At 64.1% G+C, this 56856-nt stretch carries 54 protein-coding genes (1 of these 54 only partly in view); 28 read left to right on the forward strand and 26 right to left on the reverse strand.

Going from position 1 to position 56856, the window contains the following annotated elements; all coding sequences use genetic code 11:
* Positions 1-319 precede the first annotated feature (319 nt).
* From OC446_RS13220 to OC446_RS13230, 3 genes are all read left to right on the forward strand, one after another.
* Complete coding sequence (locus OC446_RS13220) at positions 320-1165, forward strand: HD domain-containing protein (protein WP_262029496.1); 846 nt, start codon at positions 320-322, stop codon at positions 1163-1165.
* Between the two features lie 452 nt (positions 1166-1617).
* On the forward strand, positions 1618-1950 hold the full coding sequence (locus tag OC446_RS13225) for a hypothetical protein (protein WP_262029497.1): 333 nt from the start codon (positions 1618-1620) through the stop codon (positions 1948-1950).
* Between the two features lie 228 nt (positions 1951-2178).
* On the forward strand, positions 2179-2328 hold the full coding sequence (locus OC446_RS13230; protein WP_262029498.1) for a DUF1127 domain-containing protein: 150 nt from the start codon (positions 2179-2181) through the stop codon (positions 2326-2328).
* Between the two features lie 857 nt (positions 2329-3185).
* Here the strand turns inward: OC446_RS13230 and OC446_RS13235 are convergent.
* Positions 3186-3440, reverse strand: coding sequence for a hypothetical protein (locus tag OC446_RS13235; RefSeq protein WP_262029499.1), 255 nt, complete (start codon positions 3438-3440; stop codon positions 3186-3188).
* A 265-nt stretch (positions 3441-3705) separates the two neighbouring features.
* Here OC446_RS13235 and OC446_RS13240 point away from each other — a divergent pair, with 265 nt between their 5' ends.
* Positions 3706-3885: a NepR family anti-sigma factor gene (locus OC446_RS13240; RefSeq protein WP_262029500.1), complete on the forward strand. Its 180-nt coding sequence runs from the start codon at positions 3706-3708 to the stop codon at positions 3883-3885.
* A 900-nt stretch (positions 3886-4785) separates the two neighbouring features.
* Here OC446_RS13240 and OC446_RS13245 read toward each other — a convergent pair.
* From OC446_RS13245 to OC446_RS13275, 7 genes are all read right to left on the reverse strand, one after another.
* Entirely contained in the window at positions 4786-6888 is a 2103-nt protein-coding gene (locus OC446_RS13245; RefSeq protein WP_262029501.1) for a response regulator, read from the reverse strand.
* A gap of 842 nt (positions 6889-7730) precedes the next feature.
* Entirely contained in the window at positions 7731-8225 is a 495-nt protein-coding gene (locus OC446_RS13250; protein ID WP_262029502.1) for a hypothetical protein, read from the reverse strand.
* Between the two features lie 2 nt (positions 8226-8227).
* Positions 8228-10675 carry a hypothetical protein gene (locus OC446_RS13255; RefSeq protein WP_262029503.1) on the reverse strand — a complete coding sequence of 816 codons (2448 nt, stop codon included), beginning with the start codon at positions 10673-10675 and terminating at the stop codon, positions 8228-8230.
* A 1-nt stretch (position 10676) separates the two neighbouring features.
* Positions 10677-12569, reverse strand: a complete 1893-nt coding sequence (locus OC446_RS13260; protein ID WP_262029504.1) for a hypothetical protein — start codon at positions 12567-12569, stop codon at positions 10677-10679.
* A 178-nt stretch (positions 12570-12747) separates the two neighbouring features.
* Entirely contained in the window at positions 12748-14022 is a 1275-nt protein-coding gene (locus OC446_RS13265) for an AMP-binding protein (protein WP_262029505.1), read from the reverse strand.
* Between the two features lie 18 nt (positions 14023-14040).
* Entirely contained in the window at positions 14041-14547 is a 507-nt protein-coding gene (gene gpt, locus OC446_RS13270; RefSeq protein ID WP_181053274.1) for a xanthine phosphoribosyltransferase, read from the reverse strand.
* Positions 14548-14588: 41 nt separating this feature from the next.
* Positions 14589-15335 carry a competence/damage-inducible protein A gene (locus OC446_RS13275; RefSeq protein WP_262029506.1) on the reverse strand — a complete coding sequence of 249 codons (747 nt, stop codon included), beginning with the start codon at positions 15333-15335 and terminating at the stop codon, positions 14589-14591.
* Positions 15336-15489: 154 nt separating this feature from the next.
* Between OC446_RS13275 and sfsA the strand changes: the two genes are divergently transcribed.
* The gene (sfsA, locus tag OC446_RS13280; RefSeq protein ID WP_262029507.1) at positions 15490-16209 is read left to right on the forward strand and encodes a DNA/RNA nuclease SfsA; all 720 of its coding nucleotides are present in this window, start codon (positions 15490-15492) and stop codon (positions 16207-16209) included.
* A gap of 102 nt (positions 16210-16311) precedes the next feature.
* Here the strand turns inward: sfsA and OC446_RS13285 are convergent, their stop codons facing one another.
* Positions 16312-17139, reverse strand: a complete 828-nt coding sequence (locus tag OC446_RS13285; protein ID WP_262029508.1) for an FkbM family methyltransferase — start codon at positions 17137-17139, stop codon at positions 16312-16314.
* A 238-nt stretch (positions 17140-17377) separates the two neighbouring features.
* Here OC446_RS13285 and map point away from each other — a divergent pair, with 238 nt between their 5' ends.
* The 4 genes from map to radC all read left to right on the forward strand — a co-directional run bounded on the left by map (position 17378) and on the right by radC (position 20020).
* On the forward strand, positions 17378-18199 hold the full coding sequence (gene map, locus OC446_RS13290) for a type I methionyl aminopeptidase (protein ID WP_262029509.1): 822 nt from the start codon (positions 17378-17380) through the stop codon (positions 18197-18199).
* 215 nt (positions 18200-18414) lie between these two features.
* Positions 18415-18678, forward strand: coding sequence for a hypothetical protein (locus tag OC446_RS13295; RefSeq protein WP_262029510.1), 264 nt, complete (start codon positions 18415-18417; stop codon positions 18676-18678).
* A gap of 17 nt (positions 18679-18695) precedes the next feature.
* Positions 18696-19244: a dCTP deaminase gene (gene dcd / locus OC446_RS13300; RefSeq protein WP_262029511.1), complete on the forward strand. Its 549-nt coding sequence runs from the start codon at positions 18696-18698 to the stop codon at positions 19242-19244.
* An 89-nt stretch (positions 19245-19333) separates the two neighbouring features.
* A complete protein-coding gene (gene radC / locus OC446_RS13305; protein WP_262029512.1) occupies positions 19334-20020 on the forward strand; it encodes a RadC family protein in 687 nt (228 codons plus the stop codon).
* 28 nt (positions 20021-20048) lie between these two features.
* On the opposite strand, the gene OC446_RS13310 is transcribed toward radC, so the two are convergent.
* Positions 20049-20645, reverse strand: coding sequence for an exopolysaccharide biosynthesis protein (locus OC446_RS13310; protein WP_262029513.1), 597 nt, complete (start codon positions 20643-20645; stop codon positions 20049-20051).
* Positions 20646-20728: 83 nt separating this feature from the next.
* Positions 20729-20998, reverse strand: coding sequence for an usg protein (locus OC446_RS13315; RefSeq protein WP_262029514.1), 270 nt, complete (start codon positions 20996-20998; stop codon positions 20729-20731).
* Between the two features lie 209 nt (positions 20999-21207).
* On the opposite strand from OC446_RS13315, the gene OC446_RS13320 reads away from it, so the two are divergent.
* Positions 21208-22056 (forward strand): methionyl-tRNA formyltransferase, encoded by an 849-nt coding sequence (locus OC446_RS13320; protein ID WP_262029515.1) that lies wholly within the window; start codon positions 21208-21210, stop codon positions 22054-22056.
* A 452-nt stretch (positions 22057-22508) separates the two neighbouring features.
* On the opposite strand, the gene OC446_RS13325 is transcribed toward OC446_RS13320, so the two are convergent.
* Positions 22509-23036, reverse strand: a complete 528-nt coding sequence (locus tag OC446_RS13325) for a flavin reductase family protein (RefSeq protein WP_262029516.1) — start codon at positions 23034-23036, stop codon at positions 22509-22511.
* Positions 23037-23338: 302 nt separating this feature from the next.
* Here OC446_RS13325 and OC446_RS13330 point away from each other — a divergent pair, with 302 nt between their 5' ends.
* The 7 genes from OC446_RS13330 to OC446_RS13360 all read left to right on the forward strand — a co-directional run bounded on the left by OC446_RS13330 (position 23339) and on the right by OC446_RS13360 (position 29743).
* Complete coding sequence (locus tag OC446_RS13330) at positions 23339-24259, forward strand: branched-chain amino acid ABC transporter permease (protein ID WP_181053284.1); 921 nt, start codon at positions 23339-23341, stop codon at positions 24257-24259.
* 13 nt (positions 24260-24272) lie between these two features.
* A complete protein-coding gene (gene livM, locus OC446_RS13335) occupies positions 24273-25685 on the forward strand; it encodes a high-affinity branched-chain amino acid ABC transporter permease LivM (RefSeq protein WP_262029517.1) in 1413 nt (470 codons plus the stop codon).
* A complete protein-coding gene (locus tag OC446_RS13340; protein WP_315986502.1) occupies positions 25685-26527 on the forward strand; it encodes an ABC transporter ATP-binding protein in 843 nt (280 codons plus the stop codon). Before livM ends, OC446_RS13340 begins: the two co-directional genes overlap by 1 nt.
* Positions 26524-27291, forward strand: coding sequence for an ABC transporter ATP-binding protein (locus OC446_RS13345; protein ID WP_114945028.1), 768 nt, complete (start codon positions 26524-26526; stop codon positions 27289-27291). Before OC446_RS13340 ends, OC446_RS13345 begins: the two co-directional genes overlap by 4 nt.
* On the forward strand, positions 27291-27653 hold the full coding sequence (locus OC446_RS13350; RefSeq protein WP_262029518.1) for a DUF6867 family protein: 363 nt from the start codon (positions 27291-27293) through the stop codon (positions 27651-27653). Before OC446_RS13345 ends, OC446_RS13350 begins: the two co-directional genes overlap by 1 nt.
* A 242-nt stretch (positions 27654-27895) precedes the next feature.
* Positions 27896-29023 (forward strand): branched-chain amino acid ABC transporter substrate-binding protein, encoded by a 1128-nt coding sequence (locus OC446_RS13355; protein ID WP_262029519.1) that lies wholly within the window; start codon positions 27896-27898, stop codon positions 29021-29023.
* A gap of 333 nt (positions 29024-29356) precedes the next feature.
* Positions 29357-29743, forward strand: coding sequence for an ACT domain-containing protein (locus tag OC446_RS13360; RefSeq protein ID WP_262029520.1), 387 nt, complete (start codon positions 29357-29359; stop codon positions 29741-29743).
* Here the strand turns inward: OC446_RS13360 and OC446_RS13365 are convergent, their stop codons facing one another.
* On the reverse strand, positions 29744-30211 hold the full coding sequence (locus OC446_RS13365) for a DUF1203 domain-containing protein (RefSeq protein WP_262029521.1): 468 nt from the start codon (positions 30209-30211) through the stop codon (positions 29744-29746).
* Between the two features lie 71 nt (positions 30212-30282).
* A complete protein-coding gene (locus tag OC446_RS13370; protein WP_262029522.1) occupies positions 30283-31011 on the reverse strand; it encodes a cytochrome c biogenesis CcdA family protein in 729 nt (242 codons plus the stop codon).
* Positions 31012-31107: 96 nt separating this feature from the next.
* Here OC446_RS13370 and OC446_RS13375 point away from each other — a divergent pair, with 96 nt between their 5' ends.
* Entirely contained in the window at positions 31108-32118 is a 1011-nt protein-coding gene (locus OC446_RS13375; RefSeq protein ID WP_262029523.1) for a P1 family peptidase, read from the forward strand.
* 30 nt (positions 32119-32148) lie between these two features.
* Here the strand turns inward: OC446_RS13375 and OC446_RS13380 are convergent, their stop codons facing one another.
* Positions 32149-32760 carry a glutathione S-transferase family protein gene (locus OC446_RS13380; protein WP_262029524.1) on the reverse strand — a complete coding sequence of 204 codons (612 nt, stop codon included), beginning with the start codon at positions 32758-32760 and terminating at the stop codon, positions 32149-32151.
* 127 nt (positions 32761-32887) lie between these two features.
* Complete coding sequence (locus OC446_RS13385) at positions 32888-34129, reverse strand: NAD(P)/FAD-dependent oxidoreductase (protein ID WP_262029525.1); 1242 nt, start codon at positions 34127-34129, stop codon at positions 32888-32890.
* 207 nt (positions 34130-34336) lie between these two features.
* On the opposite strand from OC446_RS13385, the gene rpe reads away from it, so the two are divergent.
* The 3 genes from rpe (at position 34337) to OC446_RS13400 (ending at position 37707) form a co-directional block, all read left to right on the forward strand.
* On the forward strand, positions 34337-35008 hold the full coding sequence (gene rpe / locus OC446_RS13390; RefSeq protein ID WP_262029526.1) for a ribulose-phosphate 3-epimerase: 672 nt from the start codon (positions 34337-34339) through the stop codon (positions 35006-35008).
* Positions 35009-35066: 58 nt separating this feature from the next.
* The gene (gene purB, locus OC446_RS13395; protein ID WP_262029527.1) at positions 35067-36380 is read left to right on the forward strand and encodes an adenylosuccinate lyase; all 1314 of its coding nucleotides are present in this window, start codon (positions 35067-35069) and stop codon (positions 36378-36380) included.
* 73 nt (positions 36381-36453) lie between these two features.
* Entirely contained in the window at positions 36454-37707 is a 1254-nt protein-coding gene (locus OC446_RS13400) for a cyclopropane-fatty-acyl-phospholipid synthase family protein (protein ID WP_315986503.1), read from the forward strand.
* 7 nt (positions 37708-37714) lie between these two features.
* On the opposite strand, the gene OC446_RS13405 is transcribed toward OC446_RS13400, so the two are convergent.
* On the reverse strand, positions 37715-39727 hold the full coding sequence (locus OC446_RS13405) for a hypothetical protein (RefSeq protein WP_262029528.1): 2013 nt from the start codon (positions 39725-39727) through the stop codon (positions 37715-37717).
* 179 nt (positions 39728-39906) lie between these two features.
* Here OC446_RS13405 and OC446_RS13410 point away from each other — a divergent pair, with 179 nt between their 5' ends.
* Together OC446_RS13410 and OC446_RS13415 are read left to right on the forward strand one after the other, a co-directional pair.
* Positions 39907-40458: an RBBP9/YdeN family alpha/beta hydrolase gene (locus OC446_RS13410; RefSeq protein ID WP_262029529.1), complete on the forward strand. Its 552-nt coding sequence runs from the start codon at positions 39907-39909 to the stop codon at positions 40456-40458.
* 179 nt (positions 40459-40637) lie between these two features.
* Complete coding sequence (locus tag OC446_RS13415; protein WP_262029530.1) at positions 40638-41243, forward strand: Spy/CpxP family protein refolding chaperone; 606 nt, start codon at positions 40638-40640, stop codon at positions 41241-41243.
* A 114-nt stretch (positions 41244-41357) separates the two neighbouring features.
* Here the strand turns inward: OC446_RS13415 and rpsD are convergent, their stop codons facing one another.
* The 7 genes from rpsD to OC446_RS13450 all read right to left on the reverse strand — a co-directional run bounded on the left by rpsD (position 41358) and on the right by OC446_RS13450 (position 49985).
* On the reverse strand, positions 41358-41975 hold the full coding sequence (gene rpsD / locus OC446_RS13420) for a 30S ribosomal protein S4 (protein ID WP_262029531.1): 618 nt from the start codon (positions 41973-41975) through the stop codon (positions 41358-41360).
* A 208-nt stretch (positions 41976-42183) separates the two neighbouring features.
* Positions 42184-45345: a multidrug efflux RND transporter permease subunit gene (locus OC446_RS13425; protein WP_262029532.1), complete on the reverse strand. Its 3162-nt coding sequence runs from the start codon at positions 45343-45345 to the stop codon at positions 42184-42186.
* A 6-nt stretch (positions 45346-45351) separates the two neighbouring features.
* Positions 45352-46548, reverse strand: a complete 1197-nt coding sequence (locus OC446_RS13430) for an efflux RND transporter periplasmic adaptor subunit (protein WP_262029533.1) — start codon at positions 46546-46548, stop codon at positions 45352-45354.
* Between the two features lie 93 nt (positions 46549-46641).
* Positions 46642-47520: a glutamate racemase gene (murI, locus tag OC446_RS13435; RefSeq protein ID WP_262029534.1), complete on the reverse strand. Its 879-nt coding sequence runs from the start codon at positions 47518-47520 to the stop codon at positions 46642-46644.
* 9 nt (positions 47521-47529) lie between these two features.
* The gene (locus OC446_RS13440) at positions 47530-48732 is read right to left on the reverse strand and encodes a chlorophyllase/cutinase-like alpha/beta fold protein (protein WP_262029535.1); all 1203 of its coding nucleotides are present in this window, start codon (positions 48730-48732) and stop codon (positions 47530-47532) included.
* A 65-nt stretch (positions 48733-48797) separates the two neighbouring features.
* On the reverse strand, positions 48798-49532 hold the full coding sequence (locus OC446_RS13445; RefSeq protein WP_262029536.1) for an RNA methyltransferase: 735 nt from the start codon (positions 49530-49532) through the stop codon (positions 48798-48800).
* A gap of 165 nt (positions 49533-49697) precedes the next feature.
* Positions 49698-49985, reverse strand: a complete 288-nt coding sequence (locus OC446_RS13450) for a hypothetical protein (RefSeq protein ID WP_181053304.1) — start codon at positions 49983-49985, stop codon at positions 49698-49700.
* A gap of 260 nt (positions 49986-50245) precedes the next feature.
* On the opposite strand from OC446_RS13450, the gene OC446_RS13455 reads away from it, so the two are divergent.
* The 5 genes from OC446_RS13455 to OC446_RS13475 all read left to right on the forward strand — a co-directional run bounded on the left by OC446_RS13455 (position 50246) and on the right by OC446_RS13475 (position 53739).
* On the forward strand, positions 50246-50629 hold the full coding sequence (locus OC446_RS13455) for a phospholipase A2 family protein (protein ID WP_262029537.1): 384 nt from the start codon (positions 50246-50248) through the stop codon (positions 50627-50629).
* Between the two features lie 110 nt (positions 50630-50739).
* A complete protein-coding gene (locus OC446_RS13460) occupies positions 50740-51954 on the forward strand; it encodes an NADP-dependent isocitrate dehydrogenase (RefSeq protein WP_262029538.1) in 1215 nt (404 codons plus the stop codon).
* Between the two features lie 500 nt (positions 51955-52454).
* Positions 52455-52874, forward strand: coding sequence for a hypothetical protein (locus tag OC446_RS13465; RefSeq protein ID WP_262029539.1), 420 nt, complete (start codon positions 52455-52457; stop codon positions 52872-52874).
* A 35-nt stretch (positions 52875-52909) separates the two neighbouring features.
* Positions 52910-53254 (forward strand): hypothetical protein, encoded by a 345-nt coding sequence (locus OC446_RS13470; RefSeq protein WP_262029540.1) that lies wholly within the window; start codon positions 52910-52912, stop codon positions 53252-53254.
* 23 nt (positions 53255-53277) lie between these two features.
* On the forward strand, positions 53278-53739 hold the full coding sequence (locus OC446_RS13475; protein WP_262029541.1) for a GFA family protein: 462 nt from the start codon (positions 53278-53280) through the stop codon (positions 53737-53739).
* 17 nt (positions 53740-53756) lie between these two features.
* Here the strand turns inward: OC446_RS13475 and OC446_RS13480 are convergent, their stop codons facing one another.
* Together OC446_RS13480 and alaS are read right to left on the reverse strand one after the other, a co-directional pair.
* On the reverse strand, positions 53757-54923 hold the full coding sequence (locus OC446_RS13480) for a cyclic nucleotide-gated ion channel (protein ID WP_262029542.1): 1167 nt from the start codon (positions 54921-54923) through the stop codon (positions 53757-53759).
* Between the two features lie 11 nt (positions 54924-54934).
* On the reverse strand, positions 54935-56856 hold the 3' portion of the coding sequence (gene alaS, locus OC446_RS13485; RefSeq protein ID WP_262029543.1) for an alanine--tRNA ligase. The gene runs 733 nt beyond the window's last position; 1922 of the gene's 2655 nt are visible here — the last part of the coding sequence; the start codon falls outside the window, past its right edge — the gene reads right to left on this strand; the stop codon is at positions 54935-54937.

The raw sequence follows: 56856 nt of genomic DNA on the forward strand, positions 1-56856 counted from the left end.
CATCGACGTGCGGGACGAGCGGCATCAGCACGTGTTCACTGTCACCGCATCGCTGAGGATCGACTGGTATGCCGAACCGTCTCAACTGCATCCTGGGAGCGGGTAACCTGACCTCTCCGGCACCCGGGCCAGCGGTCTTTGACACGCATCAAGGCGGTGTAGGCCGGGCGGCGTTATTCCGGACCGACGGTCGCTCCGGCCAATTGTCGGAAGTGCCTGATGCGCCCTGGGGGAGATGTTCGGGTGCTTCTGTCGTCGCCCCGGAAGGACTTGGGCTATACTCGTATGCCGAAGGCGCGTCGCATCCAGGGAGGCTCGCATGCTGACGATGCCCGCGATCGTGGCCGATGAACTCGGCAGGCATCTCGCCGACGACTTCCGGCGGCTGTTCGGATCCGCGCACCAGGACGAAGCGGAGCGGCTCGACGGCATCGCTCGCGTGGCGCTGGAATGCCTCGGCAAGAGCGACGCCCTCTACCACAACGTCGAGCACACGTTCCTGGTCACCCTGGTCGGCCGTGACATCCTGCACGGACGCATGCTGACCGAGCGCCTGGAGCCGGAGGACTTCTCGCACCTTATTGTCGCCTGTCTGCTGCACGACATCGGCTATGTGCGCGGCATCCTGAAGAACGATGGCAAGGACAGGTTCGTAGTCGATGCCAGCGGGCGGACCGTGGCTCTGGAGCGGGGTGCGTCAGACGCGGCGTTGACCCCGTATCATGTCGACCGCTCCAAGCTCTTCGTCGCCGAGCGCCTCGGGCAGTCGCCGACGCTCGATGCCGAACGGGTGGCGCGGGCGATCGAGTTTACTCGGTTCCCGGCGGGCCAGCCTGGCGCCGATGCGCCGGAGGACCGCGAGGGGCGGCTGGTGCAGGCCGCCGACCTGATCGGCCAGCTCGGCGACCCACTCTACCTGAAGAAGGCGAATGCGCTGTTCTACGAGTTCGAGGAGATCGGCCTCAACCGCCAGCTCGGCTACGCCTCCCCGGCCGACTTGGTCGAGCGCTACCCGGACTTCTACTGGACGAGCGTCTCGCCCCATCTCGAGCAGGCCGTAGGCTACTTGAACGTGACGGCGGCGGGCCGGCAGTGGATCGCGAACCTGCACAGCCACGTGTTCTGCGCCGAGCACGCCTTCACGCTGATGGGGCCGCAGAGATAGGCGCGGAAGTGGCGTCGACCGGCCGGATCACCTTCGGAGATCGCTCGCATCGCCTGAAGGAGATGGACGGCCCAGCCGGCGCCTGCAGCCCTCGGAGCGACATTGTTGCGAGGGAACACCGGGCAGGGCCAGGAGCCGGACCATATGCCGAACATTGGCGATTTGACGGCACCCGGACCATCGGCCGCTCGGTCCTGCCTCCGTCGGTGTCCACTGAGCGGATCGGGGACCATTCTGCAGTCTACCCGGGTGCCGTGCCTGCTCTGCGAAGCCAAGCGGCCCTTGCGTTCCGCTTCTGCGGCGAGGTCACGCTCCTGGGATAGGAGGCCGGGCTGCCAGCCAAGTCGCAGCGCAGCCGCACGGTCGCGCTTTCGCCTTGTGGCGTTTTGATGCTTATACGCTCACGATCAACTCGTGCGGAGGCCATCCGATTCTTCATTGAGGAGGGGAACATGGGTGAGTGGAACACGGTCTTCGAAGGCGAGGTGGAGGGGCGCCTGGTCACCGTGAAGGTCTACCAGAGCGCCGATGGCGAGGACCACGAGGATGAGGGAGACCCGACAGTACGGGTCACGACAACGACTGTTGATGACTATCCCGGGGTTCTGGAGGGAGAGGACGGCAATACCCTTTTGGTCGAGCGGGAGGAAGCGGGGCGTCTCGTCACGCTGGAGCCCTATAGCCTCAATGACTTGGAAGGCGAGCTGATGGAGGTCGGATTCAGCCCCGGGGCGGCCGCGACAATCCGCAGCAAGGTTTCCGCTCGAGTCATTCAGGGGCGGTAAACGAGAGGTGAACGCTTCAGCTCCGTTCCATGCTCCTTCGGCATGCCAGGGCTGACCGCCTCCGGGTTTGTCTGGGCCCTGGAGGCGCTGTAAATGCCCCTCCTCCATCACGACCTCTCGTGGTGGGTTTCTTCCCTGAACACGGCCACCGTTCTGGTGGCCTCTTTGGCCTCGCGGCCCTCGCGCTGCGCGGATCACATTGTGTGCGTGCATTATTGAGGTTGCGTCATGTTCCTGTCCGTCATTCTCTCCAGCTTTCGGCAATGGCTCCGTTCGCGCGAAACAGCCCGCCAGCTCTCCGTGCTATCGGACCGGGAGTTGTCCGATATCGGGATTTCCAGGCATGATATCAGCCATGTCGCCCGCCAGGGGCGCTAGCGTCACGGCTCGATGTCCGAGGCCGGTGGCACGGCGATCAAGGTCCGCCCGTGAGGCGCTGCCACCTCGATCGTTGTAACCGCAGCGGAGCCAAGCACCAGGCGTCGTCAGCGCGCTCGCGGCAGCTTCGGGCTCTCTCACGTTCGCGCGAGCAAGCCCGAGCAGGTGTTGGTTGCTGTCGTGGCGCTCCGGTCGGAACCCGCCCTGGGGCTGGCGCTTGCTCCCTGGGGACAGCCAGCGGAGCGTCATGTACATGCCTATTCCCTTGCCCAACCAGCCCTACCCGGAGCCGACGCCGGCTGATCCCAATCCGGCTCCGGTCAGCCCGCCTACCCCTCCCGAGGGGCCGCAGCCCGAGCCCGTCGGGGTGCCGCCGACGATGCCTGGAGACATCCCTTCTCCCGGCGAGCCGGTCGGGGTGCCCCCAACCTCGCCGCCGGAGATCCCTGCCACACCCACGACGCCTCAGCCCACCGCGCGAGATGCTCCATAGAGGATCAGGCAATTGGCGTGGCCCGGTCGTAGGCGTCGACCCTCGCGAACTCTCGCGTCGTCGTACTCGCCATCGGTGAACGGATCTTCACCGGCTCCACAGCGCGGGGCATCGGCAGGCCGGTCCCAGCTAATGTGCACCACATAGCCGCCTAGCCGGATATGGTAGGTCCAAGCACCCGGTTCGGTTCTGGGCGGAGCCTCCCGTTCGATCAGCCGCCAGAGACAGGCGGGTCGTCCCATGCCAAGTGTTCGCCGGCGAACCCTGGCTGTCAGAGCCTTGTGGGACGGGCTGCCGCCGGGTTCTTCACGTCACGCTCAACGACTGCTGTGGTCCGGGAGGGTCATCCATCCCGGTGGCCTTCCTACGGCATGGCGGCCCACACCCCGGCAGCCTTCAGCTGGAAGAACCCAGCCGCATCCCGTATGCCAGGATCCGGAGAAAAGGCTTTCAGGCTCTGCAGTGTCAGCACAAGACGTCGCCGGAAGGGCCATGGCAAGGCAGCCAACGTCTCGTCTACGCTCAGGCGCGCGGCTCCCTCGACCCCAGCTTGGTCGGCGATGTCATCGATCCGGCTCTGGATCGCACTCAGGCTCGCTAGGGTGAGAACAACATCCATCGGTACTACGCACAGGTACGCTGCAATCTCGTTCGTGAACGAGCTCGAACAAGGTACGTTCCTCAAGCTTGGCCTCCGACCGCGGCCGCGGCCTTAACCACGCCATGGGGCCGGTCGAGCACCGGGGAGACCGGATCGTATGTTGCGGAATGAGACAGCAAGCCAAGCCTTGGAAGAGATTGTCTATTTGGTCCCGAGGGCTGGCATTAGTGATTGATTAACCATGCTTTTACATGCTCTCCCTCACAGGAACTTGGGAGACGCCATGGCTAGCGATCGACAGGACGACAGACGAGGACAGCTCGACAGAGCAAGCCAGAGCCGGATCGGCCGCAGACTGCGGTTGGTCTATCGCCCCTTTATGGAGGAGCCGGTCCCGGACGGCTACATTGACCTTCTCCTTGCGCTTCGCCGCAAGGAACGAGAACTGGGGCGCCTCCCGTGAGGGGGGCGCTTCGGTGAATGGCCGAGCCTGCGTGTATGCCTTCCGTCCATCCGTCAGGTGAACGAAGGCATGGCACCGCTGGGGAGGGGTTTGCGGCGATCGAAGCAGCCTCCGATGCCTACGCGGCCTCCACCTATGCCTCCGGCTGTCCACATACGACAACGGCCATAGAAGGGTCCTCGACGGCTATCCCTGTCCCGGCGTACGGCTACCTGGCGGCGGGCCGTAGTCTCAGGAGTGGAGCACGAGAAACTCGGGGGCCGTCTAGCAGGCTTTTGGTCTGGAAGGGTGTGCTGCCTGATTGGCCCTAGTCCAGGCCCCTCCGCCCCGAAAGGCTGCTTCCTAGTACCTTTCCCTTAGGACCCGACTTCCAATCGTTGGACTATTGAGGCGGGCTCGTCGTTGATGCTCCTGCAACGAAGAGCCTCTCGAAGTCAGCTGGCGCATGCTGCAGCCCGTCTGCATCGGCGATGAGGATATCTCGTGCACCCTCGACAAGCAGAGCTCGAGCCTTCTCCGCCGCAGCCGTAGCGGTCTCGCATGTGACCGCTACGGCTCCCTGCTCCCCGATTCCCGTCACGACAAAGAACATGCTGCGCCCCATCGGTAAGACCTGTGAAACCTCTTCAACCCTCTTCCTGAACGGCCGTGGCGCTTTCGCGGCCTTCGATGTGTACCGGGCCATCCAATCCGTACGAGAACTCAGATGCCATGGGTGAGGTTTCGGGACGGCACTTGGCAGGGCGTCACACTCTCGCCGCAACATTCGAGGTCGACCCACCACCGGCACAATATCGTCCAGAGCGCGGCTCGCTGGAACTCCGCAATGCTGGCGGTACGGTTCGGGCGGGCCGGCCATGGTGTCCCACATACGTTTACCGTTCTTCCCGGGGTGAGCGGCTACTCCGCAGCGGACGCTGCCGAGTGCGGAAGCGCTCCATTTTCGTTGGTCCGGGGAGCTTCCATCACGGACCGGACCCTCTCGGCGAGATCGGCCAGCCGGTAGGGCTTGTAGAGCAGATCAACGTCCCCGACCGTGGTGTCGCCATCCACGTAGCCTGTTGTCAGGAGCACGCGGATGTCGGGCCAGTCCCGCCTGATCAGTCGCGCCAGGTCGATGCCGGTGAGCGTCCCCGGCATCCGTACGTCCGAGAATACGAGGCGCACATGCCGGTTCGCCTTCAACACGCGAACCGCCTCGTCGCCGGTCGCAGCCTCGACGACGTCGAACCCCAGGGATCGGAAGTTCGAGATCACCACCTGGCGTACCGCGGGATCGTCCTCGACGACTAGCACGGTCCGCTCGGCGCCGAAGGGTCCGGGTGTCGCGGATTGGGTCTCGATCGGCCGCGCGGCCGCTTTTTCCGAACGAGGCATGAAGAGGCGGATGGTCGTTCCGGCATTCGGGACGCTGTCGACCTCGGCATGGCCCCGGGACTGCTGCATGAAGCCATACACCATACTGAGCCCGAGACCCGTGCCCTTGCCACTCTCCTTGGTGGTGAAGAACGGCTCGAACACGCGCTCAATCACCTCGGGCGGCATGCCGGTGCCAGTATCCGACACCTCGACGACGACGTATTCGCCGGCCGGCAGGTTCGTTCTCTCACTGATGGCCCTGTTCTCGACAGAGATCGTCAGATCTCCTCCGTCCGGCATGGCATCACGGGCATTGACAGCCAGATTGAGGAGAGCTGCCTCGAATTGCGCGCGATCAACCTGGATGGGCCAGACCTCATGCTCCGAGCGAAGGCTCACGTTGATGCGCTCGCCAAGGGTCCGCCGCATCAGATCGAGCAGGCCCGGCAGCAGAGCCTTCACGTTGATGGTCGAGACCTGCAGCGGCTGGCGGCGCGAGAAACTGAGCAGCCTGTAGGTGAGGTCCGCACAATGCTGTGCGCTCTCCATTGCCATCCGCACTCGCCTCTCGGCCTTCTCGTCGCCCTGAATGGTCTTCTTCAACAGGTCGAGATTGCCGATGACGACGCTGAGCATGTTGTTGAAGTCGTGCGCGATGCCGCCGGTGAGACGGCCGATCGCCTCCAGCTTGCTGGCGTGGAGCAGGTTCTGCTCCATCTGCTTCCGATCTGTGATGTCGAACCACATGCCGAAGAACTCGCGCGGGCGGCCGTCATCGTCCCGCATGACGACGATCTGGTCGAGGAAGTGGCGCTCGGTCCCGTCGGCGCAGCGCCAGCGGTACTCGATGGCCGCCATGCCCTCCTCAGGCAGCCGTCGGAGCTGGTTCACAACCTGCTCGCGGTCGTCGGGATTGAGCCGCGACGACCAAAAATCCGGACGCCCGAGAAATGCTTCGGGTGGAAAACCGGTAATGTGCTCGACGCTCTCATTGGTGAAATGGAGCTGCCGGTGGTCCTCCTCGACCGAGGCGGTATAGAGCGTGATCGGCAGCGACTGGAGCACAAGGGTTTGATGCTCCTCGCGGCGGCGCAGGGCCTGCTCGGCCTTCAGCTTCTCGCTGCGGACCCGCAGATTTTCCATGAGCAGCCGCCGCTCCTCCTCGCCTTGCCGGCGGATCTCTTCTGTCTTGCGGTAGAGGTCGACGAAGATCTCGACCTTGGATTTCAGGATCAGCGGCTCGACCGGCTTGAACACGTAGTCGACCGCGCCTGCCGAGTACCCCTTGAAGACATGCACGTCGTCCTTGTTGACGGCGGTGAGAAAGAGGATCGGCACCCGCGCCGAGCGCGGCCGGGCCCGGATCAGACCGGCCACCTCGTAGCCGTCGAGCCGCGGCATCTGCACGTCGAGCAGGATAACGGCGAAGTCGTCCTGCAACACTTGTCGCAAGGCTGCCTCACCGGAATCGACTGTGACGATCTCGATCCCCGGCGAGCGCAGCACTTCTTCCACGGCGAGGAGATTTCTGGGATCGTCATCGACGACCAGGATCTTCGCAAGCACCGGATCGGAGGGAGCGCCGGTCGAACTTACGTAAACTGAGGCCGAACCGGAACCCGCCGGACCACCAACGTTAGTCATCGATTTAGCCCGGTTTCTGCCCGGCCCCTTGGATCGGGTTTGCTGTCAATCAAGCCTTGGTGAAGCATCCTGGTCAGAACGCGCGGTGATCGTGGCTCAGCCTTTTAAATGGCGTCACCTGAGACCAGCTCGCCGGATGGCCCAGGTGCGAGTGCGCGCGGGCACAACGCTGATTTCGAGGAGAGATGGAAGCGGACAAGGGTCACTCCACAGCAGAGTGGGATGAAGCGGACAGCAGCTCTACCCCAAGCTGACGGGCAAAAGAAGAGGCAGTCGGCGGAGCCGTTTGGTAGGTGTTGCGCACGCTTGCCCCTCGTAACACTATAATCCTTATACGACAGCGACAATCCTGCTGCGTACAAGAGAGGAGATAGTTCAGAAAGCAGCTGGTCAAGGACCTTTTGGCTGCTGGAATGACGTCGCCTACACGCCCGGCGATTGGCTCGCCTTCCGTGCAGATGGCTCCGCAGCGCATATTGGAGGCGTAAGAGCAGGTCCGACACCAATCCGGGATGCGGCCCGCGTCGAGGCCGAACCGACCCCGCTCCTGCTGCATCCGTCGAGGGAGCTTGGGCACGCCAAGACGCTTCTGGCCCAAGATGCGTCTGAGGAGGATGAGGTGCTGTCCCCTCATGGCAGGCAAGGGCATTCAGGACCAACTGGCGGAGGCTCTGCCACGGAACCATGGTGCCATCCGGCAGCTGCGGCAGCTCCCTGGCCTCCGCGGTTTCCAAACCAGGATCGGACGCAGCGGAGCAACCTGCAGGACAACGTCGCGAACGTCGAGGCCCCAGAGAAAACTGGCGATAGGCTCCGTATCCCGTTGGAGCCCCGCTACGCCGTCAATGCTTGGCCCGACGGGGGGACCTGGGCGAGGTCGCCGTGACAGGCGGCGGGACCGGCAGCTTATGGGCCCGCGCCAAATCCTCGAGCATGACGATTCGGCGTTCGCGCTGGTCGAGGAGGCCGATCAACGAGGCGTTCTGGGCGCGGAGAGCATCGTTCTCGCGCCGGAGGACCGCCAGCTCGCCCTCCAGGTCTCCCAATCGGCCACGCTTGGACTTCCGCAACCGCAGCTCGATGTTTCTTAGCGCCTCTTGGTACCGTTCGGTGAGGTCGGGGTACTTCCCGACGTTCGGCCGGTCGATCAGGGGGTCCGACCACTGGGCGAGGCTCCCGTCGGGCCCTCCCCATCGGCGCAACGCAGCATGGGTCTTGGGAATTTCGCTGCTCTCCGGCACCCCTTCTGCCGCCCAACGCTCCAGGATCTCGACCTTGGCCCGGAACGCCTCCAGGACACGGCGCTGTTTCTCCTCAGGTGACTCGCTCCTGCTCATGATCACCCCCGGTGCTTTCCGTGCACGGCCGCCTTCGCGGCGGCGACTTTCGCCTTGAGCGAAGCGAGCTTGGCCTTCGCCGCCACTCGGCTGGGCTCTGCGGGTGCCTTCTCGGCTGCCTCCGTGATCCGCTCGATCCTGCGGTTGATAACCGTCACGTTCTCGCCGAACGCGACGCAATGGCGGCATGAGAGGCAATCCTCGGTCGACGCGAAGGCGTAGTCCGGCCGATGGGCGCCGTCCGGACCGCTCTCCTCGGCTTTGTTGCGGAGGCAGACGGCGTCCGCCAGGTCGGACGGGTCGCCAAGCCTGCAACCGCAGTGGGTGTGCCGGCCCGGATGCGGTTCGATGTACCGGTTGGGAGCGGCGTCGCGCAGCAGCCGCACCAGCGCCTCGCGTTCCCGGTCCGGCGACAGGTTCGAGCGGCCGCTGATCAGCACGGAGCGGCGCGCGCGCTCGATCATTTTTTCCAACTCGTCATAGAGCGCCGCCGCGCCGAGGCCGATGGGGCTCTCGGCCCCGTCGTACATGTCCAGGACGCGCTCGACGAAGGCCTCCTGCCGCACGTCTTCGTGCTCGCGCGCCCGCTCTTCAAGGCTGATCAATGCCGCCCGGGCCGACGTGAGGACGGCGTCCTGCCTTGGCTGCTCCATCTCCTCCGCGATCCTCAGCCGCGCGTCGATCACCTCCCGCAGCCGCGTCAGCGCGCCGGGGATCGCCTCGGTAATATACCGCCGGGTCATCTCGGGGTCGAAGTGCAGCAGGAAGCGGCTCAACGCGTCGAGCGAGGAAAAGCGGTTTCCGTGATAGTAGTAGACGGAGAAGGCGCGGCGCAGCTGGTGCGGTGCGAATTTCCAGACGACGCCGTCCTTCTGCTTGCTCGCACCGACGACCTCCGCGAAGTCATTCAATGTAAAGCGGAGGGCGGTCTCGATGTAGACGCGGCCCTGGTCCTCGTCGCTGACCTGCGTCAACGAGGGCCTGTGGATCTTCACGAGCCAGTTCTTTCCGGTGCTCTCCCGTGCCGACTCGCTGAGCTCCTCCAGCAGACGGACGGCCACGGGCACCATGGCGGGGACGGGGATCTGCTCGATGTCGCGGATCGTCTTCTCGATGTAGCTCGACAGCCACCAGTTCCCGAACGGATCCTTCACCGTGCAGCCGGCTTGAAGGCTGCGCACCTCGTCGCGGCGCCGCGCCGACAATCCCGCGATCAGGATCAGGCACGCGGTGACCACGTGGCCGAGCGCCTCCTCCAGCATCATCCCGTCCGCATATGCGGGACTGTTGCGCCCACTCCGCCGCCATTGCGGCACGAGCCGCGGGACGCCCGGCTGGCTGGGCGGGAGGTGCTCGGCGATGATGGCATCGACGGCCTGCCGGAACGCCGCCATCCTCTTCTTCTGCTTGCTGATCTTGCCCGGATCGCCCTGCACCTCGCGCGCCAGCCTGCAGATCGTCAGGATGGGACCGGAGTAATCGAGGACCCATCGGGCCGCACCATCAAGCAGCGCCAGCCATTGCTCCGGACCCGGGGTGCCGGTCCGCCCTTCTCCGGCGCCAGGGGAGCGCCCGAGTTGTCTGGCCCGTGCTGTGAGACTTACCTTTGCGAAAGGGTCGAAGCCAAGCGGGTCATGAGAAAGCAAACCGATGTCCGAGAAATAGGCCAGCCTCTTCCACGCCATCAGAGCCTTTGTGACATAGCTGACGGTGGGTCTTGGATCGCTGAAGGAGGTTTCATACCAATCCGTAGGCTCAGGATTTGCGGCCTGGCTGAAATAGAGTTCCGGATTGGTTCGCTCAATCAACGCTGTGAGCCGTGGGTGCATCCAGGGCGAAATGAGCATCTGTCGCGGCACCCCGAGTTTCACACCCACGGCGCTGAAATCGATCCTCGGTGAACTGCTATGCACATAGGTCGGCCACGACCACTCTCCGCGCTGCAATTGCGCCTCAAGACGCTGGAGGCGGTCGTCCATTGGGACGAGAGCCACCACCCCCTGCTTCAGGCGTGCACAGTAGTCCTCGAACAAGGACGGTCCGATCTGCCGCATCTCACCGAGGCCTAGCGCCAAACGCCAGCGGACGATCCAGAAGACGTGCCGGAGCTTGTCGGTCAGCCCTTTGGCGGTGTCCATGGCCATGTACTGCCCGCGGATTGCTTCGATCGCCAAGATCTTCGCCGTAAGAAGGTCTCGGGCGAGAGGCTCGTGCGTGAGGAGGATGCCGTCGACATCGACGGGTTGGGCGAAGTCCAAGGGAAGGTCCGGATCGAGCACCTTGTCGGGGTCTTCGCTCCGGATAGTCCAATAGTTGTGGCGCAGGTCTGTCGCGTCCTCGGTGAACACTTCCTCCGAGGTTGCGCTGGGTTTTGTTGAGACCAGCCATTTGGGGCGGTTGTAGCCCCGGAGCACCCGGTCGTGGTCCGCAAGGAAGAAGCCGTTGGCCATCTTAGTCCTCCAGGCTCGGCAGCACGATCTGCTGGGATCTTAGCGCCAAGGAGGCCCGCCGAGCGGCCTGCCAGTACCGCGGCCCGAGGTGCTTGCGGAACAGCTCCCTGCCGATGGCCTTCGCCAGCGCCAGGAGCGGAAGGAACTCTAGCCTGAAGCGGGCGCGGTTCGGGTAATAGGCCTGCATTTCCCGAAGCTTCCGGTGGATCAGGTAGAGTTCGCCGAGGCGCTCATCGTCCGGCTCGAAACGCAGCGCAGGAGGAGCCGGTCCCGCATCGTCCGGGGCCTCGTCGAGCAGACCAAGAGCTGCGGTGATGCCCGCCCTGTCGGCCGTCCGGCGCAAGCGCACGAGGTCCGCCGCCGGCTTGTCGAGCTGCAGGGCGACATGCTCCTGATTGAGATCGCGCACGACGATGGCTTCCATCGCGTCTTGGAACTGCCGGATGCTGGCGTCCAGCTCCGCGTTCACCACCGGCGTGTTCAGGTAGTGCGGCATGAGTACCGACGAGCTGGCATGCCCCGCCGCCGCCCTGACGGCGTCGAACGAGCCGGTCTCCTGCCGCCGGAGGATCAGGTAGGTTTTCCGGATGGCCTTGAAGTTGAAGCCGGGACGGGCCAGCACGGAGCCCTTCGGATAAACTGCGGGAGAAACCACCCGCGTGTCCGACGCGTAGGTTCTCGGCTGGAGGTTGCCATTAATGAAGATCCAGAACCGATCGCCGAAAAGGTCGTGTGAGAAATGCCCGAACTCGGCCCTGAGGGCGTTTGCCATTCGCATGTAGCGCTCAAGGATGTCCGCAGCCGGAAGCGTGCTGCCGCCACCTGTGGCTTCGAGACATGCGTAACCGTCGAGTTGGCGGGCGGGATCATAGGCCTCCACGGTTCGGTCCCATTGATCGAGAGCCACACGAAGCCTGCCTTCGTCCAGACGATGGTTCTCGCCAAGGAAGGCCAGGACATGGTGCCCGGCCCGCCTCTTGAAGCTTTCGATGAACGAGGCCTCTGCGATATACGAGCCTCTAGCGGAGCGGAAGACGAAAGGATTTTGGTGGAGGTCCCGTGCAGGTTGGAGGTTCCAGCCGGTATCGCAGATCAGGACGCCCAGAGCGCCGCTCATCGCGGGAGCCAAGGGTCCGAAGCAGCCGCGGTACGCCATATTCATCACCGCGGCTCGGTCCCACAGTCCTGCCGTATCGAACTGTCCGGCCTGGTACCATAATGCTGGATCACGTGGCAGGACGTAATCTGCGACCCGCCTCGGAAGCTTGAAGGAGCCGGTCTCGCGAATATGATCCCGGAAGATCAGGAGCCCGTTGCGCAAGGCCTCGCGGGCTTGTGGATCTTGGTCCGGCATAGGCGGGTCGCCTCGGAGGAGGCTTTGGCCAAGGTTGAATAGCTCCTCGTAGTAAAGGAATAGCGAGACGAAGGACGAACGGACGAGCTCCATGGCGCGGCGCTCACGCTCGTACCCTTCGTAGCCTTCCAGCTCGGGCCAGTCGGCGGCTCCCAAGCTTGGGAACTCCTTGGTTGGAGGAGTGCCTACCCTGATCCATTTTCGGTTGAAATTCTCCGGAATGCCGCGCACGCCCCGGTCCCTGAGGATTTCCAAGGCATGCCTGACGGAGTGGGCCCGGTACATCCGGGTGCCTTCGGTGAGGTGGCTCTCCCCAGAAACCCTGTACGCGTCGCGCCACTGGTTGAGGACGTCGACGAATGCGCGCTCGTGTGACATGCCGTCGGGAAATAGGCTCTCGACTTCGTCGCCAGGTGCACCGGCAAAGCAGCGGCGAACCCGGTCGGCGAGGCTGTCTGGTTCCGCTTGAATGAGCCACTCGAGGAACGGAATGATCCCGTAGCGCCGGGCGTAAGTCATCTGGGAGACTGCCTCGACCATCTCTGGTCCAAAGCAGTCTTGCCACCGCAACGACGTGTCCATCATAACCGCCACAGCGTTTCCTCCTGCAGTTGCGAGGGGAAAGGCCGCGGGCTGTCCAGGCGCCTTCCTTCGCAGAAGGAAGCGTGACAGCCAGAAAAGCCTAGGTCAACTAGGCTCTTAGACTTCCTTCGGTATTCTAAATATGCGCAAAGATCTTGGCGAAGCGCTTTGCCCGCCCCCGGATGGTGACGATACCGTCATCGACAGTCACGATGTCCCCTGTGTCATGCCATCCGTCCACGGGCGGGCGCAGGCCACCCGGCGCCGTGGGATCGAGATAGCCTTTCATGACGTTCGGACCGCGCACGTGCAGGCGCCCGCCCTCGTGAATCCCCTCGACCGGATCGAGGCGCCATTCGATGGCCGGCAGGATCGGCCCGACCGATCCGGGCCTGTTGCGGTCCGGCAGGCTCACGGAGATGACCGGCGAGCATTCGGTCGCGCCATAGCCTTCCAGGATGATCGTGCCATGCTTGGCCCAGAGCTTGCGCGTCTCGTCCTTCACCCGCTCGGCCCCGGCAATGACGTAGCGGACGCTCGCCAGATCGTTCTCGCCCGCCGCGCGGGCATAGCCCTGCAGAAAGGTATCGGTCGCGAGCATGATCGTGGCATGCGTGCCGGCCACGAGCTTCGGGATCTGGCGGTAATGGAGCGGGCTCGGATAGAGCACGGACTTCATGCCGTTGAGCACCGCCGTCAGCAGTCCTGCGGTCAGGCCGAAGGAATGGAAGATCGGCAGGGCATTGAAGAACACGTCGTCGGGCCGCAGCACGTCGCCCGCGAGCGCCTTCACCTGATAGGCGTTGGCGACGAGATTGGCGTTCGACAACACCACGCCTTTCGGTGCGCCTTCCGAGCCGGACGTGAAGAGCACGACGGCCGGGTCGTCGGGTTCGACCTTCGCGCCCGCATGAACGCGCCGCGCCATCCAGGAATCGACGAGGCCGCGCAGCTTGTCGAGGCTCGTAAGGTCGGCCCGCACGTCCTCCAGCCACAGGATCCGCCGTCCCTCCCCCAGGGTCGCCACGAGGTCGTCGAGCTTGCCCTGCTCGACGAAGCGGCGGGAGGTCACGATGGTGTCGATCCCAGCCAGCTCGCACGCGGCCTTCAGGTTCTTGAGCCCGGCCGTGAAGTTCAGGAAGGCGGGAACGCGCCCGAAGGCATTGAGCCCGAACAGGGTGACGGCGATGGCCTGGACGTTCGGGAGCAGAACGCCGATCGTCTCGCGCTCCCGCGTCAGGCCCGCCAGCTTGCGCCCGAGGACGAGCGAGCCCAGGACGAGGCGCCCGAAGGTGATCGGCTGGCGCTCCAGATCCTCGAGGGCGACCTTGTTCCGGCCGAACAGGTCCCGCGCGTCGAGAAGGGCGCCGAACAGGCTCTTGCGCGTCCGCGCGATGTCGAACTCCGTCACGGGCGCCTCTCGATCCTGTTAACCGGCCGAGCCTTCGCGGATCGGCGCCTGGTAGGCCAGGCCCATATCCCAGGGGAAGTAGATCCAGGTGTCCTGGCTCACTTCCGTCACGAAGGTGTCGATCAGGGGACGTCCGGCGGGCTTGGCATAGACGGCGGCGAAATGCGCGTTCGGCAGCATGTCGCGCACGATCTTGGCGGTCTTGCCGGTATCGGTCAGGTCGTCGATCACGAGGACGCCCTTGCCCTTCCCGTCGCCCACGGCCTTGATCGAGGGCGCGATGTCCTTCAGCACCTGCAGGTCGCCCTGGTTCTTGTAGTCGTGGTAGCTCGCGATGCAGACGCTCTCGATGAGCCGCAGGTCGAGCTCGCGCGCCACGATGGCGGCCGGCACGAGCCCGCCACGGGTGATGCAGACGATCGCCTCGAAGGGTCCGGCGGAGGCCAGGCGCCAGGCGAGCGCCCGGCAGTCGCGGTGGAACTGATCCCAGGAGACGGGGAAGGCTTTGGGAGAGGTCGGGGACATGGTTCTGCTCTTGTAGGGCTGTCAGGTGAAACGAATAACGCTTACAGGGGCGCCCGGTCGCCCTTGAGGCGGCCGAGAAGCTCGCGCACGGCGGCGGCGGCACCGGCCACCGCCTCCGCGTCCTTGCCCCGCACGACGATCTGGTTGCGGAAGCCGCTCGTCGAGAACGACGGATAGGATCCGATGGACACGGCCGGGTTGGAGGAGGCGATCTGGCTCAGGCCTTCGGCATAGATGCCCTCGGCCAGCCCCTCGGCCTCGATGGTCTCGATGATCATGCGGGCGCCGGTCTGGAGGGTGGGCGCGATGATATCGAGCATGGCCTGCATGATGGACGGCACGCCCGCCATGACGAACACATTGCCGATCCGGAAGCCGGGCGCCTTGGAGATCGGGTTCTCGATCAGATCGGCCCCCTCGGGGATCCGGGCCATGCGCAGGCGGGCCTCGTTCAGCTCCTCCGGCGTATAGCGCTCCCGCAGCATGGCGACCGCCCGGGGATCCTGCCCGATCCCGACGCCGAAGGCCTTGGCGACGCAATCCGCCGTGATGTCGTCATGGGTCGGGCCGATGCCCCCGGTGGTGAAGAGGTAGGTGTAGCGGCCGCGCAGGGCATTGACCGCCGCGACGATCTCCTCCTCCACGTCGGGCACGACGCGCACCTCGCGCAGGTCGATGCCGATCCCGGTCAGGTACTCGGCGATGTAGCCGATGTTCTTGTCCTTGGTGCGGCCCGTGAGGATCTCATCGCCGATGATGAGAAGGGCGGCTGTAACGGAAACGGCCATGCGCAGCGATCCTTTTGGGGGCGTTTAGCGTTAGAAGCTGCAATTCTCAAGCGGAAGCAAGCGTTCATTCCCTGTCCTCCCCTCGCTTCGGTCGCAGTTGAACCCCCGCCGCCTCCCCTGCTACCAGGAGGTCCCATTCAATCATTGGATTCCGATGCGTTTTCAGGAAACCCTGCTCGAGGGCCGCCTCATCGAGCGATACAAGCGCTTTCTGGCCGATGTCGCGCTGGACAGCGGCGAGGTGGTTACGGCCCATTGCGCCAATCCCGGCGCGATGATGGGCCTGAAGGAGCCCGGCAGCCGGGTCTATCTCTCCCGGGCGACGAACCCGAACCGCAAGCTCAAGTACAACTGGGAATTCATCGAGATCGCGGCCGGCGGCGGTCCGCGCCAGCTCATCGGCATCAACACCTCCCGGCCGAACCTCCTGGTCGCGGAAGCCCTGGCGGAGGGGCGCCTCGCCCCCTTCGCGCGCTACGAGCGGGTCAGGCCGGAGGTGAAATACGGCAGGAACAGCCGGGTCGACTTTCTGCTCGAGAAGGACGGCGAGCCGCCCTGCTACCTGGAGGTCAAGAACTGCCATCTGATGCGGGAGGCAGGCTTCGCCGAGTTCCCGGATTGCGTCGCGGCGCGCAGCGCCAAGCACCTCCACGAGCTCGCCGACATGGTGGCCGAGGGCGCGAGAGCAGCCCTCGTCTATGTGATCCAGATGGATGCCGAGCGTTTCGACGTGGCCCGCGACATCGATCCGGCTTACGACAAGGCCTTCCGCCACGCCCTGGCGGCCGGCGTGGAATCCTACGCCTATGTCTGCCGCATCACCCCGGAGGAAGTGACCATCGACCGGCCCGTGGAGATTGTGACGCCTCGGTGAGCGCCTCCGACGTCATGGTCGCTCTTGTACCAGCCATCTCGATAAGGCGAGTCCCGGCACAAGGCCAGTGATGGCGTAGGGGCACATCGACCCGGCAAAACCTCAGCCTCGCTCGAAGGCCAGGTTCATCTTGTTCTTGAGGATTTCCCGGTAACCCTTGCCCTCCAGGAGCTTCACGACGTCGATCTGCCAGCGATCCGGCACATTGGCGATGATGAACAGCGAGGGGTAGAGGGACGCGGGAGCATCCCGGAAGAACGGGTCGAGCACCAGGTCCTCGGCCCCTTCCACGTCGAGCTTGATCGCGTCGACCCGGGTCAGACCTTCCCGTTTCAGGAGCTCCAGCATCGTCACGGCCGGGACGCGGATCGCGTCGGTCTGGCTCGAATTGACGATCTTCAGGCTGGCCTCACCCCGGTTGAGGGGATCGAGGAAGAGGGTCAGTTCCCCGGTCTTGTCCGCCACCGCGCAATCCACGGCCTTGATGGTGCAGGAGGGGTTCTGGCGGATGTTGTAGATCAGGCGGTCGAAGATCTCCGGCTGGGGCTCGACGGCCAGGATCCGCACTGGAACGGCGTCGGCCTCGCGAGCAACCGAGAGGGCGTACCAGCCGACATTCGACCCGATGTCGATGAAGGTGAAGCCGTCCGCGATCCGGGAGGTCAGCAGCTTGATCTCGTCCACGTCGAAATATTGCGGCGTGAACAGGATGCGCCGCTCGCAGACATTCTTGTAGGGGTAGAGCCGCATGCGCAGGCCGAAGGTCTCCAGGTCGAGCGGCAGGCCCTTCAGGGTCTTCATCGCCAGGCGGCGCAGCATCAGGGCCACCCGGCGGCCGGCCCATCCCTCGGGCAGCCCGCGCGTGCGGTCGATCACCCAGCGGGCGAGTCCTGAAGGCGCAAAATCGCCGAAAGGGCGAGAATCATTCATTAAGCGGGAATCCACGGCCGTCGAATGGGAATGAATAGGGTTGCTCATGACACCCCCGCGCGCCAATCGCAAGCGGGACAGCAGGTCTTTAGAGCATCGTGCGGAAAAGTGAGTCCCGGTTTTCCGCTAGAACGATGCTCTCATTTATAAAGGAAGCACCGGATGAACCCATCCGACGCTTTAACTTGCGTCACGCGCGACGATCCTTACATTCCGGACAAGAGTTCAAGGAATGGAAATGACCGAAACCGACGTTGTCGAGCGCAAGCGCTCCGCCGAGATCCCGCTCCACGGGCCGGAGGATTTCGAGGCCATGCGGCGGGTGTGCCGCATGACGGCCGAATGCCTCGACATGCTGACCGACTACGTGAAACCCGGCGTCACGACCGAATTTCTCGACACGCTCGCCTTCGAGTTCATCCGCGACCATGGCGCCCTTCCGGCTTGCCTGAACTATCGCGGCTACACCAAGACGATCTGCACCTCGATCAACCACGTGGTCTGCCACGGCATCCCCAACGACAAGCCCCTGCGCGACGGGGACATCATGAATATCGACGTGACCCTGATCCTCGGCGGGTGGCACGGCGATTCGAGCCGGATGTACTATGTGGGCGACGTGCCGCGCCGGGCCCAGCGGCTTTGCGAGATCACCTATGAATGCCTGATGCGCGGCATCGCTGCGGTGAAGCCCGGGGCCACAACCAACGATATCGGGGCCGCGATCCAATCCTATGCCGAGGCCGAGCGCTGCTCGGTGGTGCGGGACTTCTGCGGCCATGGCCTCGGCCGCGTGTTCCACGACTCGCCGACAATCCTCCATTACGTGGAGCCGGCCTACAACGTGGAGCTGAAACCCGGCATGCTCTTCACGATCGAGCCCATGATCAATCTCGGGCGACCCCAGGTGAAGGTGCTTGCCGACGGCTGGACCGCCGTGACCCGCGACCGCTCCCTGTCGGCCCAGTTCGAACATACGGTCGGCGTTACGGAAACCGGCGTCGAGGTCTTCACCTTCTCGCCGAAGGGCCTGGACAAGCCGCCTTACGCGGCCGCCTGAACCTTTTCGAGAGGAACAACTCATACCTGCAAGATGCGAGCTTAATCGCTTGTTGATCGTTTTCGCTCATCCCTATCCGGGCGAACTTCGTACGGCTAAGGTTTGTTATCCACCGAGTCTTTCTGAACCAAGGGCTCCTAAGTTGAGTTGTGCGACGTAGACGACTCTCGCAAGTTACAGTATGTTCACATTTTGTTCCCATCGGAGGCCGCGCAATGCTGATTAAATTTAACTTACTCGCAAATGGCCCAGGTCCATCCGAAGCTGTTGTTGGCATTCGTACAATCGATGGCCAGGAAGAGGTCATCCTTTCAAAGCGCCTCATGCATGGAGAGGGAGTAGAAATTGGCACACCGCTCTTGCATGAGGATGATAAACTGCTAGTTGAACTTCCTCGTGAATCCGCTGCAGGACGTTGGCGCATTTGGGTGCCCAAATCCGAAGCAATCAAAGCACCTGAACTTCATCCGGCAGAATAAACAAGCAATGGTGGGCTATGATTTTAACAGATCGAGAAATTGAAATCGCGCTCGCCAAGAAACAGATAATTATTGAACCAGCGCCAAACATGAAATTGGCGCTGAGTTCAACTACTCTCGATCTAACTCTTTCGAATGCATTTGCAGAGTGGAGAGCCATTCCCGGGATGACCGTTCATCCTGGTTCCGCAGATTACTCATATAAAGACCTTCTGCAGATGCAGAACGTACTTTCGCAGGATACATATACATTAAATCCTCAAAGTTTTGTCCTCGCATGGACAAAAGAAGAAGTTATGCTGCCCGAGGCTTCGAGAATTGCTGCTCGAGTTGAAGGAAAGAGCAGTTTGGCCCGCCTCGGCGTTGGTATTCATGTTACCGCACCAACAATTCACAGTGGGTTCAGTGGAAACATACAACTAGAGATGTTTAATTTCGGCCCACACAAGATAGTCTTGGAAGCCGGCATGCGTGTATGCCAACTGATTTTCGAGCAAACTTATGGAACTCCCAACAAAGGATATTCCGGAATGTTTTCCGGACAAACAGATCAAGGTCTGAAATAGAGTTGCAAAAACTCGAGCCATCATGCATTCAACATAGGCTACAGGAGTTCCTTAAGCGCGATTAGCCGCGGATCATTTGAAATATAAACATGAGCGGCGACGAGACTCCCCATTATCACGGCCATCGCGACCGGTTGCGCGCCCGCTTCATGGAAACGGGCGGAGATCCGCTGCCTGATTATGAGCTGCTGGAACTCGTCCTGTTCCGCTCCATTCCGCGCCGGGACGTGAAACCCATCGCCAAGGAACTCCTGAAGCGCTTCGGGACCTTCGCCGAGGTGCTGGCAGCCGCCCCGGCCCGTCTCATGGAGGTGGATGGGATCGGCGATAGCGTCGTGACCGATCTCAAGATCGTCGAGGCCTCCGCCCGCCGCTTGACCAAGGGCGAGGTGGCGAAGCGGCCGGTCCTGTCCTCCTGGACCTCCGTGATCGATTATTGCCGCACCGCCATGGCCTTCATGGACAAGGAGCAGTTCCGGCTGCTCTTCCTCGACAAGCGCAATGCCCTCATCGCCGATGAGGTGCAGCAATCGGGCACAATCGACCATACGCCGGTCTATCCGCGCGAGGTGGTGAAGCGGGCGCTGGAACTCTCCGCTTCCGCCCTCATTCTCGTGCACAATCACCCGTCCGGCGACCCGACCCCCTCGTCCGCCGACATCAAGATGACCCGCGAGATCATTGAGGTCGCCAAGCCCTTGGGGATCACCGTCCACGACCACATCATCGTGGGCCGCGAGGGGTACGCCAGCCTGAAGGGCCTGCGCCTGATCTGAGCGTCAGCGAGACCGGCCGCCGCGCCTCCTAGAAAAGCGTCTCGATCCCGGCAAAGATCGCGTAGACGAAGCCGAGACTCAGGGTCAGGCCGATGGAGCCGATGACCAGGCCGGCGATGATGACCAGGCCGTCGCGCTCCACGAGGCCGAGACCGACGAGGCATACGGCCAGCCCCAGGGGGATCTGGCCGACGAACGGGGGCGCGAACAGCAGGCCCAGGGCCAGGATCAGGATGACCGCGCCCATGACCCGCATGGAGACGGGGGTGTCGAGGAAGGTCATGCGCGGACGGGAGATGCGCTCCAGCCGGCGAAAGACCGGGAGCGCCCGCCCGACGGCCCGCTCCACGTCGGTGCGGGCCACGGACCGGTTCAGGAGCTGGCGCGGCAGCCAGGGGGCCTCTCGGCCGAAGGTGATCTGGATGGCGACGAGGGCGAGCAGCAGGCCGCAGACCAGGGGAATAGGCGGCGGCATGGGCAGGCAGTTCGGCAGGCCGAGGAGGACGATCAGCAGAGCGAAGGCCCTGTCCTGGAGCACCGTCATGATCTGGCGCACGGTGAGGCGCTCGCCGGGCTGTGAGGCAAGGGCGAGCAGAATTTGGGAAGTGCGCGCGTTGGAAAACAAGGAGCCCTGGCAGGTTCGGGGATGCTCAGGGCGCCTCTCTACCTGACTTAAGGTCCGGGGCCAAGGGTTTGAGGCCACATGGCTCAATGAATGTTGATCTCACCCTGGACCGCCCGGAATTCCGCCGGCTTGATCAGATGGGCATGGGAGACGGTGACTGAATGCAAGGGCCCGGCGAGTTCGCGCTTCCAGAAGTCGAGAAAGTCGATGAGGACGGGGAACCGGGGAGCCAGATCGTATTCCTGCCAGATATAGGTCTGCAGGAAGCTCGGGTGATCAGGCATGCGGTAGAGGATCTTGGCGGTCGTCAGCCCGTAGCCTTCCATCTGGCGGATGAAGTCCTGGGATACCATGCGAACTCCTTCTCTCAAGCTCCAGCGAGCCCTAAAGACAGGTATCCGCCCCAATGGCACAGGCGGTTCCCTGCCCTATGCTCAAGGCTAAATCTTGAGTGTGATTCCAAGTTCCCGCAAGCCGACGGGGTTGCACATTCCTGCGATGTTGCGTTGATTGCCTGGAAACACGTGTGAGCCGGGCACACTGGATAAGGAGATCACCGGGAATGCGCTTTGCCTTCGCCGGAATCGATTTTCTCGGAGATGTTTTCGAGACGTTGCTCGCCCGCGGCTGGGAGCCGGTCAAACTCTTCAGCCGGCCCTGCGACGGCATTTACGACTTCAACGATGTCACGGTCGCCCGCGCCCGCGCCTTGAGGCTGCCGATCCAGCTGTCGCGGATCCTCCCGGCGGATCTGGCCGGCTTGAGGGCCCTGGGGTGCCAGGCCCTCGTCGTGGCGGGCTATCCCTGGCTGGTCACCGGCTGGGAGCGTCACCTTCCCTTCGCTGTCAACTTTCATCCCTCCCCGCTCCCGATGGGACGCGGGCCCTACCCGCTCTTCCAGGCAATCCTGGACGGCCACGCGGAATGGGGCCTGACGACCCACCGGCTGGAGCCCTCCTTCGACACGGGCGCCATCGTGGCCCAGGCACGGTTTTCCTTAAGCGGGACGGAGACGCACGACACGCTTCTCGCCAAGTGCCAAATCGCCGCCAAGGATATTTCCCTGCAGCTGTCCGAGGATCTTCCTCGGCTTTGGGAAGAAGCGCGCCCGCAGGGTCCCGGGAGCTACTGGCCCCGGATCACCCAGACGCAGCGGACGATCCGTTGGGCGGGAAGCGTCCGGGACGTCATGCGCACCATCCGGGCCTTCGGGTCGATCGAGGCCTTCGCCCAGATCGAGTCCCGCTACGTTTATGTATGGGAGGCCACGGGCTGGGAGGAGCCGCACCGTTACCGGCCGGGCACTCTCGTCCACAAGCACCGCAGACATATGGTCGTCGCGGCGAGCGACGGCTTCGTGCAGGTCACGGGCTGGAGCCCCTACGCGCCAGGGCCCGCGAGAGGCAGGTAGCGTCTGCGCCTGCTTCAGCGCCGACGCTTCATCAGCTTCCAGGCCTGACGGAGGATGAAAATGTTTCTGATCAGCTTGAACATCGGGTTTCCTTGAAATTCTTCCTGGGTTTCAAGGATGAGCGGGCGGGATGGTTCCAGCCTTGGCCGAAGTGCCCTTGCCGCTCGGTTCGGTTAACGGATTTTTAATGATCTGGTCCGGAACCAAGCCTACCTGCGGGCATTATTCCATCACGAAGGCCATGTGCCCCCAGGTCTTCGAGACCCTCAAAGCCCTTCACAGCCCCCGTGAAGGGCTTTTTCTTTTTCGGATTTCCAATACGGCCGAGCTGAAACCGTCCGGCTCCTCGCCCGTTCCCCTGAGGAAGGCCATCCTGTGGCCTTCAGGACCGGGAGGCCTCCTCATGTGCCGGCGACGGCGGGTGAGGAGGCCTTTCCATTTGTCCACAGATTTCAGAGCTTTCGGTAGTGCCGTCCCTGATAGACGAGTGTCGGCTGACGGTCGCCCAACCGGATGCGGACGATCTCACCGATAATGACGTGATGGGTCGCGATGATCCGCGCCTCGGCGATGCGGCAATCGAAGGAGACGAGGCTTGTCCGAAGGGCGGGCGCGCCCGTGTCGAGCTTGTCCCATTCCCCGATCGTGAAGCGCTCCTGCCCCTGGAGCCCGGTGCGCCCTGCAAAGATGTCCGCAAGCGCCTGATCCTCGGCGCTCAAGGTATTCACGCAGAACACCCGGTTGGCCAAGAGCGACTGGGCCGAGCGGGAGCTGGTGTTGACGCAGACCAGGAGCGAGGGCGGGCTGTCCGTCACTGTGGTGACGGCCGTGGCCGTGAAGCCCGCGCGCCCTGTCGCGCCGTCGGTCGTGACCACGTGAACGGCCGCCGTCACCCGGCTCATACCTTCCCTAAAGAGAACGGCATCGGGGCTGGCGGCACCTGTGGCGGCGGAATCGGGAGAGGCTTGAGACTTCAACATGATGTTCCAGACAAGCCTCTTCCACGCTTTCAGGGCAGAGCACAAGGCCGTTCGGCCTCATATGGTTCCTGGCCTTAGCCTTTGGAAGCGGTAGGCAGAACGGGACTTGCCCAGTATTGCATCAGCCCCTGCCGCTTATTCCATCATAAGCGGGAATAGGAAACTTAACAGAAAGTTGTCGAACGAAATTCCGTTTGCTAGAGACACCAACATCTTACGACAGGCTTGGCGTTGCTTTGGCATCGTGCTTTCCTGCAGCGTTTCCCAAGAATGACCCCATTCCAGAGGGGCAAGGGTAGGACATGGAAATTTTTGTGCAGCAGCTCATCAACGGGCTGACTCTCGGGTCTATCTACGGCCTCATCGCCATCGGCTACACGATGGTCTTCGGCATCATCGGCATGGTGAACTTCGCCCACGGCGACGTCTTCATGCTGTCCGCCTTCATCGCCCTGATCTTCTTCCTGATCCTGACCACCTGGCTCGGGATCTCGTCGGTGGTGCTGGCGCTGTTCTTCGTTCTGATCATCGCCATGGTGCTCACCTCCCTGTGGGGCTGGGCCATCGAGCGGATCGCCTACCGGCCCCTGCGGGGCTCGTTCCGACTAGCGCCGCTGATCTCGGCCATCGGCGTCTCGATCTTCCTGTCCAACTTCGTCCAGGTGGCCCAGGGCGCTCGCAACAAGCCGACCCCGCCGATGGTCCAGGACGTGATCGTGCTGTTTCAGGGCGAGAGCGGCTACAACGTCGCCCTGTCCTACAAGCAGATCATCATCATGGTCGTCACGGCCGTGCTGCTCTCGATCTTCTGGTACGTCGTCCAGAAGACCTCCCTCGGCCGCGCCCAGCGCGCCTGCGAGCAGGACCGCAAGATGGCCGCCCTTCTCGGCATCAACGTGGACCGCACGATCTCCCTCACCTTCGTGATCGGCGCGTCGCTCGCGGCCGTCGCTGGCACCATGTATCTGCTGTATTATGGCGTGGTGAGCTTCAACGACGGCTTCGTCCCGGGCGTGAAGGCCTTCACGGCAGCGGTCCTGGGCGGCATCGGCTCCCTGCCGGGTGCGGTCCTGGGCGGGCTGATCATCGGCCTCATCGAGACCTTCTGGTCGGCCTATTTCTCGATCGAGTACAAGGATGTGGCCGCGTTCTCGATCCTCGCCATTGTTCTGATCTTCATGCCCTCCGGTATTCTCGGACGGCCTGAGGTCGAGAAGGTTTAAGGGGCCTGAAAGCATGAACGCTCCTTCCATCACCACCGCGGGCCAGACCCAGGCCGTGACGCGGGCCTTCGACCTGGGTGCCGCCCTGAAGGATTCGCTGAAGACGGCCCTGATCATGTTGGGCCTGTCGATCCCGATCCTCGCCTACAAGACGGACCAGTCCGGCGCCGACCTCTTCCTCACCCCCCGGTGGGGACTGGTGGCGATCATCTGCGCCATCGTGTTCGGCATGCGCCTCGTGCTGCACGCCTTCACGGCCTCCAGGGCCTATCGCCAGGCGACGCCCAGCTCGCACCAGGCGACGGAGCCGGTCCATGCGGAGCCGAGCGCGTTCCAGCACGTCTCCAAGTTCGCCATTCCCTTCTTCCTGGGGGTGGCCTTGTGCTTCCCGGTGATCATCTACCTGATCCAGGGCGGCCTGAACGAGTCGCGCTACTGGGTTGACCTGGGCATCCTGATCCTCACCTACGTGATGCTCGGCTGGGGTCTGAACATCGTGGTGGGCCTCGCGGGTCTACTCGATCTCGGCTATGTGGCCTTCTACGCGGTCGGGGCCTATTCCTACGCCCTGCTCTCGACCACCTTCGGCCTGTCGTTCTGGATCTGCCTGCCCCTCGCCGGCATCCTCGCCGCGTTCTGGGGCATGATCCTCGGCTTCCCGGTGTTGCGTCTGCGCGGCGATTATCTCGCCATCGTGACCCTTGCCTTTGGCGAGATCGTCCGCCTCGTCCTCATCAACTGGGTGGACCTGACCAACGGCGGCGCCGGCATCTCGTCGATCCCGCGCGCGACCTTCTTCGGCATCCCGTTTACCGCGGGCGAAGGCGGCTTCGCGCAGACCTTCGGGCTCGAATTCAACGGCATGCACCGGATCATCTTCCTCTACTACCTGATCCTGGTGCTGGCACTGATCACCAACTTCGTGACCATGCGCCTGCGCAAGCTGCCCGTGGGACGAGCCTGGGAGGCCCTGCGCGAGGATGAGATCGCCTGCCGGTCCCTTGGCATCAACACCACGAACACCAAGCTGACGGCCTTCGCCATCGGCGCCATGTTCGGCGGCTTCGCGGGCTCGTTCTTCGCGGTCCGCCAGGGCTTCGTCTCCCCGGAAAGCTTCAACTTCCTGGAATCGGCGATCATCCTGGCCATCGTGGTGCTCGGCGGCATGGGTTCGCAGATCGGCGTCGCCATCGCGGCCATCGTGCTGGTCGGCGGCCCCGAGATCCTGCGCAACCTGACCTTCCTCCAAGCCATCTTCGGATCGGGCTTCGACCCGAACGAATACCGCCTGCTCCTCTTCGGGGCCGGCATGGTGGCCATGATGGTATGGCGTCCGCGCGGCCTCATCTCGGAACGTGAACCCTCGGTGATCTTGAAAGAGCGCAAGGCCATTTCGGGCTCGCTCGTGAAGGAAGGACACGGCTAATGCGCTGGCTGCAGGATCCCATCCTCGACGTACAGCATCTCACGATGCGCTTCGGCGGCCTCGTCGCCGTCAACGACCTCTCCTTCCAGGCCGGGCGCGGCGACATCACCGCTCTCATCGGTCCCAACGGAGCGGGAAAGACCACGGTCTTCAACTGCATCACAGGCTTCTACAAGCCGTCGGAGGGCATGGTCGCCCTTCGCAAGCCGGACGGTTCGCACCTGCTCCTGGAGCGGCTGCCGGGTTACGACATCAACTGGAAGGGCAAGGTCGCCCGCACCTTCCAGAACATCCGCCTGTTCTCCGGCATGACCGTGCTCGAGAACCTGCTGGTGGCCCAGCACAACCCGCTCATGATCGCCTCGGGCTTCACCTTCCTGGGCATTCTCGGGATCGGGGGCTACCGCAAGGCCGAGAAGGAGGCCATCGAGAAGGCCAAGTACTGGCTGGAGAAGGCCCGTCTGATGCACCGCGCCGACGACCCGGCCGGCGACCTTCCCTACGGCGACCAGCGCCGCCTGGAGATCGCCCGCGCCATGTGCACCGACCCGCTCCTGCTCTGCCTTGACGAGCCGGCGGCCGGCCTCAATCCGCGCGAGTCCCTGGAGCTCAACGAGCTGCTCCTGTCGATCCGCAAGGACAATGGCACGTCGATCCTCCTGATCGAGCACGACATGTCTGTCGTGATGCAGATCTCGGACCACGTGGTGGTGCTCGATTACGGCACCAAGATCTCGGACGGCGCCCCCGTCGAGGTCAGGAACGATCCCAAGGTCATCGCCGCCTATCTGGGCGTGGCCGACGAGGAAGTCGAAAAGGTCGAAGCGGAGATCGGCGCATGACCGCTGCAACGAGCATTCAACAGGCCGCCATCGATGCGGGCCGCCAGCCGCTTCTCAGCGTCCGAGGCGTGAAGACCTATTACGGTAACATCATCGCCCTCAAGGGCGTCGACATGGATGTCCACGAAGGCGAGATCGTCACGCTGATCGGCGCCAACGGGGCGGGCAAGTCCACCCTGATGATGACGATCTTCGGCAACCCACGCTGTCGTGAGGGCAAGATCACCTATGCGGGCCAGGACATCACCAAGATGGCCACCCATGAGATCGCCCGCATGTCGATCGCCCAGTCTCCCGAAGGCCGGCGCATCTTTCCGCGCATGACGGTGTTCGAGAACCTGCAGATGGGCGCGTCCCTGCACAACATGGCGCATTTCGACCAGGATCTTGAGCGGGTCTGCACCCTGTTCCCGCGCCTCAAGGAGCGCCTGCAGCAGCGTGGCGGCACCCTGTCGGGCGGCGAGCAGCAGATGCTGGCCATCGCCCGGGCGCTCATGAGCCGCCCGAAGCTCCTCCTCCTGGACGAACCGTCGCTCGGTCTGGCGCCCCTGATCGTGAAGCAGATCTTCGAGATCATCAAGGAGCTGAACCAGAAGGACGGCATGACGGTCTTCCTGGTGGAGCAGAACGCCTACCATGCCCTCAAGCTGGCCCATCGCGGCTACGTGATGGTGACGGGCAACATCACCATGAGCGGCACCGGCAAGGAACTGCTCGAGAATCCGCAAGTCCGGGCAGCCTATCTCGAAGGGGGGCATCACTGATGCAGGGCATCCTCTACGAAGAGCCTTCGATCTGGCTCTTTCTTCTCATCACCGTGATCATGGGCGGCTGGGCGGCCTGGATGACCGGGCGGGCCATCGCCCTCACCTGGCGTCCGTTCTGGACCCTGATCGTCTACCTGTTCATCCTCGGCGCCGCGGTGCGCTTCATCCACTTCGCCCTATTCGGGGGCACGCTTCTGTCGATCCATTATTATGCCGTCGACACCATCGTGCTGCTGATCATCGGGGCGCTGGGTTTCCGATACCGCCGCGCCCGCATGATGACCACCCAATACCGCTGGCTCTACGAGCGGACCGGCCCCTTCTCCTGGCGGGAAAAGGCGTCTGCGACCAAGGGCTAAACGCATTGTGCGGAAAGGTGGATCACGCTTTCCGCACCGAACGAAACACCGCTTTAAGAAGACGGTGCATCGGATTGATCCCAAAAGTGGTTTCCACTTTTGGGTCCGACGCTCCGGCCTTGAAAATTCCCAGGTGACATCCGCTTAAAAAACAGCATGATGTTACCTTGGATGACGGATCTACCGTCAAACCGGCCCCCAAAGGAAGGGGGGCCTATAAAACCACCCAGAGGAGTGACCTCATGAAAAAACTGCTGTTGACCGGCGTGGCGCTTGGTCTTGGCCTCGCCTTCTCCAGCGCCGCCAGCGCCCAGATCAAGATCGGCGTCGCTGGCCCCATCACCGGCCCGAACGCGGCCTTCGGCGCCCAGCTGAAGAACGGCGTCGAGCAGGCTGTCGAAGACATCAACGCCGCTGGCGGCATCAACGGGCAGAAGCTCGTGGTTGTCGTCGGCGACGACGTGTCCGACCCGAAGCAGGGCGTGTCGGTGGCGAACAAGTTCGCAGCCGAGGGCGTGAAGTTCGTTGTCGGCCACTTCAACTCCGGCGTGTCGATCCCCGCCTCCTCCGTGTACGAGGAAGCCGGCATCGTCCAGGTTTCGCCTGCCTCGACCAACCCGCAGTTCACCGAGCGCGGCATGTGGAACACGTTCCGCACCTGCGGTCGCGACGACCAGCAGGGCCTCGTTGCCGGCAGCTACCTCGCCGACAAGTTCAAGGGCAAGAAGGTCGCCGTCATTCACGACAAGACCCCCTACGGTAAGGGCCTTGCCGACGAGACCCAGAAGACCATGAACTCCAAGGGTCTGAAGGAAGTCGTCTATGAAGGCGTGAACCCGGGCGAGAAGGACTATTCCGCTCTCGTGTCGAAGCTGAAGCAGGCTGGCGTCGACGTCGTCTACTTCGGCGGTCTCCACACGGAAGCCGGCCTCATCATCCGCCAGATGCGCGACCAGGGCCTGAACGCCCCGCTCATGTCGGGCGACGGCATCGTGTCGGCCGAGTTCGTCTCGATCGCCGGCCCGGGCGCCGAAGGCACCCTGATGACCTTCTCGCCGGATCCGCGCAAGAACCCGAACGCCAAGGACGTGGTGGCCAAGTTCAAGGCCAAGAACTACGAGCCGGAAGCCTACACGCTCTACAGCTACGCGGCCGCTCAGATCCTGGCGGAAGCCGCCAAGCAGGCCGGCAGCGTCGACGGCAAGAAGGTTGCCGACGTCATGAAGGCCGGCAAGCCCTTCAAGACCGTCATCGGCGATCTCTCCTTCGACAAGAAGGGCGACATCACCCGTCCGGACTACGTCATGTACGTCTGGAAGAAGGGCGCCGACGGCAAGATCGACTACACGGGCAACGAGATGTCCATGTAATTGATCGGCCCGACAGCCGACATTCGGAAACCCGCCCTGGCGACAGGGCGGGTTTTCTTATGGATCGTGGATGATCCTGGACCTCATATCGGGCGCTCGAAGTACGGAAATGGAATCCATGATCAGGCGGCGTTCGATGGTTTCCCGCCTCCTCCGCTGCGCGTGATTACGGAAACAGCACACCCCACCTCATGGCCGGGACAAGCCCGGCCATGAGGTTGCCGTGAAGCGCCGCAGTCTTCCAATCGGGATCACCGGCACGAGGCCGGTGATGACGTGGGAGACCATGACGTAAGAATTGAACGTCCGACCGCCTTCTCAGAAATGGTGACCATGCCCGCTCTCAACCTGTCCCTGCTCAAGGGCATTTACGCCGTCTGCCGTTTCCAGTCCGGCACGCCCGTCGCGGCACCTGCACCCGGCGGCTTCACGCTGCTCGTCCAGGCTGCCGAGGAGACGACGCTCGTTTGCCCCCTCGACCAAGCTCCGCCGGAAGCCGACATCGATGCCGGTTGGCGCTGCTTCCGCATCGAGCAGAGCTTCGATTTCAGTGTTCCGGGAATCCTGGCTTCCGTGCTCGCGCCGCTGGCCGGCGCCGGTATCGGCATCTTCGCCACCTCCACCTTCAGCACCGATTACGTGCTGGTGAAGGCGGACGCCGCGGACAAGGCCATGGCGGCCCTGAACGCTGCCGGGCACAGGGTCGGGAGCGACGCCTGATCAGGCCCGCCCGATCCGCGCCGCGAAGCAGCCGCGCCGGGCGAAATGGGCGTCGATATGCGCAACGTGCGGGTCGGCGAAGAAGCGCTCGATCACCTGCAGAACGTCGTCCCCCTCGGCTACCTCCGCATCGACGATGAAGGCCTTCGCATCATAGGCCCGCAGGGACAGGAGCCGCTCCCGCATCATCGGCGGCAACTCGCCCCGATACAGCCCCGTTTTCCCTGAGCGGCTGACGAAGATCGGGCCGGCCGCGCGGTAGGGCGACGTCGCCGTCGTCTGGTGGGCATGGTTGAGCAGCAGAAGCTCCTCCCCGACGGCGACGCGGGTCAGGGATACGCGACACGGATAGGCATCGGCTTCATCGGCATGGACGCGCTCGGCGCCGATCGCACTGAGGCCGGCTTCATTCAGGTCGAACAGAGGCGCAAAAGGCTCGGCATCGAGGCCGCGGATTTGGAACGACATGGGTGATCTCCATTTGGGATCACCTGAATGCCAAACATCAGATCTCTGGACGACCCGATTCCTGTGAGGCCCTACCCCAGCCGCCCCAGCGCCGGGAACGTCTCCAGGAGCCAGAACGACATGTTGCCGATCCAGCCGGTGAGGAAGGCGATGCCGGTGAGGACGAGGAGGACGCCCATGACCTTCTCGATCATGCCGAAGCGGGAGCGCATGCGCTTCAGGAGCGCCACGAACGGCTTCATGGCGAAGGCGGCGAGCAGGAAGGGAATGCCGAGCCCGGCCGAATAGGCGGCGAGCAGGAGGGCGCCGTAGGACACGCTGTCCTCCGAGCCGGCAACCGTCAGGATCGCGGCCAGGACGGGGCCGATGCAGGGGGTCCAGCCGAAGGCGAAGGCGAGGCCCATCACGTAGGCGCCCCAGAGCCCCACGGGCTTCGTCACCTGGAACCGAGCCTCGCGGTAGAACAGGCCGATGCGGAAGAGCCCGAGGAAATGCAGGCCCATCACGATGATGGCGATGCCCGCCACCGTGCTCAGCACATCGAGATATTGCCGGATCGCCTGGCCCAGGGCCGACGCGGTGGCTCCGAGCAGCACGAAGACGGTCGAGAAGCCCGCCACGAACAGCAGCGCCGCCAGGATCGCGCGCCGCCGCACGGCCCGGTCGTCGCCCGCGCTCAGCCGGTCGAAGGTGGTGCCGGCGAGGAACGACAGGTAGGGCGGCACCAGCGGCAGGACGCAGGGACTTAAAAAACTGATGAGGCCGCCGAGCGCCGCGGCCGGATAGGAAACACTGAGCATGGAAGCCTTCTATCCTGTCGCGACCGCTTGAGAAAGGCGGTGAAAGGCCCGTTCTCCAGCTTGTGAAGGCCGCCGAAATTCGGTTTGCTTGACCGCATGACACAGCGCCGCAACCTCATCACCGATGTTCCCGGTCTTCGGATCGGCAATGCGCAGGATGCCGACCTCGGCTCCGGCGTGACCGTCGCGCTCTTCGACGAGCCGGCCGTCGCTTCGGCCTTCGTCATGGGTGGTGCTCCGGCGACCCGCGAGACCGACCTGCTCGACCCGGATAAGATGGCGCCAGGCATCCACGCAGTTGCGCTCTCCGGCGGCTCCGCCTTCGGCCTCGACGCGGCCAGCGGGGTTCAGGCCTACCTTCGTGAACAGGGAATCGGCTTTGCCGTCCGTGAGGCGCTCGTTCCCCTGGTCCCGCAGGCCTGCATCTTCGACCTCATCAACGGCGGCAACAAGGATTGGGGCCGTTACCCGCCCTATCGGGAGCTCGGCTACGAAGCGGCCCGCCAGGCAGGCCTCGATTTCGCCCTCGGCACGTCCGGGGGCGGCTACGGCGCCACGACGGCGAACTTCAAGGGCGGCCTCGGTTCGGCTAGCGCCGTCACGTCCGCGGGGCACACTATCGGGGCGCTCGTGGTGGTGAACAGCATCGCCTCGGCGGTCATCGGCGACGGCCCGTATTTCTGGGCCGGCGCCCTGGAGGAAGGTGCGGAATTCGGCGGTTATGGGCATCCCGAGCATGTCGACGCGGTAAAACGCAGGCTCATCTGGAAAGGCGGCCCGCAACCGGCCACGACCATAGCGCTCGTGGCGACCGACGCGGTCCTGACGAAGGCGCAGGCCAAGCGCCTCGCCATCGCGTCTCATGCCGGCCTTGCCCGGGCCCTACGCTTTTCCCACGCCCTGTTCGACGGCGACACGGTTTTCACCGCCGCCACGGGACGGAAGCCGCTCCAGGACGAGGCGGCGGAGTTCACGGAACTCACCGCGCTTGCCGCCGACGCGCTGACCCGCGCCATCGCGCGCGGCGTCTATGAAGCGACAGCCCTGCCCTATCCGGGCGCACAGCCTGCCTGGCGGGACCGATGGGCCGACGACAGCTCAACCTGATTGAAAAAGGCAGCCCACGGGCCTCAGCCTTTACGCCTCCGGTCGTGTTGCCATCATCGAGGGTCGAGCGGCAAAACGCTCATACCATTGCGATGCATGTGGCCTTCCCGAGCGCCAATTCAGATCGCCGAAGCGGAAATCCAGATAGCCGATCGCGCAGGCAATGGTGATCATCGGGATGATCACCTTATCGCCGAAGGTTGTTGCCAGCCGATCCACCTCATCGAGGCCTGCCGTGACCTTCGTCAGTTGCGTGTCCCGCCAGGCTTCCCAGCGCAACTCGGCAGGACGTACGGTCTGCTCATAGCGGGCGAGCAACGCCGCATCCGTGATGCCGTCGCCGAGGGCCTGCTGAACCAAGGCTTCCCATCGATCAGAGCCAGCAGCCGGAAAGACCTTTAGACCGTTTGAGCGAGCGTCGAGGTACTCGCAGATCACGCGGCTCCCATAGAGCGCCTCACCCTCGTCGGTGACGACTGTCGGCGCCTGACCGAGGGGATTGTAGTGAGCAATGGCCTCATCACGATTGACGGGATGAGGAGCGCTGTTCACCCGCTCAATGAGATGCTCCTGATGCGTCTCGTAGGCGGTCACGAGAACCTTGCGGACGAAGGGTGAAAGGGGTGCGAAAAAGAGTTTCAAAGATCACCTGCCTTGCATGGTCCTTCGGGACCAGAATACATGCCCAGCAGACACGAAACTCTATTTCACATCAAGTTCCCTGATCACGCATTCCCCGGCGCGACCGGCAATCACAAAAGCCCCGCGGCTAAAACCGGTCCGCCCGATACGGCTTCGGATCGACGACAGGCGTCTCGCCAGTGATCATCTCGGCCAGGAGCCGACCCGTCACCGGGCCGAGGGTCAGGCCGTGATGGGCGTGGCCGAAGCCGAACCAGAGGTTCTTATGCTTCGGCGCCGGGCCGATGATCGGCATCATGTCCGGGGTGCAGGGGCGCATGCCCATCCAGGGCTCCGGATCGACGCGTTCCCCAAGGGGGAAGAAGTCCCGGGCGATGGGCTCGGCCCGGGCGAGTTGAACCGGGGTCTTCGGCGCGTCCCGGTTGGCGAATTCGGCTCCCGTCGTGAGGCGGATGCCCTTCGTCATCGGGGCGAGGAAATAGCCCCGGTCGAAATCGAGCGTCGGGCGGTTGAGAACTGCATTGCCCGCGGGCTTGTAGTGCATGTGGTAGCCGCGCTTGACCGCGAGCGGCAGGTTGTAGCCGAGCTTCGTCGTGAGTACGTCGGCCCAGGCGCCCAGGGCGATGACCACATCGCGGGCCTCGACCGGCCCCTTCTCCGTCTGCACGCGCCAACCGGTCGATGTCCGCTCAAGGGTCCGAGCATCGCCCGACGCCAGCTCGCCGCCGAGGCTCTCGAAGAGCCCGACATACCCCATGGTCAGCATGTGCGGATCGGACACGGAGGCCGGGTCGGTCCAATGGATGCCGCCCTTCGTCTCCACCTTGAGATGCGGCTCGCGCTCAGCGACCGACCGGGTGTCGAGCGCATCGAAGTTCACGCCGAAATCGCGCTTGACGGCTTCCGCGTCCTTGAACTGCTCGTCGCGGCTCTTCTCGTCGCGGAACACCTTCATCCAGCCGGTCGGGCGGATCAGATGCGTCGATCCGGATTCCTCCGCCAGCGCCATGTGCTCGGTGACGCTGCGCTCGATGAGAGGCGCGTACATCCGGGCGATGGCCTTGTGCTGGGCGGGGCGGGAATGCATCCAGTACTGCCACAGGAAGGGCGCGAGCTTCGGGATCGCGGCCCAATGGTAATGGGCGTCGATGGTGTTGTTCAGGGCATAGCGCAGCAGGGCACCGAAATCGTGCGGAAAGCCGTAAGGATAGACGCCTTCGCGCTGGATCAGGCCAGCATTGCCGAAAGAGGTCTCTTCGCCCGGCTTGCGCTTGTCGACCAGGAGAACCGACCGGCCCCGCTTCTGCAGGTGCACGGCAATCGACACGCCGACGATGCCGGCCCCAAGAACAACCACATCCTTACGCATGAAGACCCTGCCCCATTCACGTCGCTTCGTGTGAAAAGCGAACTCGTATCCTTGTGACGGGGCCATCTTTACTCCCGTTGACGGAATGCCGTCCATGACTTTCCTGTCGCAATGGGACCTCTCCCCAGCCAAGTGGTCTTGAATTGGTTCTGGCAGGTGGCTCAATGCCCCGTTGCGGCGGGAAAAGGCTCGTGCTACCGGCGCGGCATGACACGCCCGCTCCTCATCGCCCCCTCCATCCTCGCCTCCGACTTCTCGAAGCTCGGAGAAGAAATCCGCGCCATCGACGCCGCCGGCGCGGACTGGATCCATATCGACGTGATGGACGGGCATTTCGTGCCGAACATCACCATCGGGCCCGACGTGGTGAAGGCCTTGCGCCCTCATACGTCCAAGCCCTTCGACGTCCACCTGATGATCGCCCCGGTCGATCCCTACCTGGAAGCCTTCGCGAACGCGGGTGCGGACATCATCAGCATCCATGCCGAGGCCGGGCCGCACCTGCACCGCTCGCTCCAGACCATCCGCAAGCTCGGCAAGAAGGCCGGCATCGTCCTCAATCCCGGCACCCATGAAGGCTCCATCGAGCCGGTGATCGACGAGGTTGACCTGATCCTCCTGATGACCGTCAATCCGGGCTTCGGCGGACAGGCCTTCATCCCATCCGTCTGCCACAAGCTGCGCCGGATCAAGGAGATGGTCGGGAACCGGGACATCGATATCGAGATCGATGGCGGCGTGACGCCCGAGACCGCGCCGCTGGTGGCCGAAGCCGGGGCCAACGTGCTCGTTGCCGGCTCCGCCACCTTCAAGGGCGGCCCGTCGGCCTACGCGGCCAACATGGCGGCCATTCGCGAGGCGGCAGCAAAGGCGCGTTGAGATCACAGGGCTATCGTGCTACCGCGCGGGCATATCACCCGCGTGGAAGTGGAAAGCCATGATCCCCCGTTACAGCCGTCCCGAGATGGTGGCCATCTGGTCGCCGGAAACCAAGTTCCGCATCTGGTTCGAGATCGAGGCCCATGCCACGACGGCGCTCGCCAATCTCGGCGTCGTGCCGAAGGAGGCGGCGGAAACGGTCTGGGAGAAGGGCTCCAAGGCCACCTTCGACGTGGAGCGGATCGACGCCATCGAGCGCGAGGTCAAGCACGACGTCATTGCCTTCCTGACTCACCTGGCCGAGATCGTCGGCCCCGAGGCCCGTTTCGTCCACCAGGGCATGACCTCCTCGGACGTGCTCGACACCACCTTCAACGTGCAGCTCGCCCGCGCGTCCGACCTGCTGCTGCGCGACCTCGACGAGCTCCTCGCGGCCATCAAGCGCCGAGCCTTCGAGCACAAGATGACGCCGACCATCGGCCGCTCGCACGGCATCCACGCGGAGCCCACCACCTTCGGCCTCAAGCTGGCGCAGGCCTATGCCGAGTTCGAGCGTTGCAAGATCCGCCTGATCGAGGCGCGGCGGGAAATCTCCACCTGCGCGATCTCGGGGGCGGTCGGCACCTTCGCCAATATCGACCCGAGCGTCGAGGAATACGTGGCCGAGCAGATGGGCCTCCAGGTCGAGCCGGTCTCGACCCAGGTCGTCCCCCGCGACCGGCACGCCATGTATTTCGCCACGCTGGGCGTCATCGCGTCCTCCATCGAGCGCCTCGCCACGGAGGTGCGCCACCTGCAGCGGAGCGAGGTCCTGGAGGCGGAGGAGTTCTTCTCGGCCGGCCAGAAGGGCTCCTCGGCCATGCCGCACAAGCGCAATCCGGTGCTGACCGAGAACCTGACGGGCCTTGCCCGCATGGTCCGGGCCTATGCCATGCCGGCCATGGAGAACGTGGCGCTCTGGCACGAACGGGACATTTCCCACTCCTCTGTCGAGCGCATGATCGGCCCCGACGCCACCGTGACCCTGGACTTCGCCCTCGCGCGCCTGACCAACGTCATCGACAAGCTGGTGGTCTACCCCGAGAACATGCAGAAGAACCTGGACCGCCTCGGCGGCCTGGTCCATTCCCAGCGGGTTCTCCTGGCGCTGACCCAGAAGGGCGCGTCCCGCGAGGACGCCTATCGGCTCGTCCAGCGGAACGCCATGCCGGTCTGGCGCGGCGAAGGCGACTTCCTGACCCTCCTGAAGAGCGATGCCGACGTGACGAAGTACCTGTCCGCGGACGAGATCGCGGCCTGCTTCGACCTCGGCTACCACTTCAAGCATGTGGATACGATCTTCGCGCGGGTCTTCGGCGCAGGCGGCGCATAGCTCGGGGGTGGAAATTTTTCCAGAGTGAACGACAATCCCCAGTCAGGAGATCAACGGCGCGGGGATTGTTGCCATGCTGTCGGAGAAACTTCTCGATCTTGCGTTCACGCGGGCCGTGAAACACGGCACCCTGGAAATGATAACGGCCAGGGGCAAGCGTTTCAGCTTCGGCGACGGGGCTGAACCGCAGGTCAAGATCCGGTTCACGGATGCAGCGGCCCAGATGGCCCTCTGCCTACACCCGGAGCTGAAACTCGGCGAATTGTTCGTCGATGGCCGCCTGGTCATCGAAAAGGGCAATATCCTCGACCTGCTCCAGCTCCTCCTCGAGGATACCCATGGGGAACTCGACGAGCTCCCCCTCCATCGCCTGCGCAAGATCCGGGCCTGGATGTTGCGCCGGGCGGAGAACGACGCGATCCGGTCGAAGCGCAACGTCGCCCACCATTACGACCTGGACGGCCGGCTCTACTCCCTCTTCCTCGACAGCGACCGCCAGTATTCCTGCGCCTATTTCGACCACCCCGACGCGAGCCTCGAAGAGGCGCAGATGGCCAAGAAACGGCACATCGCAGCCAAGCTGCTGGTCGATCCAGGCCACAGCGTCCTCGATATCGGCTCCGGCTGGGGCGGCATGGGGCTCTATCTGGCCCAGGTCGCCGGAGCGGGCTCCGTCAAGGGCATCACCCTCTCGGAGGAGCAGCTGGAGGCCTCGCGCAAGCGGTCCGCGACCGCCTGCCTTCAGGACCGAGTGCGGTTCGAGCTTCAGGATTACCGCGACACGAGAGGCGCCTTCGACCGGATCGTCTCGGTCGGCATGTTCGAGCATGTGGGCGTATCCTCCTACGATGCCTATTTCCAGGCCTGCCGGAGTCTTCTGAAGCCGGACGGCGTCATGCTTCTCCACACCATCGGGAGAACGGGTACGCCCTACCCGACCAACCCTTGGATTACGAAATACATCTTCCCCGGCGGCCACCTGCCCGTCCTGTCCGAGATGATGCCCGCCATTGAGCGCGCGGGGCTCGTGGTGGCCGATCTCGAGGTGCTGAGGCTGCACTACGCCTATACCCTGAAGGCTTGGCGCGAGCGTTTCATGGCCCATCGAGAGGAGGTCCTACGTCTCTACGATGAGCGTTTCTGCCGGATGTGGGAATGCTACCTCGCCATGTCCGAATCCGCCTTCCGCTGGCAGGATGCCGTCGTCTTCCAAGTCCAGCTCGCCCGCCGCAACGACGTGGTGCCCGTCACACGCGACTACATCGCGGAGCGGGAGGCCGTGCTGAAGGAGGCGGAGCAGAACATGGAGTTGAAGCGGAGCGCTTGAGGGCCGGTCAGAACGGGTCCGGGTGCCCGTCGAGACGCATCTGGAAGAGAAAGTAGGTTGGCGAGCAGTAGCCCCAATCCTTTTTGACGCTGGACGAGCCGGGAAGATCGTCAGGGAGCGCCTGGCAGGCATAATCCTCGCGGCAGAATCGGTCCTTCCCGCAGATCTGTCGGTTCTGCCGCACGATGCTCATATCGAGACAGGACGTGAAGTCGCCTGTGGCGGCACATTGGTCGAAGGCTGCCCCGCCGCCCATTCCGCAAATCTCGTCCGGCACATTGCCATTTGCGAACCGGTCGAAGGCGAGATCGTGAGGCTGGCATCGTCTGTAGTTCAGGCCGCCTGGGACTCCAAGGCGAGGCTCGAGACAGCTATGTTTTGCAGAAACAAGTCCTTGGCTCGGTCGTCGAGCGTCGCTCAAATTAATGACGTCATTGAAGGGCTTCGATGCGGTTTTGATCCGCCCCGCCAAACAGGCCAGCCCGGCACTGATGTTGATCCTCCGTTCTGGAATGCATTGCCCGAACTCCACGCTCAGGCGACCATTCTCGGCAATCGAGGTGCAGACCGTTCCCGCGCGGCAATTCCATGCCGATGACAGATGCGACGCAGAGGCCGGCATGATGCACGCATTGGCCAGATTTGCAGGTTGGTAGACAGGGCCGTTCCCGTCCCAGGTTGCGCTCGGCGCCGCAGAAAGGGGGCGGAAGCGGATCGGCTCGCGCCCCATGGACAGGGCGGTTATATAGGCCTCCCTCCGCTTGGACTCGGCATAATAGTGCGCCGAATGGCCCTGTTTGACTCGGTTGTGCGGCGAGGCCTTCTCGTCATCGAGGCCGAAGAAATGAAACCCAGCGGTTGCCCCTGACTGATGGCAGCCCATGCAGGTACCATTGTCGAGACGTGCGATCACACCCCGCGGCGAGCGAACAAGCTTCGTTTTCTGAAAGGGCAGACGCCCGAGTTCCTCAGGCTTCAGCAGAGCCGAGAAAGGATGGTTAGCAAGCCTCGCACTGCCAAAGGTCGAGTATGTCAGGGCTTTGGTCGCAAGGAATTTCTCGGGGATCTGGTACACACCGAGATCGATGGCTGGGATGTTGGATCTGATGTACGAGATCAAATCCCGCTGCAATGCGGAATCCTGTTTGATGCGCTCGACATCGGGCGTGTTCTCGAGAAGCTGGGGAATAAGATCAAACTTGCCACCGGTGGAGACCGGCTTGAAGATCCGCATGAGATAGATCGCCTGCCCTCCGAGTTCAGGTTCCATTTCAGAGGGCAGTCGAGCAATCTGGGCATTTACCTCAATCTGTTTGAGGCGCAGCGCGCTTCGATCGAGCATTCCAGATATCAGCCAGTCAAGAAACTCTTCTCTGCGCGTGAAATCGCGCTGCGGCAATGCTGTCCGCGCGGCTACTGCGCAATTCTGGAAGGCGGATCGAGGCCTTTCGTAGACGACATTCAGGTTGAACGGCATTCGCGAAGCCGAAGGCTTGGCGCCACCGGTAAGGCTGGAAAGCCAGCCGCGCGTCGTCCGGTAGCTCAATCGGTAGATGAACCTCACCTCGCCGCAGCTCTCCCGAGGTCGCGTCAGCTCTGCGAAATCTGCTCTGTCCTGCCGATTGATAACGCCTACGAGCTGGAATTGGGCATGAGGCGAACGAAGCCAGTCGGGATTGAAGCTCCGGCCGACGTTCCACAGCACCTTTTGCTGCAAGTCCCGTCCATTCGCCTTCATCTCGGATTTCAGCGCATCCATGTCTCGTGATATATGTCCACGCAGGGTCCGAAAGGCCGGACTCAGTTCGGAAAGCCTCTCCGTCGTCTGCGCATCGGACTGATCCAGAATGGTGCCGAGGCGAAAGCCTCGACCCTCAAGCATGGAAAGCAGGGCTGGATCCTGCAGATCGACGAATGGCTTCCCTTTCTGAATGATGAATGTATCGCCAGCCTGACAAGCAGCGGCGCAGGTCAGAAACGTGCATCCTAGAAGCACCCAGGCCGGGATCTGACGCAGCATCTCCGTCTCTTTCGACAGCGGACCTCACGCGTTATGCGGTGAGCAGCTTTGGGGTGAGGTCCGGTAAAGTTATTGTTATAATATTTTATTACCGGAATGCGCGCGGTCCTGCCAGTGGGACTGCCCCTAATCGAAGCGGAGCGCTTGAACCTGCCAGTGCGGGTCTTTATCTCCCGGTCATGAAAACCTCCGATTGCGAAATCCTCATCGTTCCCGGCCACACCAATTCCGGCGAAGATCATTGGCAGAGCCGGTGGGAGCGCCAGCTCTCGACCGCGTGGCGCGTCGAGCAGGAGAACTGGGACGCCCCCAACAGGGACGCCTGGGTCGAGCGAATCGCGCGCGACGTGGAGCGGGCCGAGAAGCCGGTCGTGCTCGTCGGGCACAGCCTGGGCGTGCTGGCCATCGCCCATGCGGCGCCCCGGCTCGCGAACAGCAAGGCGCGGGGTGCCTTCCTGGTCAGCCTGCCTGACGTGGAGCGGCCGGACTTCATCCCGGCCATCGACCGGGCCTTCGCGCCGATCCCGCGCGAGCCCTTCCCCTTTCCGTCGGTTCTCGTCGCCAGCAGGACAGATCCGCATTGCGACTACGCCAAGGCCGAGGACATCGCCTATTCCTGGGGCGCGGCCATCGTCGACGCGGGCGATGCCGGTCACCTGAACACCGAGAGCGGCCATGGCCCCTGGCCCGAGGGCCTGATGCGCTTCGCCGGCTTCCTGAAGCAGTTGTAGAGGCCCGGATTATTCTCTCCTTGTCACTCCGGGGCCGCGCGGCGGAGCCCCGAATGGCGATGGGACTGCCCGGTACGCCTCCTCCGGCCTTGTCCACATGACGAAAAGTTCATGCGGCGGTCACCTGGGCGAGAGCAGGATGAGAGCAATCTTGTCCTATCGCCACACGGAGGATATTCATGAAAACCCTTGCAACCGTCGCTCTGGCCGCCCTGCTTGCAGGATCCGGGACCTACGCGTTCGCACAGCAGCAGAATCCTGCGCCGAGCGCGCCGGCTGCCGGTCAGGACCAGGGCCAGCAGAACCGCCGTCCCCGCCTGAGCCAGGACGATTACAACCGGCTCGTGGATGCCCGCATCGCGGCGATCAAGGCCGGCCTGAAGCTGTCCCCCGACCAGGAGCGCCTGTGGGCGCCGGTGGAAACCGCGATCCGAACCTCGGCCTCGGAGCGCTACACCCGCATGCAGCAGTTTCGTGAGAACCGCGACCAGCGCCGGTCCATGGACATGATGCAGCGCCTCGAGCAGCGCAGCACGATGCTGAATCAGAGCGCCCAGCGCTCCGCCGCTTTGACCCAGGCGCTTCGCCCGCTCTGGGACAGCTTCAGCGAGGACCAGAAGCGGATCGCACCGCGCCTCATGCGTGAAGCCATCAACGGCGGCTGGGGCGAGCGTCGCGGCCGGGGCGGTCGCGACGGCCATCATGGTCGCCGGGCGGGAATGATGATGGAGCACGGCCCCGGTATGATGGGCCACGGACCTCGCGGTCCCGCCTCGCAGCAGTAAGGCATCCGCACGTAAAAGCCGGACGTGGATTCGCATCCACGTCCGGCGCGTCAGGCAATAAAAAAGGCCGCCCGAGGGCGGCCTTCTTCGTTTTCGAAACCGGCTCTTCGCGGATTAGCGCGAATAGAACTCGATCACGAGGTTCGGTTCCATCTGGACCTGGTACGGCACTTCCGACAGGGTCGGGATGCGCGTCACGCGGGCCGTCATCTTGGAGTGATCGACCTCGATGTAGTCCGGAACGTCACGCTCGGCGAGCTGGGACGCCACGACGACGACCTCAAGCTGCTTCGACTTGTCCTTCACCTCGATCACATCGCCGGCCTTCACCTGATAGCTCGGGATGTTGACGCGGCGGCCGTTGACCTTCACGTGACCGTGGTTGACGAACTGACGGGCAGCGAACGGGGTGGCGACGAACTTCGCGCGGTACACGACCGCGTCGAGACGGCGCTCGAGCAGGCCGACCAGGTTCTCACCGGAGTCGCCCTTCAGGCGGATCGCCTCCGCGTAGTAGCGGCGGAACTGCTTCTCGGTGATGTTCGCGTAGTAGCCCTTGAGCTTCTGCTTGGCGCGCAGCTGCGTGCCGAAGTCGGACATCTTGCCCTTGCGGCGCTGGCCGTGCTGGCCGGGGCCGTATTCGCGGCGGTTCACGGGGCTCTTCGGGCGGCCCCAGATATTCTGACCCATGCGGCGGTCAAGCTTGTGCTTGGCCTGAATGCGCTTCGACATCGCTGTTCCTCTTGTTGTCGAATCTGCGAGGAACGCGCCCTCCTCTTCCCTTCATGCCCGAGAAGGTCCAAAGGACCGTCTCGAGGGACGGGACGACAGGCCGGCCGGAACCGGGCCACGGGAGCGTAAAAAGTTACGCGGCCCCGTTAAGGACCGCGTGAACGGGATTGCCTTAGTCGAGACGGGCCGGCCTGTCAAGGAACCCGCCTCATTCGGCCGCCTGGGCACGCGGCTCCGGCGTCTCCGCGGCCTTGGAATGGCGGCCGGACCACCAGGAGCGGACGGCCAGGGACAGGCTGTCGAGGTAGAGATACACGACCGGCGTCGTGAACAGCGTCAGGGCCTGGCTGACTACGAGACCGCCCACGATGGCATAGCCGAGGGGCTGGCGGATCTCCGAGCCCGTGCCGTGTCCTAGCATGAGCGGCACGCCGCCGAGAAGCGCCGCCATGGTGGTCATCATGATCGGCCGGAAGCGCAGGATCGCCGCCTTCCGGATGGCGTCGCGGGGGCTGAGCCCCTCGTCCCGCTCGGCGCTGATGGCGAAATCCACCATCATGATGCCGTTCTTCTTCACGATGCCGATGAGCAGGATCACTCCGATGAAGGCGATCAGGCTGAAGTCGAACCCGAACAGCATGAGCGTCGCGATGGCGCCAAGCCCCGCCGAGGGCAGCGTCGACAGGATCGTGATGGGGTGGATGTAGCTCTCGTAGAGGATGCCGAGGATCAGGTAGACGACCACGAGCGCTGCCAGGATGAGAAGCGGCACCGTCGCGAGCGAGGCCTGGAAGGCCTGCGCATTGCCCTGGAACGTCCCGGCGAGCGATCCTGGCGGGTTGAGCGAAGCCACGGCCCGCTGGATGGCCTGGGTCGCCTCGCCCAGGGCGGTGCCCTGCGCGAGGTTGAAGCTGATCGTGATCGCGGGAAACTGCCCCTGGTGGTTGATTGCCAGGGGCGCGATCTTGCGCGTCGTCCAGCTGGCGAAGGTCGAGAGCGGGACCTGCTGCCCGGAGGTCGGAGACTTCAGGTAGATCCGGCTCAGGGTTTCCGTATCGCCTTGCAGCTCCGGCAGGACCTCCAGGATCACGTTGTAGCTGTTGAGCTGGGTAAAGTACTGCGTGACCTGCCGCTGCCCGAACGCATCGTAGAGCGTGTCGTCGATCTGCTGCGGCGTGAAGCCGAAGCGGGAGGCCTGGTCCCGGTTGATCGTCAGGGTCAGGGTCGTGCCGCTCACCTGCTGGTCGGTTGCCACGTCGCGCAGCTCGCGAAGGGTACGGAGCTTTTCCAGGATCTTCGGAGCCCAGTCGTTCAGTTCATCCAGGTCGGCGTCCTGGAGGGTATACTGGTACTGGGTGCGGGCTTGGCGCCCACCCACGTTGATGTCCTGCGAGGCCTGCAGGAACAGGCGGACCCCCTCCACCTTGTCGATCTGCGGCCGCAGGCGGGCGATGATCTCGGACGCGGAGGCGCCGCGCTCCGATCGGGGCTTGAGGCTGATATAGAATCGGCCCGTATTGAGGGTCGACGCTCCGTTGCCCGCTCCGATCGACATGGCGAAGGTCGCGACGTCCGGATCGCTTCCCACGATCTCGCCGAGCGCCTGCTGGCGCTCGTACATGTCCTTGAACGAGATGTCCTGGGCCGCTTCCGACGTGCCGACGAGAAAGCCCGTATCCTGCTGCGGAAAGAAGCCTTTCGGGATCGCCATGAACAGCGCGACCGTCGCGGCGAGCGTCGCGAAGAAGGCGAGCAGCGTGAGGAAGCGATGGCGCAGCACCGCATCGAGCCCCCGCTCGTAACCGCGCTCCATCGCGGTGAAGGACGCTTCGAGCCAGCGATAGAGCCGGCCGTGCCTCTCCTCGGGTCCGTGCGGCTTGAGAAGGCGGGAGGCCATCATGGGGGTCAGCGTCAGCGACACGATGGCCGAAACGGCGATCGTCATGGTCATGACGATGGAGAACTCGCGGAACAGCCGGCCGATGATGCCGCCCATGAGCAGGAGCGGGATGAACACGGCGACCAGGGACACGCTGATGGACAGGATGGTGAAGCCGATCTCCCCGGCCCCCTTGTAGGCCGCGTTCATCGGCGTCTCGCCGTTCTCCACGTGACGGACGATGTTCTCGAGCATCACGATGGCGTCGTCCACGACGAAGCCCACGGAGATCGTCAGCGCCATGAGCGAGAGGTTGTCGAGGCTGTAGCCCGCGAGATACATCAGCCCGCAGGTGCCGAGCAGGGCCAGGGGGACCGTCACGCTGGGAATGACCGTCGCCCAGAGCCGCCGCAGGAAGACGAAGATCACGAACACCACGAGGGCAATGGTGATCAGGAGCGTGAACTGCACGTCGGCCACGGAGGCCCGGATGGTCTGGGTCCGGTCGCTCAGGACCCCGATCCTGATGGCAGGCGGCATCGCGGCTTCGAGCCGGGGCAGTTGGGCCTTCACTCGGTCGACCGTCTCGATCACGTTGGCGCCCGGCTGCTTGAAGACGATGAGGAACACCCCGCGCTTGCCGTTGGCCCAGGCGGCGAGCTTGCTGTTCTCGGGGCCGGACACCGCCCGGCCGATATCCCTCACCCGGATAGGCGCGCCCTCCGCATAGGCCACGATGACGTCGTTCCACTCTTCCGCCCAGACGAGCTGATCGTTGGCATAGATGGTGAAGCTGCGGGTCTCTCCGTCGATGGAGCCCTTGGGTGCATCGACCGTGGAAATGGCGAGCTTCGCGCGCACGTCCTCCATGGACAGGTTCTTGTTCACCAGCTTCGTGGGATCGAGCTGCACTCTGATCGCGGGCTTCTGCTGGCCGCCGATGACCACCTGGGCCACACCCGATATCTGGCTCACCTGCTGGGCGAGCTTGGTATCCGCATTGTCGCTCACCTCCGTGAGCGGCAGGGCGTCGGAGGTGACGGAGATGATGAGGATCGGCGTGTCGGCTGGGTTGACCTTCCTGTAGGTCGGCGGGCTCGGCAGATTTTTCGGCAACTGCCCGCTGGCCGCATTGATGGCCGATTGCACGTCCTGGGCGGCCGCATCGATGTTCCGATCGAGATCGAACTGGATCGTGATCGCGGTCGAGCCGAGCGCGCTCGCCGAGGACATCTGGGTCACGCCCGGGATCTGGCCGAACTGCCGTTCGAGGGGCTGAGCGACCGACGAGGCCATGGTCTGCGGGCTGGCGCCCGGCAGCGTCGCCGAGACCTGAATCGTCGGAAAGTCGATCTGAGGCAGCGGCGCCACTGGAAGGAAGGGATAGGCCGCAAGACCGGCGAACAGGATCCCGATCATCAGCAGCGTGGTGGCGACCGGATAGCGGATGAACGGTGCCGAGACGCCGCCTCCTGGAAATCCCGCGCTCATGTCACTTCATCTCCTCATCTCCCCGGCGGCGACATGCTCTTCCCCGGCATTCGTGACCCGCACGGGCGCCCCGGGCTGGAGACGGTAATGCCCGGCCGTGACGACCCTTTCCCCGACGCCCAGTCCCTCCTCGACCACTGCCTTGTCGCCGGTGATGACCCCAACCTTGATGGGGCGCATCTCGACTGTGTCGTCGGCTTTCACGACATAGGCGTAGAGCCCCAGCGGGCCGCGCTGGACTGCCGTGCTGGGCACTGCCGCGACTCCTTTCAGCGTGCGCACGAGCAGGCGCGCATCCACCGACATCCCGGGCCAGAGGCTATGATCCCTATTGGGGAATTGAGCCTTGAGCCGCACGGTCCCGGTGGCGCTGTCGACCTGGTTGTTCACCAGGGTGAGCTCGCCCTCGGCGAGCGGCGTCTTGCCGTTCGAGGAGAGGGACCAGACCTTGAGGGGTCCCTCGCCCTGGGCCTTCAGGATGCCCGACAACTCCGCCTCGGGGGCGGTGAAGATGACGGCGATCGGCTCGATCTGGGCAATCTGCACGATGCCGCTTGTATCGGCCGCATGGACGATGTTGCCCTGATCGACCTGGCGCAGACCTGTTCGGCCGGTGAGTGGAGCCCGGATCGTCGTGTAGCTCAGCTGCGTGGTGGCATTGTCGATGGCCGCCTGATCCGCCTGGATCTGGGCGTTGAGTGAGTTCACGTTCGCCTGCTGGACATCGAGCTGCTGCTTGGATGCGAAGTCGCGGGTGATGAGTTGGCGGGTCCGTTCGAGGTCGGCCTTGGCGCTCACCAGCTGAGCCTCGTCCTGCGCCTTCTTGGCGACGGCCTGGTCCAGGGCGGCCTGGAACGGGCGCGGGTCGATCTGGAGCAGGAGGTCTCCCGCCTTGACCGTCTGCCCTTCCTGGAACGCGATCTTCTCGATCTGGCCGTCGACCCGGCTGCGGACCGTCACCGTGTTCAGGGCCTGCACCGAGCCGAGCCCCGTCAGGTAGATCGGGATGTCGCTCGCCTCGACGGAGGCCGCCTGGATCGGAACAGGAGCCGGCGCCGCGGGCCGCGCGGCCGCCGCGTTTTGCGCCGTCCGGACCTCATTCCAACGCCAAGCTCCCCAGCCGCCCGCGGCGAGGACGAGAATAAGAAGAACGGCAAAGAGGCCTCGGGACTTGCGCCCCGACGTCGGTTTCGGCTCGACCATGGAGCTCTCCCGCGCGTGGACTCAAGCTTCGTATTTAGGAAGCGCCGAGGGGAGAGATAGGGCGATGCCCTACACACTTTCGTGCGTCTGGTTTTATTCGCCGTTGAGGCGCATCGGCCAGGGTTCCATGACCACCTGCGACAGCCCGCGCGCATGCAGCGCGGACCGCAAGGGGGCGCCGATTCCGGCCCCGTCGGTGAAGACCGCAATGGCCTCGTCGTCGTCGGCCTCGTGGCCGGGCACGGGTTCGCCGATGAGCTGGATCACCCGGCGGGCGATGGCCGGGGCCGGGTCGATCCAGGTGACCGGCCAGGGCGCCAGGGCCTGGAAGCGCGCGAGCAGCAGCGGATAATGGGTGCAGCTCAGGGCCACCACGTCCGTCCTTCGACCTTCATCCTCCACGAAGCAGGGCAGAATCTCTTCCAGAAGGTCGTGATCCGGCACGGGGATGCCCGCGAGTTCAGCCTCCGCGAAGCCCGCAAGGCGCCGCGAGCCGACGAGATTGACCTTGCAGCCAGCCGCATAGGTATCGATGAGGTCGCGGGTGTAGTCCCGCGCCACGGTGCCGGGGGTGGCCAGGACGGAGATGGCCCCGGTCCGCGTCGTTCGGGCCGCCGGCTTAATCGCCGGAACGGTGCCGATGAAGGGAACAGAGAACCGCCGGCGCAGGTGAGGCAGGGCGACGGTGGAGGCCGTGTTGCAGGCGATCACCACGATGTCGGGATCGTGCAGGCCGATCAGCCGCTCCATCACGGCGACGACACGCTCAGCCAGCACCGCCTCGCTTAAGCGCCCATAGGGAAATCCCGCATCGTCCGCCGCATAGACGTAGCGCGCATCCGGGCGGACCTTCAGAACCTCGGCAAAGACCGTGAGGCCGCCGAGCCCGGAATCGAAGACGAGGATGGTGGGGACGGGAGACGGCATGACGGCGGGATTATAGGTGACCCCCGCCAGAAGATCGACACGCATAACCAACCCTTACGAACGCGACTTGGTCAGAAAGTCTGATAATCCCTGTTTGGTTTCCGGAGGCGCCATGTTCAGCTTGCGGCGCGGCGCCGGCTCGTCCTTGCTTTCCGGCTTGGCCGCTTTCGGAACCTGCGCCGAGAGGCGCTTGACCGGCCAGCCATCGCTCCAGGTGCTCATGTCGACGAATTTGGGATCGCGCAGAAGGGCCGAGGCTTCCTTGCCGGCGAAGGCCGCCTCGGAAGCAAGGTCGAAGGTCTTCCAGAAGGCGAGGAAGTCCAGCGTATCGGTGGCGTTGGTGCCGAGTTGCTGGGTCAGGATGGTCTGCGGCCCGCTGAGGGACATGTCGGCGCTCCAGCGCCAGGTGTTCTTCTGCTTCGGATCGCGCGGCGGATCGGGCGGCAGCTTGATGGCGGAGGCGTCGTACTCGGCCTTCGGCGAGCCAGGCGATGCGAGGGTCGCCGTCAGGGCCGGATAGCCATGGTCGTCCGACGCGGCGCGCATGAACAGCTTGCGGGACGAGGGAACGGCGCTGGCCTGCTCGAGCAGCAGGCGAGACGCGCGATCGCTCGGCACATAATCCCTGTCGCCGCTCATGGTGATGATCATGGTGTCTGGATTGACCGCCGAGAGATCGCGCAGGAGGATACCGCGTTCCTTCTCGTTCGAGGCGATGCCACCCGCCATCAGGCCGAAGACCAGCTTCGGCGCCGGAACCTTTCCGGAACTCACTCCGGCAGCGAGGTTGAGCGCGATGGGCACGCCCGCCGAGTGGCCGATGAAGGCAACCCTCTTCGTGTCGGGCCTGGCCTTCGGGTCGTCCGCCAGCTCAGCGAGAGCGCTCTGGATCAGGTCCTCGGACAGATTGGAGGCGTCGGCGGGCCGGGAACGGTTCACCTCCTGGAAGCGGGGGAAGAGCACGAGATTGCCCTTGCGGGCCAGGTGCTCGATCCAGCCGCCGTAGAGACCCGGGTTCACGGCTCCCCAGGAATGCAGGAACACCACCACGGGGCGGGGTTGCGAGGGCTCGTCGTTTCCATGGAACACGAAGGTCCCGCTGCTCGCGGTGCCGAGTGCCCGCTTGACAACCTCAGACGCCGGGTATTCGCGCCCGCCAGGCCCCTGCGCGGGCTGTTGCGGCGGCGTCGCCGCGTGAGCCGCCGGGGCTACGAGGGAGGCGCCAAGGAGCAGAACAGGCAGCAGGAAGCGGCGCATCGTCGTCTCGAACTCTTTTCACAACCGGCCAGATAGGGCCTAATCGTTATAAGGCCACGATTAGATTAAGGTTTTCTCAATCGTCTGCCTTCCGCAAGGGCTCGAATCGCCCCGCGCAGGGTGCGCACCTCCTGCTCGGTCATTTCGAGCCGGTGGAAGATGTCCCGCATGTTGCGGGTCATGGTCGGCTTCTTGTCCTCAGGGTAGAAGTTCACCGCCTCGAGCTCGGTCTCGATATAGTCGAAGAACGACGTCACCATCTCGCGCGGCGCCGGGGGCGATTGCCGTCCGCCCTCGAAGGGCAGCGCGCCGCCGGTGGCGAGCTTGTACCATTCGTACGAGACCAGCAGGACGGCCTGCGCGAGGTTGAGCGAGGAGAATTTCGGGTCGACCGGGAAGGTGATGATGGCATCCGCCAGGGACACCTCGTCGTTCTCCAGCCCCGTTCGCTCCCGCCCGAACAGGATGCCGATCCCCTGCCCGGCCCCAAGGCGCCCCTGCGCCTCCTTCATGGCGTCGTCGGGCGCGAAGACCCGCTTCATCTGCCCCCGCTCCCGGGCCGTGGTGGCGAAGACGAAGTTCAGGTCCGCGATGGCCTCGCGGACCGTATCGTAAAGCGTCGCCCCTTCCAGCACATGGGTCGCGCCCGAGGCCGCCGAATGCGCACCCTTCTTGGGCCAGCCGTTGCGCGGGGACACAAGGCGCAGGTCCGACAGACCGAAATTGGCCATGGCCCTGGCCACCATGCCGATGTTCTCGGCCAGTTGGGGTTCCACGAGGATGATGATCGGGCGGGTCATGGCGGCTTGGTCCGCTTGGATGAAGGATCGCCTCCCATACCGCCAAAACCGGTGCCGCGACTAGGTCTATCGAGAAGTCCTGCGGCTCTCGGACACCTCATGAAAAAGCCTCTCCGGGAAAGCCCGGAGAGGCCCTGCGGCACCCCCTGGTTACGGCCCCGCCGCTTACCAGCAGCCCCAGCCGCAATGGTAGTACGGGCGTGCCGAAGCAGCGCCCAGAGCCGCGCCCCCGACGACGCCGACCGCCGTGCCGACGGCCACCTGACTGGCGGCCGCGTTCGATTGCGCGACGTTGTTGCGGTAATTCGCGTTGCGGCAACGTTCGAAGGTCTTCGTGCCGGGCTTCAGGCCGGATTCCATGCAGACTGAATCGGCATTGGCCATGGACTGCTCGGCCGTCTGGCAGCCCGCCAGAACCAGGGCCGCAGTTCCAAGAATGATAGCAAGACGCATGTCAGCTCCCCATGATGTGTTCGCGTCCAAGGAATCAATGAAATGTTATCACCATAACAAGCTCGTGCGAGACATGATCGTGGAATAACGTCCTCGGACCGGAGGCATCTGAACTACGGACAGGCTTGGCTTTCCGTGCGGCAGCACACGCGGCGTGGCAAGTTTTCTCAACATGGGAACCGACACGCACCAAATTCTCTTATTTCCTGTCGTTCGGACGTCACAACATCACGACGAACCGCGGCTGTCTGGAGTACCGAGTGCCCTTGTTGCGCTCCCTTTCGGCGAGTTTCTGCCTGATTCCCTTCCTCTTGAGCCCTGCGCTTGCGGGCCCCGCGGCTGTCCCGGTCAGACCGGCAGCGCCGCTGTTCCACGGCAACTGGTGCGGCGCGGGCGATGCGAACCGGGCCGCTCCCATCGATGCCCTGGACGCCGCCTGCCGGGCTCACGATCTCTGCTACGAGAAGCTCGGGCGCAGCGCCTGCGAATGCGACCGGGCCATCCTCAGGGCAACGGCTTCCCTCGTCAGAAGTCCGAAAGTCGCCGAGACGATCCGGAGCAAGGCGGCGACCGTGAATTCGCTGTTCAGCGCGGCCCTGTGCACCGAGACCCCGAAATTGCGCTCGCAGGCGGGAAAGCGCTGAATTCCTAACCCGCCCCCACCTTCCCCCCCGGCTCTAACCGCGCTATAGCCCCCGCAACCATCCTGCCGCACGGCAGGACCGTTCCAGCCCAAAAAGCGCAAGGTGAGATCATGGCGAAGATCAAGGTTGCCAATCCGGTCGTCGAACTCGACGGCGACGAGATGACCCGCATTATCTGGCACTTCATCAAAGAGAAGCTGATCCACCCCTATCTCGACATCGACCTGAAGTACTACGACCTGGGCGTCGAGCACCGCGACGCCACCAACGACAAGGTCACCGTCGAGGCCGCCGAGGCGATCAAGAAGTACGGCGTCGGCGTGAAATGCGCCACCATCACGCCGGACGAGGCCCGCGTGAAGGAGTTCAATCTCAAGGAAATGTGGAAGTCGCCCAACGGCACGATCCGCAACATCTTGGGCGGCGTGATCTTCCGCGAGCCCATCATCTGCAAGAACGTTCCGCGCCTCGTGCCCGGCTGGACCCAGCCGATCATCGTCGGCCGTCACGCCTTCGGCGACCAGTACCGCGCCACGGATTTCAAGGTGCCCGGCAAGGGCCGCATGACGATCAAGTTCGAGGGCGAGGACGGCACGGTCATCGAGAAGGAAGTGTTCAAGTTCCCGGGCGCCGGCGTCGCCATGGCGATGTACAACCTGGATGACTCGATCCGCGAGTTCGCCCGCGCGTCCATGAACTACGGCCTGATGCGCAAGTACCCGGTCTATCTCTCCACGAAGAACACCATCCTCAAGGCCTATGACGGCCGCTTCAAGGATATCTTCGAGGAAGTCTACCAGAACGAGTTCAAGGCGAAGTTCGACGCCGCCGGCATCACCTACGAGCACCGCCTAATCGACGACATGGTGGCCTCGGCCCTCAAGTGGTCGGGCGGCTATGTGTGGGCGTGCAAGAACTACGACGGCGACGTGCAGTCCGACACGGTCGCGCAGGGCTTCGGCTCGCTCGGCCTGATGACCTCCGTGCTGATGACGCCGGACGGCCAGACGGTGGAAGCGGAAGCTGCCCACGGCACCGTGACCCGCCACTACCGCGAGCACCAGAAGGGCAAGGAGACCTCGACGAACTCGATCGCGTCGATCTTCGCCTGGACCCGCGGCCTCGCGCATCGCGCCAAGCTCGACGACAACGCCGATCTCGCCCGCTTCGCCTCGACTCTCGAGAAGGTTTGCGTGGACACGGTGGAAGCCGGCTTCATGACCAAGGACCTCGCCCTCCTGGTCGGTGCCGAGCAGAAATGGCTCTCCACCACCGGCTTCCTCGACAAAATCGACGAGAACCTCAAGAAGGCGATGGCGGCGTAAAGCCCGTTCGCCCGTCATGGCCGGGCCTTGTCCCGGCCATGACGAATGGAAGACAGCGACCGACCCACAGCCCGGCTTCATGCCGGGCTTTTTTGTTGCACGGGTCGCCGCAGCAAGCTTGACAATGTTGCTACTTTGTTCTGAGAATATATAGATATTTAAGAACTTATGGATAGTTTATGTCCTTATCACCTTCCTCTCACCGCGAATTGCTCGGCGCCCGAAGAGCCCTCTCCATCGCGCAGCTAGAACCCCGGAGCCTGCGCATCGCACTCGCACTCAAGCGCTTCAACCCGAACCAGCCTCGCGTTCCGGCTGGAAGTCCCAACGGTGGACGATGGGTGGGAGAAGGTGGGAGTGGGGACGAAGCCCGTGTCGAGACCGTAAATTGGCCTGCCCGTCGAAGTGGAGGAATCCGCACCGTTCGCGGGCGGACCTACGAAACCTCTCCCACTCAGGAAACACTTCTTGCAGCGACGGAGGCGCGTGCAACGGCGCTCGTGCGCGAAGTGCAGCGCCGCGATCCGAACTGGAAGCCACGGCCTAACCTCTACGAAGGCGTCGAAGGCGAAATCCTGGCCCATCAGGCCACCGCCCTGCAAGCCACCGCGCGCCTGCGGGAATTGAGGGCACAGGAGCCTGTTTGCCGACCGATAGGGGACGCCCCGCCGCTTTCACGCGGAGGCTCGTCGGATGGCATTTACACCATTCCGACATCAGTATTCAGAGAAATGCTGATAACAGTAACACCTGGTTCGCAGATTATTACGTCTCCCGTCGGCTACCGAGGCCAATGGTATCAGCAGCCAGACGGCTCCGTTTTCGGCATTCGATGGAGCGAGCGATATGGCGTAACGCTCGACGTCATCCGGAGCAATAATCCCCTCGTCCCAAATGGATACAAGGTGCATCAGAAATGACCGAAGAGCCGAAGCATTGGTATTATGGGACCCCAATGAGCGAACACATCAAGCGGGTCGCCGACGAACTGCCGATTGATGCCGTGGGCCTGTGGCAGATCGTGCCTGGAGGTCGCCAAGGATTTAAACTCGAAGGCGATGCGCTAATCGATTTCGTGCGCCGCTGCATCGCCGAACTTCTCTCGCGCGGCGCCGTGCCGGTGGTAGGCGGCGGACTTGACGGCGAGCACGAGTGGATCGTGCAGCGGCAATACGGCTCTACCGCCGAAGATATCATTGGCAACGTCGTGCGCGAGTGGCTGGCGAACGGTGCCAAGGACGAGGATCCCGGTGGATTATGGTTTGCCTTGCGGGAGTATGCTTGGACGCCGCCGTCGTAACTTCTTGGAGGAGGAAGAAGATCATGGCAGACTTAAAACCCACGCTGACCGGCGGCTGCCAATGCGGCGCGGTCCGCTACGCGCTATTGTCTGAGCCGACGCATGCCAGCATCTGCCATTGCCGCATGTGCCAGAAGGCTTTCGGCAATTACTTCGCTCCGCTCACCGGCGTTCCGCGCAGCGACCTGGTCTGGACGACGGGGCAGCCCGGCATCTTCAAGAGCTCGGAGGCCGTGGAACGGGGCTTCTGCCGCGACTGCGGCACGCCGCTGACCTTCTCCTATGTGGAGCAGGATCGCATCACCGTGTCGATCGGCAGCCTCGACGAGCCGGGTCGGGTCACGCCGGAGATCCAGTACGGCCTCGAGAGCAAACTCCGCGCGTTTGAGATGCTGCACACCCTGCCCGGCGAGCGGACCGAGGATTATGCGAGCCCGGAGGATTTGAAGAAAATGGCCTCACGCCAGCATCCCGACCACGATTGAGACCGCCGAGGGCTTTGCTACGAGATCTTCTTCGCTCCACGAGCTTGAGCCACCTTGTGGAGGTGCGCCGCGATGGACGGGTTCGCCTCCAGGAGCTCATGAAGGTCGTCGGCATCGAGAACGAGCAGCCGGCAATGGGTCGATGCCTTCACGGTGGCGGAGCGGCGCCGTCGCCTGAGAATCGCCATCTCGCCGAAGAAGTCGCCCGGCCCGAGCCTCACATGCTCGCCCGGCAGCACCACCTCCACGTCACCGGAGGCGATCAGGTACATCGAATGGGCCTCGTCGCCCTTGCGGACGATCACCTCCCCCGGCGTGCAGCTGCGGGAGCGGAGGCATTGCATCACCGTGCCGATCTCGTGGGCGTCGAGATCGGCGAAGAGCGGCACGCGGGCCACCATGCTCCAGGTCACCACGAAGTCCCGGCGGTGGATCTCCCGCGAGAAGGCGCTCGCAACGATGCCGACCGGCAGAGCCAGCATGATGAGCCCCATGACGGCGGTCACGGCCGCGATCACCCGCCCGACCGGCGTCACGGGAACCGCGTCGCCGTAGCCCACCGTGGTCAGGGTGACGATGGCCCAGTACATCGCCTCCGGGATCGTGCCGAACTTGTCGGGCTGCACCTCCCGCTCGGCGAGGTTCATGGCCGAGGCGGCGAGGAGCATGGCGCCGATGAGGATGACCCCGCAGGCGACCAGCGCCCGCCGTTCCGCGTAGATGGCTTCGGCGAGGCTCGCGAGACCTGGCGAATAGCGCGCGAGCTTAAAGAAGCGGAACAGCCGCAGCAGCAGGAGGGTGCGCAGGCTCTCGACGTCCCAATAGGCCAGATAGAAGGGCAGGATCGCCAGCAGGTCGACGATGGATTGCGGATGCAGCGCCCATCGCAGGCGCGCCCGCCAGGGACGCATGTGCTGGAACGGCGGGTCCTCCGGCGCACACCAGAGGCGCGCCATGTATTCCACGGTGAAGATGAACCCGCTGACGATCTCAATGGCGAAGAAGAGTGGGCCGTAGCCCTGCCGGATCGACGGGACGCTCTCCAGGACCACGGCCGCGACATTCACGGCGATCAGGAGGATCAGTCCGAAATGAACAGCGCGAACGACGGAGTCGCTCGCGCTGCTGCGTTCGAGGATTTCGTAGATCCTGCGCCGCGCTGGGTGTGAATGAACCCTCGCCACGGCGCCTGGCCTCATGCGGCGTCGGAGAGCGCCGCCTCGATGGCGGCGAGAGCCGCTTCGGCCTGGGTCCCGTCGGGACCGCCGGCCTGGGCCATGTCGCGGCGACCGCCGCCGCCCTTGCCGCCGAGCTTCTCCGAGCCGACCCGCACGAGGGCGACCGCATCGACCTTGCCCGTCAGGTCCTCGGTGACGCCGACGACGATGCCGGCCTTGCCGTCCTCCGCCACGCCCACGATGGCCACGACCCCAGAGCCGAGGCGCTTCTTGCCCTCATCGGCGAGACTCTTGAGGTCCTTCATCTCGACGCCCGTGACCGCGCGGGCCATGAGCTTGATGCCGGCCACGTCCTTGACCGGATCGCCGCCGCCCGCGGCACCACCGCCCATGGCGAGCTTGCGGCGCGCTTCGGCGAGTTCGCGCTCCAGCTTGCGTCGCTCTTCCAGGAGCGCCGACAGGCGGGCCGAGACCTCGTCCACCGGAGTCTTGAGAAGGCTTGCGACCTCGCGCAGCTTGCGGCTCTCATCCGCAAGGTAGCGGCGGGCGCCGTCGCCCGTCATCGCTTCGAGGCGGCGGACACCGGCCGCGACCGCGCCCTCGCCCACAATGGTGATGACGCCGATATCGCCCGTGCGGTTCACGTGCGTTCCGCCGCAGAGTTCGACCGAGAAAGCCCTGTTGGCCTCTCCCTTGCCCATGGAAACGACCCGGACCTCGTCGCCGTATTTCTCGCCGAAGAGTGCGCGGGCGCCGGACTCGATGGCCTCGTCCACGGCCATGAGCTTGGTGACCACCGGCTCGTTCTGGAGGAGCACCTTGTTGGCGATCTCCTCCACTTCCTTCAGCTCGTGATCCTCGATCGGCTTGGGATGGCTGAAGTCGAAGCGCAGGCGGTCGGGGGCCACCAGCGAGCCCTTCTGGGCCACGTGGTCGCCGAGGACCTGCCGCAGCGCCTCGTGCAGGAGATGGGTGGCCGAGTGGTTGGACCGCACGGCCGAGCGGCGCTGATGATCGACGGTCAGCTCCAGGGACTGGTTCAGCTTGAGCGGACCGTGCTCCACGGTGACATGGTGCACGAAGAGATCGCCGAGCTTCTTCTCGGTGCCGGTCACGAAGACCCGCGCGCCCTCGCCCTGCATCACGCCGGTATCGCCGACCTGACCGCCGGATTCGCCGTAGAACGGCGTCTGGTTGAGCACCACGAGGCCGGTCTCGCCGGCTTTCAGCTCCGTCACCTCCTGGCCGTCCTTCAGAAGCGCCAGGACGATGCCCTCAGCCGTTTCGGTGTCGTAGCCCAGGAACTCGGTCGCGCCCGTGCGCTCCTTGACGGAGAACCACACGGTCTCCGTGGCGGCCTCGCCCGATCCGGACCAGGCGGCGCGCGCCATCTCGCGCTGCCGCTGCATCGCGGCGTCGAAGGCTTCCGTGTCGACGCCGATGCCGCGCGGCTTCAGGGCGTCCTGCGTGAGATCGAGCGGGAAGCCGTAAGTGTCGTACAACGTGAAGGCTGTCTCGCCGGAAAGGTTCTCACCCTTGGTGAGCGAACGGCTTTCCTCGTCGAGGATGGAGAGGCCGCGCTCCAGGGTCTTGCGGAAGCGGGTTTCCTCCAGCTTCAGAGTCTCGGTGATCAGCGACTCGGCGCGGATCAGCTCAGGGTACGCCTGTCCCATCTCGCGCACGAGAACCGGCACGAGGCGGTACATCAGCGGGTCGCGCGCGCCGAGCAGCTGGGCGTGGCGCATGGCGCGGCGCATGATGCGGCGGAGCACGTAGCCGCGGCCCTCGTTCGACGGCAGCACGCCGTCGGCCACGAGGAAGCAGGAGGTGCGCAGGTGGTCGGCGATCACCCGATGCGAGGCCTTACGCTCACCCTCCGGGGCCACTCCGGTGGCATGGGCCACGGCCTCGATCAGCGTGCGGAACAGGTCCGTGTCGT

Source organism: Microvirga sp. Mcv34 (assembly GCF_024519725.1).
GTDB lineage: Bacteria > Pseudomonadota > Alphaproteobacteria > Rhizobiales > Beijerinckiaceae > Microvirga.

Bases quoted from the DNA above. Each gene is read 5' to 3' on its own strand.
- OC446_RS13220 (WP_262029496.1), top strand. From the start codon at position 320: ATGCTGACGATGCCCGCGATCGTGGCCGATGAACTCGGCAGGCATCTC.
- OC446_RS13225 (WP_262029497.1), top strand. From the start codon at position 1,618: ATGGGTGAGTGGAACACGGTCTTCGAAGGCGAGGTGGAGGGGCGCCTG.
- OC446_RS13230 (WP_262029498.1), top strand. From the start codon at position 2,179: ATGTTCCTGTCCGTCATTCTCTCCAGCTTTCGGCAATGGCTCCGTTCG.
- OC446_RS13235 (WP_262029499.1), bottom strand. From the start codon at position 3,440: ATGGATGTTGTTCTCACCCTAGCGAGCCTGAGTGCGATCCAGAGCCGG.
- OC446_RS13240 (WP_262029500.1), top strand. From the start codon at position 3,706: ATGGCTAGCGATCGACAGGACGACAGACGAGGACAGCTCGACAGAGCA.
- OC446_RS13245 (WP_262029501.1), bottom strand. From the start codon at position 6,888: ATGACTAACGTTGGTGGTCCGGCGGGTTCCGGTTCGGCCTCAGTTTAC.
- OC446_RS13250 (WP_262029502.1), bottom strand. From the start codon at position 8,225: ATGAGCAGGAGCGAGTCACCTGAGGAGAAACAGCGCCGTGTCCTGGAG.
- OC446_RS13255 (WP_262029503.1), bottom strand. From the start codon at position 10,675: ATGGCCAACGGCTTCTTCCTTGCGGACCACGACCGGGTGCTCCGGGGC.
- OC446_RS13260 (WP_262029504.1), bottom strand. From the start codon at position 12,569: ATGGTCGAGGCAGTCTCCCAGATGACTTACGCCCGGCGCTACGGGATC.
- gpt (WP_181053274.1), bottom strand. From the start codon at position 14,547: ATGTCCCCGACCTCTCCCAAAGCCTTCCCCGTCTCCTGGGATCAGTTC.
- OC446_RS13275 (WP_262029506.1), bottom strand. From the start codon at position 15,335: ATGGCCGTTTCCGTTACAGCCGCCCTTCTCATCATCGGCGATGAGATC.
- sfsA (WP_262029507.1), top strand. From the start codon at position 15,490: ATGCGTTTTCAGGAAACCCTGCTCGAGGGCCGCCTCATCGAGCGATAC.
- OC446_RS13285 (WP_262029508.1), bottom strand. From the start codon at position 17,139: ATGAATGATTCTCGCCCTTTCGGCGATTTTGCGCCTTCAGGACTCGCC.
- map (WP_262029509.1), top strand. From the start codon at position 17,378: ATGACCGAAACCGACGTTGTCGAGCGCAAGCGCTCCGCCGAGATCCCG.
- OC446_RS13295 (WP_262029510.1), top strand. From the start codon at position 18,415: ATGCTGATTAAATTTAACTTACTCGCAAATGGCCCAGGTCCATCCGAA.
- dcd (WP_262029511.1), top strand. From the start codon at position 18,696: ATGATTTTAACAGATCGAGAAATTGAAATCGCGCTCGCCAAGAAACAG.
- radC (WP_262029512.1), top strand. From the start codon at position 19,334: ATGAGCGGCGACGAGACTCCCCATTATCACGGCCATCGCGACCGGTTG.
- OC446_RS13315 (WP_262029514.1), bottom strand. From the start codon at position 20,998: ATGGTATCCCAGGACTTCATCCGCCAGATGGAAGGCTACGGGCTGACG.
- OC446_RS13320 (WP_262029515.1), top strand. From the start codon at position 21,208: ATGCGCTTTGCCTTCGCCGGAATCGATTTTCTCGGAGATGTTTTCGAG.
- OC446_RS13325 (WP_262029516.1), bottom strand. From the start codon at position 23,036: ATGTTGAAGTCTCAAGCCTCTCCCGATTCCGCCGCCACAGGTGCCGCC.
- OC446_RS13330 (WP_181053284.1), top strand. From the start codon at position 23,339: ATGGAAATTTTTGTGCAGCAGCTCATCAACGGGCTGACTCTCGGGTCT.
- livM (WP_262029517.1), top strand. From the start codon at position 24,273: ATGAACGCTCCTTCCATCACCACCGCGGGCCAGACCCAGGCCGTGACG.
- OC446_RS13340 (WP_315986502.1), top strand. From the start codon at position 25,685: ATGCGCTGGCTGCAGGATCCCATCCTCGACGTACAGCATCTCACGATG.
- OC446_RS13345 (WP_114945028.1), top strand. From the start codon at position 26,524: ATGACCGCTGCAACGAGCATTCAACAGGCCGCCATCGATGCGGGCCGC.
- OC446_RS13350 (WP_262029518.1), top strand. From the start codon at position 27,291: ATGCAGGGCATCCTCTACGAAGAGCCTTCGATCTGGCTCTTTCTTCTC.
- OC446_RS13355 (WP_262029519.1), top strand. From the start codon at position 27,896: ATGAAAAAACTGCTGTTGACCGGCGTGGCGCTTGGTCTTGGCCTCGCC.
- OC446_RS13360 (WP_262029520.1), top strand. From the start codon at position 29,357: ATGCCCGCTCTCAACCTGTCCCTGCTCAAGGGCATTTACGCCGTCTGC.
- OC446_RS13365 (WP_262029521.1), bottom strand. From the start codon at position 30,211: ATGTCGTTCCAAATCCGCGGCCTCGATGCCGAGCCTTTTGCGCCTCTG.
- OC446_RS13370 (WP_262029522.1), bottom strand. From the start codon at position 31,011: ATGCTCAGTGTTTCCTATCCGGCCGCGGCGCTCGGCGGCCTCATCAGT.
- OC446_RS13375 (WP_262029523.1), top strand. From the start codon at position 31,108: ATGACACAGCGCCGCAACCTCATCACCGATGTTCCCGGTCTTCGGATC.
- OC446_RS13385 (WP_262029525.1), bottom strand. From the start codon at position 34,129: ATGCGTAAGGATGTGGTTGTTCTTGGGGCCGGCATCGTCGGCGTGTCG.
- rpe (WP_262029526.1), top strand. From the start codon at position 34,337: ATGACACGCCCGCTCCTCATCGCCCCCTCCATCCTCGCCTCCGACTTC.
- purB (WP_262029527.1), top strand. From the start codon at position 35,067: ATGATCCCCCGTTACAGCCGTCCCGAGATGGTGGCCATCTGGTCGCCG.
- OC446_RS13400 (WP_315986503.1), top strand. From the start codon at position 36,454: ATGCTGTCGGAGAAACTTCTCGATCTTGCGTTCACGCGGGCCGTGAAA.
- OC446_RS13405 (WP_262029528.1), bottom strand. From the start codon at position 39,727: ATGCTGCGTCAGATCCCGGCCTGGGTGCTTCTAGGATGCACGTTTCTG.
- OC446_RS13410 (WP_262029529.1), top strand. From the start codon at position 39,907: ATGAAAACCTCCGATTGCGAAATCCTCATCGTTCCCGGCCACACCAAT.
- OC446_RS13415 (WP_262029530.1), top strand. From the start codon at position 40,638: ATGAAAACCCTTGCAACCGTCGCTCTGGCCGCCCTGCTTGCAGGATCC.
- rpsD (WP_262029531.1), bottom strand. From the start codon at position 41,975: ATGTCGAAGCGCATTCAGGCCAAGCACAAGCTTGACCGCCGCATGGGT.
- OC446_RS13425 (WP_262029532.1), bottom strand. From the start codon at position 45,345: ATGAGCGCGGGATTTCCAGGAGGCGGCGTCTCGGCACCGTTCATCCGC.
- OC446_RS13430 (WP_262029533.1), bottom strand. From the start codon at position 46,548: ATGGTCGAGCCGAAACCGACGTCGGGGCGCAAGTCCCGAGGCCTCTTT.
- murI (WP_262029534.1), bottom strand. From the start codon at position 47,520: ATGCGTGTCGATCTTCTGGCGGGGGTCACCTATAATCCCGCCGTCATG.
- OC446_RS13440 (WP_262029535.1), bottom strand. From the start codon at position 48,732: ATGCGCCGCTTCCTGCTGCCTGTTCTGCTCCTTGGCGCCTCCCTCGTA.
- OC446_RS13445 (WP_262029536.1), bottom strand. From the start codon at position 49,532: ATGACCCGCCCGATCATCATCCTCGTGGAACCCCAACTGGCCGAGAAC.
- OC446_RS13450 (WP_181053304.1), bottom strand. From the start codon at position 49,985: ATGCGTCTTGCTATCATTCTTGGAACTGCGGCCCTGGTTCTGGCGGGC.
- OC446_RS13460 (WP_262029538.1), top strand. From the start codon at position 50,740: ATGGCGAAGATCAAGGTTGCCAATCCGGTCGTCGAACTCGACGGCGAC.
- OC446_RS13470 (WP_262029540.1), top strand. From the start codon at position 52,910: ATGAGCGAACACATCAAGCGGGTCGCCGACGAACTGCCGATTGATGCC.
- OC446_RS13475 (WP_262029541.1), top strand. From the start codon at position 53,278: ATGGCAGACTTAAAACCCACGCTGACCGGCGGCTGCCAATGCGGCGCG.